This window comes from Fundidesulfovibrio agrisoli (assembly GCF_022808715.1).
GTDB lineage: Bacteria > Desulfobacterota > Desulfovibrionia > Desulfovibrionales > Desulfovibrionaceae > Fundidesulfovibrio > Fundidesulfovibrio agrisoli.
In genome coordinates, this window is record NZ_JAKZKX010000028.1 from 1 (window position 1) to 43,549 (window position 43,549).

Below are 43,549 nucleotides of genomic sequence, written 5' to 3' on the forward strand. Positions count from 1 at the left end.
CTCCGTCCGCGCCACTCAACGGCGCGGACGGAGGCCCGCCGCGTTTACGGGTTCAGATGAAGCGTTCCAGCGTGATGTTAAGCTCCCCCGGGTCCAGGCAGGCCTCGATGTCCACGCCGCCTTGGGCGCTCTTGGGCGTGGCCGAGAGGTCCACCAGCTTGGGCAGCATGGGCTGGAGCCTCCGGGAGAAGTTGACCTTCACCACCGGGCGCGCGGGGGACTCGGGCCGGGCCTCCACCACCAGGCCGTGGGTCTGGTCCGTGAGGCGCACGAAGGTGCCCGGGGGGTACACGCCGAAGCACTCCACGAATTTCTCCAGCATGCCGGGGGGGAAGGTCTCGTTGCGCCAGCAGAACATGGCCTTGAGCGCGTCGTGCGGGGTGGAGGCCAGCTTGTAGGAGCGGCGGCTGGTCAGGGCGTCGAAGATGTCCACGATGGAGATGATGGGCGAAAAGCGGTCGCGCCCCTCCTGCCCCACCTGCAGGGGGTAGCCCGTGCCGTCGTAGCGCTCGTGGTGGTGCAGCACGCCCAGCAGGATCTCCTTGTCGGTGCCGGGGTGGCCGCGCAGCAGCTCGAAGCCCAGGCGGCTGTGATCCTTCATCACAGCGAACTCCCTGTCCGAGAGGCGGCCCGGCTTGTTGAGAATCTCCACGGGCACGCGGAACTTGCCCACGTCGTGATAGAGCCCGGCGAAGGCCAGGCGGCGCAGGTCGTCCCCCTGCATGCCCAGGTGCTTGGCGAAGATGATGGAGAGCAGCGAGACGTTCAAGCTGTGGCGGAAGGTGTAGTCGTCGAAGTGGCGCAGCTTGGCCAGCAAGGTCATGTGGGCCGGATTTTCGTCCACGCCTGCCATGAGCTGGTCCACGGCTGTGTAGGAGTCGGAGAAATCCACCTCGCAGCCCCGGCGCACCTTGTCCATCACGTCCAGCACGTGCAGCAGGCAGTGCTCGTAGGCCCTGCGGGGCTTCTCGGTGTCGGGAGGCTTGTTGGCGCGGCGCCGCTCCCCGGCGGGCGTGGGCCCGGCGAGGCTCTTGGAATCGTCGATGGTGACGCTGGCAACGCCCTCGCGGGCCAGCTCCCGGATCTTCTCCGGGGAGTGGATGAATTCCCTCAGGGTACGCCTGGGGTTCTGAAAGGAGCCGTCACCGTAGCATTCGACATACATGCCCACGGCCAGTTGGCTTAAGGGGATATCCTTGAGCATGGCGCTTCGCCCGGTACGGCCATGGGCAGAAGAATCCCTAGCATATTCACCTCCCGAAGAAAACTGGCAAAAGGCCCGCCCGGTTGTGATCCGGGCGGGCCTTTGCATCGTATGGAACAGGAGAGTTCAGCGGCCCGTCAGCAGGCGCACTTGTAGAGGTCCCAGGTCTGGACGAAGGCCCGGTCGAAGGAGCGCTGCTCCATGGCGGCCCTGGCGGCGCGGCTCATGCGGGCCAGGCGGGCTTCGTCACCCATGAGGCTGTCCACGGCCTTGACCAGGGATTCGGCGTTGACCTCGTCCACCACCAGCCCGGTGACGCCCGGCTCCATGTTCTCCTTGGGCCCGCCCAGCGGCGTGACGATCACGGGCAGGCCGGATGACTGGGCCTCCAGCACCACGTTGCCGAAGGTGTCCGTGGTGCTGGGGAACACGAACAGGTCGCTGGAGGCGTAGACCCCGGCCAGCTCCTCGCCCTGGATGTAGCCCGTGAACACGGCCCCGCGCCCTTCGAGCTTGCGCTTCATGTCCCCGGTGTAGGGGCCGTCGCCCACGATGACCAGGTTGAGGTCCGGGTGGCGGTCGGCCAGCTCAAGGTAGGCGTCGGCCAGCAGGTGCAGGTTTTTCTCCTGCGAGACCCGGCCCACGTAGAGCAGGGTGGTGCCGCCTTCGAGGCCGTAGCGCTGGAGCGCGCCGTTGCGCTTGGCCGGGGTGAAGCGCTCGATGTCCACCCCGCGGGTGAACAGGGTGATCTTCTCCGGGGCGATGCCCTTGGCGGCCAGCTCCTCGCCGGTGGCCTTGGAGGGCACGAACACCTTGTCCATCTGGTTGTAGTACCAGATCATGTACTTCCACATCAGCTCCTCCATGGCGTCGTCCCCTGTGAGCACCTTGGCGTACTGGGGGAAGGCGGTGTGGTAGGTGCCGTAGATGGGCAGCTTGAGGATGCGCGCGATGCCCAGCGCCGCCAGGCCGATGGGGCCGGGCGTGGCCGAGTGCAGGTGGGTGAAGCCCTGCTCGTAGGCGTGCTCCAGCATCTCCAGGAAGGGCGGATAGTGGAAGGTCTGGCCCGGATACTCGGGCAGCTCCCAACTGCCGATGGGCTCGAACTGCTTCACCCCGTGGAACTGTTCCCTGTCCTGCCCGCCGCAGGTGATGACCATGAGCTCCTTGCCGTGCTTGAGGGCCATGTTCACCTGCATCTTGAGGGTCAGAGCCACTCCGTTGACGTCGTGGAAGGTGTCGGTGAAGTGGCCGACCTTCACGGTCTTCTCCTGCTCTCCGCCGCTCAGGCTGGCTTTCGCCTCGCGGCAGAGGGCGCGGTCCTTGGTGAAGACGGTGTAGGCCACGAAGTAGGGCGCGAGCATGGTGTAAAGCGCCCCGGCCGAGCCCAGGCAGTTGAAGATGTCGAAGACGTTGGCCCCGGAGATCTGGTTGAGCATCCGGTCGCCGAAACCGGCCAGCACCGTGTTGGAGGCCCGGGTGACGAAGCGGAACCACTCCTCTTCGGGAGGCAGGGACTCGGCCACGCCCTTCTTGGCCATGGAGTAGAGGCGGGGGTCGGTGTGGATGAGCTTCTCGGCCTCGTGGCGCATGAGGTCCGGCAGGGAGTCGGAGGCGGGCTTGCGGCCGCGCAGCTTCATGCCCGACCATAAGGCCTGCAGCCGGAAGACCATGCCGGGCTTGCGGGGCTCGCCGCCGGAGAGGAAGCGGTCCATGAAGGTCAGGAACACGTCCTTGTCCACGTAGCGCTCCAGCCCGAACTTGGATTTATAGAACTGGTAGGCGATGGCGTAGAGGTTGTGGGCCATGGTCTTGGGCGATGCGGCCCTGCCCGCCGGGCGGGAGAGGCCCGAGCCGATGCCGTCCAGGAAGGTGGCCAGGCTCCTGGCCCCGGGCACGTAGGTGTGCATGCTGGCGATGTTGAGCGAGCTGTGGTCGTCCGAGCCGCCGGTGACGCTCTTCTTCCAGGGGGTCAGGCCGTAGGGCTCCAGGCCGTGCCGGTCGGCCAGTTCCTCGATGGACTCGCGGGTCAGGGCGTTCAGTATCGAGCGAAGGATGGCGTTCTGGTAGGAGTCGCGTGTGCCGTTGAGCTCGAAGTTGGAGAACATGAGCAGCATGCGCTCGAAGTGCCAGGGGGTGAGCTTGTCGTTCACCCCGAACAGGGGATGGGCGATCACGTGGGTGATGTTCTGCTCGCGCAGGTAGGGCACCAGGTCGTAGACGTTCTCGCGCAGCTTCTGGAACTCGGCGTGGTGCGCCTCAGTGATGTCGAGCGCCAGGATGTGCGCCTTGCAGCCGTCCTCCGGGAAATAGCTGGTGATCTCCTCGCTGATGAAGGTGTCGGGCAGGTGGGCGATCTCCAGGGCCCCGGCGATGGTGTTGTGGTCGCTTATGGTCACCATGCCCATGCCCCGCTGCCGGGCGATCTCGTAGAGGCGCGCCGGTTCGGTGAAGCTCTCGGGGCAGCCGAGCTTCTGGAGGAACCACTGCGAGGGGCGGGTGGAGTGCTTGGAGTGCACGTGGATGTCGATCTTCATGGGCGGGCTCCTGGCTTGGTGGGGAAATGAGAAATCGGCCCTGGGCGGCCGATGCGGTGGAGGCGGACGGTGCGGGGAGCCGCGAAGGCGGCGGGGAGGGCGGGCATGCCGCCGTTCATCCCTGTTTCCCTGGGAAGATGTCTTTTATGAGCGTTTTCACGCCGCCTCCCTGTCTTTCGGCCCGATTCCGGTCCGGCTCGGGCCCGGCTCGTGCCGGACCGTGTGTTCCGGGCGCTTTAGCACGCGGGGCGGGGGGCGTTGTTACGGCGGGCGGATATTTGCGTGACGTCATCGGGCCGGGGATGTGACGCCGCTGTTTCAAGGGGGGAATGGGCGGCAGGAGCGCACAGGCAGGAGCGCCTCGGGAGGGGCGTCCTGGGTGAACCGCCGCATGGGGAGCGTGGGGCGGGCTAGTTGGTCAGGGCCGCCTGCTCGCTGGCGAAGAACACGTACTGCCCGCTCAGGCCCGCCCCCGGGTTGGGGCTCCCAGCCGGAGTCCGGGAGGGGACGAATGTGGCCCTGTACCCGAAGGAGACGTAGGCCGCGCCGCTGGGCGTCTCCACGCTGGGCAGCAGCAGCTTGAAGGGGAAGCCGCCCTGCGGGATGGGCTGGGGCGCAAATGCGGTGGAGGCCTTGGAGAGCACCCGGCCGTGCTCGTCGCAGAGGTAGGCCGTGACGTTCAGGGCGTCCACGGAGTCCGCCCAGGCCGGCAGGCTCTCCCGGATGGGCTGGGCCGTCCCGAGCACCTCGTACTGCGCCCCGGAGCGTGTCGCGGTGTATTCAAAGCGCAGGAACTTGGCGGCCAGCTTTTCAGTCGCGCCGCTTGCAAGAGGCTTGGACTGCAGGTGCGCAGCGGAGAGCCTGGAACAGCCCGCCAGGGCGCAAAGGGCCAAGAGCGCCAGGGCCAGGATTACGGGCCTGGAGACGGGCCTGGAGAAGGATTCCTTCCAAATGGATGTCCGGCTGAACATGGCCCGACAGTACCCTGAAATGAAGGAACAAGGCAAGAAGGCCCCGAAGCGGGAGGAAAACGTGCCCGCCACGGGCAAGAGCCCTGGGACACAGCGAAAGAGCCGGGGCTTTCTGCCCCGGCCCTGGATGTGCTCGGCTTGCCGAACCGGCTGATGGACTGGCGGGACGACTGCTGACCTGAGCTGGCCGGGCCCGGCTCCGCCTGCCGCGCCCTGCGGGAGGGCTTGCGCGGCGGGGATCCTGGCGTGAGTCGTCCGGCTTAGACCCCTTTCTCCCAATTGCGCAGCGCCAGGCGCAGCGCGGCGACCACATAGGTGTCGCAGTCGGACTTGGGGTCGACCATTTCGAGGTTCTGCTTCAGGTCATCGCCTGAGAACGACCAGGCAGAGTCGACATCCATCCCTTTCACCAGGGATATCAGGGTACCCAGGCACTGGCGGCTGTAGGAGCATTCGACGCTGCCGCCGATGTCCTTGACGATCCCGTCGTCCACGAGAATCTGGACGGCTATCTGCCTCTTGCAGAACGTGCTGCCGTAGACTGCCCTGGCGGAAAAAGTCTCCAGCGGCTTGACCAGGGCGTCGTTCTTGTAGGTCCGTTTTGGTGACATACTCTCTCCCGTGCCGGCCTGCGCGCGCCTGTGCGCGTGCGGCCTTGTTGCCGTGGGGGAAACGTCCCCCTTCTTGCGGTGCAAGGCCACCCCGCCCGTAGCCTTGACCATCGTGCCCGTGTCCATCTTGTCCCGGCCCGCGCGGCCGCACAGCCGTGCGCCGTGCCCTCGTCCGGCCGGAAATCAAGAACGCGCCAAGCGTCAGGACGCCTTGCAGTGCACTCCCAGGGCGATCAGAATGTCCCACATGGTGATGACGCCAACCAGCTTGCCGCCGTCGATGACGGGGAGTCCGGCCACGTTCTTCTCATCCATGATCTTGGCCGCGGCGGCGAGCGCGTCGGCGGAGGCAACCGAAATCAGAGAGGCGTTCATGATGTCTTTCACCTTGATGGAGGCCGGGTCCTTCCCGGGGGCGATGACTTTGGAGATCATGTCCCGCACGGTGATCGCGGCGTAGGCCCCACCGGTGTCGTCCTTGTCGATCATCAGGCGGCGCATGTTGTTCTCGGCCATGAGTCGCATGGCCTGGGCAACGGTGGCGTCCTTCTTCACGAACATGATCCGGGTCGACATCGCGTCTTTGACTTGCATTGCTACCTCCTTGGTAGGCTAAACGCTTTTGATGCTTATTTTTTATGACTATGTGAAATTGTTGTCAAGCTGAACCGGGTTGGGGACTATATCGATAACGGGAAAGGGAGAACGGCGGAACCGGCAAGCCGGTATGCAGGTTGCGGTCCAGGCTAGATCTGGCGCGGCTTCGAGACGTGCTTATGTTTTCAGCGCGACTGGACTTGAGTCGAAATAGGAGATAGAGAATCAGCTTGACCAGTTGGTTAGTCGCACTTCGTTTTTGTCCGCGTTTTTGGATGTGGAAATGCTTGAAGGGTGGGGTATGCGTAGTACAAAGCTGTCGATCCGCAGTAGGGAATACGCCGTGACTGCTTTGCCGTACGCTTTGCGCTTCTTGCGCCGGGCGCTGGCCATTCTTGTTGTGGTCCATTTCCTCGCCTCGTTAGGCCCCTCCATTGCCGCCGCTGGCACGGGGAGCTCCGTGCTCGTGCTTTACGACAACACCGGAACGGAGAACTGGCGCGGGCCGCTCTACATCCAATTGCTGCGCAACCTGCTCTCCCACTTCGAGGCGCAGGTGACTTCCAAGCCAGTGGAGGATTACGTCTCCGGGGAAGTCAACAACTACGATGTCACTTTCTACATGGGCATCATCTTCGATAACCCCATCCCCGACGCCTTTCTCGCCGACATGTTGGTGACCGACAGGACGGTGGCCTGGCTGGGCTACAACTTGCAACAGATGGCCTGGGGCACCCACGGTACTGACTTCACCAACCGCTACGGGCTGACGTTCGTATCAGAGGACACCGTCAAGTACACCAATGTGACCTACAAGAACACGTCACTGACCCGCGTGGGAGCGGGAACGACCCTCTCCAAGGTGGCCATCGCCAGTTCGTCCGCCGGGGCGGCCGTGAGCACGCTGGCGACGGCCTCCAACAATGCCGGGAGCAAGACAGCCCCGTACATCCTGCACTCGCAGAACCTGTTCTTCGTGGCGGACAACCCCTTCACCTTCGTCACCGCCACCGACAGGTACCTCGCCTTCGCGGACGTGCTCTTCGACATTCTCGGAGTTCAGCAGGCCCAGACCCCGAAGACGATCGTCCGCATCGAGGACGTGTCCCCCATGTCCGACCCGGTCAATATGCGGGCCATCGCGGATTATCTCTCGTCAAAGAACTTCCCGTTCATGATCAGCGTGATCCCCGAATACCGCGACCCGCTCGGAGCCTACAATTCCGGTGTGCCCTTGACGGTGAAATGGAAAGACAAGCCCCAGGCGCTCAGCGCGCTGCGCTACATGCTCTCCAAGGGCGGCAGGGCGATCCAGCACGGATACACCCATCAATACCAGGCCCAGGCCAACCCCTTCTCAGGCGTCACCGCCGAGGACTGGGAGTTCTTCATCGTCACCAAGGACGCCAACGGCAACAAAGTCTACCAGGGGCCAACCCCGGAGGATTCCTACGCCTGGGCGCTGGGCCGCGTGCTCACCGGGCAGACAATCCTCCACAATCTCAACATCTGGCCCGTGGGCTGGCTCACGCCGCATTACCTGGCCTCCCCGCAGGACTATGCCGCATTCGCCAGGGTCTATCCTTATTCCCTGGACAGGGGGGTCTACTTCGTCACCGACTCCAGCGGGACGATGCACTTCGAGGAGCAGATCGCTCCCTACGTGCTCAAGGACGTATACGGCATCACCCGCATCCCCGAGACATGCGAATACGTCAATCCCACGGGGACCCCGGCCTTGCTCCCCGCGGACGTCATCGCCAAAGCCGCCGCGAACACCGTAGTCCGCGACGGGTGGGCGGGCTTCTACTTCCATTGGTACATCGATGTTTCTTACCTGCAACAGATAGTCGAAGGCATCACCGCGCTCGGATACACTCCGACAACGGCTGGATCGAAACAGCGCTTCAATGTCGCGGTGCCGTACGGGCTTCTTTTGCCCTGACTCCCATAGCGGAAGGGAGGCCTCGGAGCGGTTGCGGATAGAATATAACGATGAAGTCTATGTATTGGCATACGAATGATTGATGGTTTGCAGGCCAGGCGACGCGTTCGTCTGGTGACGACTTTTCTGGAGGCCGGTACAAGGGATGGAGGCAGGGCCGGGGGGAGCTACAAAGTTTGGAGCAAATACTTCCGGACTGGGCAACAAAGTTTGTTGGCGACCCTTTACTCCGCCGCCATTGTGTGATTGAGGTTGCTACATAAGTCCAATCCGGCAATCCTATCCAGCCCGGGGGCTTTCAGAGCTCGTCGTTCGCAGTAACTGAAAGGCAGTTGAACTGATATGCGGAAATTGCGTATTGCTGTTGCGCTAGGCACCCGCCCGGAAGTCATCAAGCTCGCGCCAGTGGTCAAGGCGCTGCGCGCCAGGCCGGAGACGTTCGAAACCTACGTCATTTCGACCGGACAGCATCGCCAGATGCTCGACCAGGCCCTGGCCCCCTTCGAGCTTGCCGTGGAGTCCGACCTGAGGCTCATGCGCGACAACCAGACCCTGCCGGAGCTCACCGCCAGCGCCCTTACGGCCATGTACAACCTGCTGGCCGAGCTCAAGCCGGACATGCTCCTGGTGCAGGGCGACACCACAACGGTGCTCAGCTCCTCCCTGGCCGCCTTTTACCTGAAGATTCCCGTGGGGCACGTGGAGGCCGGGCTGCGCAGCCACGACATCCACAATCCCTTCCCCGAAGAGGTCAACCGCAAGCTCACCAGCGTCATGGCGGAGCTGCATTTCGCGCCCACCCCGGGCTCCAGGGCCGAATTGCTGCGCGAAGACTACCCCGCCGGGAAGATCGTGGTCACGGGCAACACCGTCGTGGACGCGCTGCTCGACCTGACGGCCAAACCTTTCGACCCGGCGGGCACGCCGCTGGAATCCATCCCCCTGGAGGGGAAGCGGCTCATCCTGGTCACCTCGCACCGCCGCGAATCCTTCGACGGCGGCCTCGAGCAGATCTGCCTGGCCTTGCAGGACATCGCCAAGGCCTTCCCGGACGTGGTCATCGTCTACCCGCTGCACCTCAACCCCAACGTGCGTCAGGTCGCGCGGGGTGTGCTCTGCGAGTGTAACGGCGTGTACCTGCTCGAGCCTCTGGATTATCAGGTGATCGTGCAGCTCATGCGCCAGGCCTACCTGATCCTCACCGATTCGGGCGGCATCCAGGAGGAAGCCCCCACCTTCGACACTCCGGTGCTGGTGCTGCGCAAGGTCACCGAGCGGCCCGAGGCCAGCCGGCGGGGGCAGGCGATCCTTGTCGGCGCCGACAGGGAGAACATCGTGGCCCACGCCACGCGCCTGCTGTCCGATCCCGCGGCGCGCGCCGCCATGACCGGGCTGGGCAACCCCTACGGCGACGGGGAAGCCTCCGAACGCATCGTCGAAGCCATATCGCGCTGGGCGGCGGGCGAGCAGCAGCTGCTGCCGCCGGGGCGCGAATTCAATCCCACACCTGTCGGCGGGACCTCGCAATGAACGAAATAGACCTCTACCTCCCGTACGTCCTGCTGGGGCTGAAGATCCTGCTCATCATCCTGAGCGTGGTCTTCTTCTTCAGCGGCATGGATGAGTTCTTCTTCGACCTGGTCTACCTGGTGCGCAGGGTGTACCGGCGGCTGTTCGTGCTGCCGAAGTACGAGCCCCTCACCGAGGCCAAGCTGATGGCCGTCCCCGAGAAACTCGTGGCCATCATGGTGCCCTGCTGGGACGAATCAGCCGTCATCCGCAGGATGCTCACCAACACCATCCAGACGCTCAACTATTCCAACTACTACATCTTCGTCGGCACCTATCCCAACGACGCCGCCACCCAGCGCGAGGTGGAGATCGCCCGCGAGAGCTTCGGCAACGTCCAGCGCATCGTCTGCCCCAAGGACGGCCCCACCAACAAGGCCGACTGCCTCAACTGGGTCTACGAGGGCATCAAGGTCTTCGAGAAGGACAACAACCTCAGGTTCGAAATCTTCGTGATGAACGACTCGGAGGACATCGTCCACCCGCTGTACCTCAAGCTGTTCAACTACCTCATCCCCTCCAAGGACATGGTGCAGCTGCCCGTGTTCCCCCTGCCGGCGACCTGGTGGAACCTCACCCGAGGCCACTACATGGACGAATTCGCCGAGAACCACGCCAAGGACATGACCGTGCGCGAGGTGCTCAGCCACAGCGTGCCCTCCGCCGGCGTTGGCAGCGGCTACAGCCGCCGGGCCCTGGAGGGGCTCGCCGCCCAGACCAACAACCAGCTCTTCAACATCAGCTCCCTCACCGAAGACTACGACTTCGGCATGCGCCTGGGCAAACTGGGCTTCAAGCAGATCTTCGTGCGTCACGCCATCCTGCGCAAGACCAAGAAGAACAAGCTCTTCGGCGGTTCGCGCGAGGCCAACGTCAGGGAGTACGTGGTCATCCAGGAGTTTTTCCCCGGCACCCTCAAGACAGCCATCCGCCAGAAATCCCGCTGGGTTGTGGGCATCGCGCTGCAGGGCTGGGCCAGCATCGGCTGGCAGGGCGGCTTCTGGAACCGCTACATGCTCGCGCGGGACCGCAAGTCGTTGATAACCAACCAGGTGAACATGCTGGGCAACCTGCTGGTGCCCATCATCACGGCCCTGTGGCTCTACCAGATCCTCCATCCGCAGGGCTACCGCTACCCCTCCCTGGTGGAGGAGGGCACCACGCTGTGGGTGCTGCTGCTCATCAACCTGTTCTTCTTCTTCTGGCGCATGCTCTGGCGCGGCATCTACACATGGCGCGTTTACGGCGTGATGCACGGGTTGCTCTCCGTACCCAGGCTGTTCTGGGGCAACCTGATCAACTTCTGCGCCACTTGGCGCGCCCTGCGCCTGTATGCGCGCTACCTGCTCACGGGCAAGATCATCGCCTGGGACAAGACCGCGCACGTCTACCCCACTGAAGAGGAAATGCGCTCCTACAGGCGCCGCCTGGGCGACCTGCTGCTGGACAAGCGCTTCCTCACCGTCAAGCAGTTGGACGAGGCCCTGGCCAAGCAGAAGAGCACCGGCCAGCCCCTGGGCGACGTGCTCATCGCCATGGGCATGGTGAAGGAAAACGATCTGGTGCAGACCCTCGGCACGCAGTTCCGGCTGAGCACATCGGAGATCGACCCATACGCCACTCCGCTGGAAGTGCTCGCGCTCATACCGCAGGACATAGCCCTGGCCAACGGCATCTTCCCCATCGCCCTCAAGGAGTCGGGGACATTGTTGATCGCCGTGCTGAGCCCGCTGGACAATGCTGAATTGCGCAAGCTTGAAGAAGCCCTGGGCCGGCCGCTGGAAATGGTGCTGACTTCCAAGAGCAATATGTCCTTCGCGTTGCGGCGCGGGTACGAAAGACTGCAGGAAGCCGGATCGGACGGAATCCGTCCGCTGGGCGAGAGGCTGGTCGAGAAGCACCTGTGCACCGCGGATCAACTCGAGCAGGCGCTGCAAACGCAGCGGAGCAGCTATTCCCGCCTGGGGGACATACTTGTCATGGAAGGAATGTTGCAGTACACGCAGCTCCAACAGGCCACGACGGAATTTTTCCAGAGCGCGGCCAAAGGGGGGCGCTTCGGCGATTACCTCGTGGACAAGAACTACATCACAAAGACGCAACTGGATACCGCGCTGAAGATACAGTCCGGCAAGACCCGTTTCCTTGGGGACATCCTGGCGGACATGGGCGTGGACATTCTGGCCATCAACGAAACAATCGCCGAAGGCAAAGCGGCCCGGCACTAGATAAAGAAGGCTAACGGATGCTTCTCTCCGACACCGCCATCCTCCGCGCCTTCAAGGCTGTCGCCGCCGCGTTGCCGGGCGCGCTTCTGCTGGCGCATCTGACCGCCGCCTGCGCCTGGTGCTCCGGGAAGATACCCACCGCCACCGACGTGGACTCGCTCCAGGGCAACTGGTTCGAGCGCGAGCTTCTGCGCCTGAAGTCCTTCCCGCACCTGGACAGGGCCTACCGCCTGCTGTCCGATGGGCAGCGGGCCGAGGCCGTCAAGGAACTGCAGATCTACCTCCAGATGGTGCCGGGCGACATCCACGCCCAGGAGATGCTTGTCATCGTGCTCTCCGACGAAGGCCGTCTGGACGACGCCGTGCGCCAGGCCGGGACCGTGCTGGAAACCAACGAGGCGGATATCCGCCTGCGCCTGGTGCGCGGCAACCTGCTGGCACGCATGGGCCGCGACGACGCGGCCGCGGCGGACTACACCAAGCTCATCGAAAACCCCAATTCCGACACGGACACCATGCGCCAGGCCCTGCTCGGCCTGGCCTCCATATGCCAGCGCCAAGGCCGGTATTCCCAGGTGCTCCAACTGCTGGACAAATACCCCGGGCAGCCCGAGGGTGTGGCGGTTCCGGCCTTGCGCGCCCAGGCCCTGCTCAAGCTCAAGCGGGTTCCCGAGGCGGTCAGGCTTTTGGAGAGCACCTACGCCGAGGCCAAGTCCCCCAAGGAGCGCCTGGACCTGCAACTGGCCTGGGCACAGGGCCTGATGGACCTGGGTGACCTGAACGGGGCGGACAAGCTCCTGGAGGCCGCCCTCAAGGAAGCCCCCGAGAACTCGTACGTCCTGCGCTCCCTGGCCGAGAACGCCGTCAGGCGCAATGAGCCGGAACGCGCCCTGGAGTACGCCCGCCGGGCCGAAGCCGCCGAGGCCACGCCCGAGGCCAAGGAGCTCTTCGCCAACGCCCTGCTGATGGCCGGCAAGCCGCAGGAGGCGGCGGAGGTCTTCCGCAATCTGGCCGGCGGCGCCAAGGACCGCGCCACCCGCGCCCGCCTGGAAGTCCGCCTGGGCAACGCCCTGGCCCTGGCCGGAAAGGATGCCGAGGCCGCCGAAGCCTTCAAGTCCGCCGCGCAGGACGGCGAAGGCGAGACCGCTTTTGAAATGCTGGCCACCAGCCTGGAGCGCCTGGGCCGTTTCGACGAGGCCCTCCAGGCCCTTCAAAAGGTCGTGGATGCTTCGCCCACCGCAACGCACATCCTGCGTCTGGCCGGGCTCAAGAGCAAGACGGGCCAACCGCAACAGGCCGCCGATCTGGTGCGCCAGGCCCTGGACAAGGGGCTTGCGGGCGGCGACCGCACCGCCGCGGAGGACGAACTGGGCGTCCTGTATTTCCAGGCCGGGAAGGACAAAGAGGCCCTCGATGCCTGGAAGGCCGCCCTGGCCAAACGTCCGGGCGACCCGGCCCTGCTTTCCCGACTGGCGGCCGTGAGCCAGCGCATGGGCGACATCCAGGGCGCGGTCGGCTACGCCGAGGCCGCCTACAAGGCCAAGCCGGACCCCAGCAACACCTCCTCCCTGGCGGTGCTCCTGGCCCTTTCCGGGCAGAGCGCACGAGCCGCCGACCTGCTGCGCCAGACCTTGCCCCAGGTGCGCAAGAACACCCGGGAGGAGGCCGACCTGCTGGAGCGCATGGCGAACCTGGAAGCCATGGCCGGGCGCCATGAGCAATCCGCCGAACTTTTCACCCAGTCCTTCGACGCCGTGCCCGGTTCAAACCCGGCGCTTCTCTCCAAGGCGGCGGGGCAGCATCTGGCCGCCGGGCAGACCACCCAGGCCGGGGCCGTCCTCTCCCGCCTGTTGCGCATGCCCGGGCTGACTCCGGCCCTGCGGGCAGAGGCGCTCTCGCAGGCCGCCGCGGTGGCCCTGCGCCAGGGCGACATGAACCTCGTGGTCCGCTACTCCCGCGAGGCGCTGGAGACCAATGCCCTGACCAAGGCCCAGCGCGGCGACACTCTGACGGGAATGGCCGCCGCGGAGCAGAAGCTCGGCCACTCCGACAAGGCCGTGGAACTGCTGGACCAGGCCCTGAAAGAAGGCGTGGACCCCTGGCGCGCCCATTATTCCCTTGGCCTGGCCCTCTACGAGACCAAACGCTTCGATCAGGCCCTGGCCAACCTGAAGACGGCGCTGAAGATCAAAACCTCCCCTGGGCTGCAATTGGCCATCGCCCGCTGCTACGAGGCCCTGAACAAGCCGGGCCTGGCCATCCAGGCCATGCTCGAGGTCGACCCCGCCAAGGCCGGGCTCTCCCAGGCCGACCGCAAGGATTTCTATTACGCCCTGGGCAACCTCTACGCCCTGATTCAGGAGAACCAGAACGCCGCCGACGCCTACCGCCGGAGCCTGGCCGTTCAGTACGATCCCGGCGCGGCCATCAGGCTGGCCCGCATGGAGAGGCTGCTGGGCCACCCGGAGGAGGCGCTGAAGCTGCTTGAGACCGTCCAGGCCAAGGACATGCCCGGGCTGGACCTGAACGCGCGCCGCACCGAGCTTCCGCCGCCACCTCCCAAGCGGTCCGCCGGCAAGAGCGAAGCCAAGCTCGCTTCGCAGCCGCCTCTGCGCGATCCGGCGGCCAAGCCTGTTCAGGCCGAACCCGCTCCCGCATCCGGGAAGGCGCCCGCTGCCGGCAAGGCGGGGGCGGCTCCCTCGCCTGCCTCGCCCGACAGGCAGCCCATCCCGCTGTCCCAGGCTCCCACCCAGACCTCCGGCGCCAGCGGGGGCGTCAAGCCTGTGGACAAGGCCGAAAGCTCAAAGGTGCTCCGGGGCGTTGAAATCAAGGAAAGCGGCAGCGGCACGGTGCTCCTGCTCAAAGGCGTGGACGCGCAGGTCAAGGCGTCCAGCAAGATTTACGAAAGCCCCGCCCGCCTGGTGGTCGATCTGCCGGGCAGTTGGAGCAACCAGGGGCTTGAAGACATTCCCGGCAACGGCGGAAACGTGCGCCGCGTCCACATAGGGCAGCAGCCGAACAAGCTCCGCCTGGTCGTCACACTTGCCGAAAAGCCAGTCCCGCCCGTTGTCGAGGGCACGCCGGACGGGCTTGTTGTGAGGCTCGGAAAATGATCCATCAGATGTTCCCCCGTCTCGCCCCCGAGGCTTTCAGGGCGTGCAGGGCCATCCTGCTGGCCGCGCTGGCCCTGTGCTGGCTGGCCCCGTCTGCCGCCCTGGCGCAGCAGCCCGCCAAGGCCCTGGACAAGGACGACCAGCTCATGCTGCTGGACGAGCTCTCCAAGACGCTCATGGACCTCAAGCAGCCCGAACGCGCCGAGACAGCGCTGCAGGCCGCCATCGAGATCCAGCCCACTGCGGAGAGCTATTCCCAGTTGGCCAAGGTCTATCAGGGGCTTGGGCGCAACGACCTGGCCGTGGAGCAGTACCAGAAGGCCCTGGCCATCCGCGAAGACCCCCAGGACCTGGCCGACATGGGCTACTGCATGTTGAGCCTGGGCAACCGCAAGGACGCCGTGGCCGCCTGGGACAAGGCCCTGGCCCTGGAGCCCGAACGCCTGAGGCTCTGGGAGGACGCCGGGTACGCCTACATGGCCCTGTGCAAGAACGACACGGCCATGGAGCGGTTCAAGTCCGCCATCGACAACCAACCCCTGTACCCGGGCGCCACCGAGGAAGAGGCCAAGGCCACCCGCGAGACCATCCACCGCCTGCGCAAGGAGGTCTCCAAGCTGGACACCAGCTTCACCGCCACCGGCTACCTGGGCTACTATTCCAGCCAGGGCGGGCAGGCGGCGGTGCCCGGCGGGCAGGGCGGCGTGTACCAGCCCGGCAACAGCGGCGTGGAAGCGGCCTGGCGTCCGCCGGTCATCGGCTTCCGCGACGACCGCATCTTCGAGCTGGTGGGGCGCATCAACTGGGTGCTGAACCGCGACAGCCTGCAGTTCGACCCCGATTCGGCGCAGGGCGCCGTGGGTGTGCGCTACAAACCCTTCAAGTCACAGAACATCTTCTTCGGCGGCGAGCGCCTCATCAAGATCGGCAAGCTGGCCGAAGACAACTGGCTGCTGCGCGCCATGGGCTCTTGGACCGACGGCTACGACCTGGACCCCGAGCGCAACAACTGGAACTACTCCTACCTGTACCTGGAGGCGGACCGCTACCTGGACAAGCCCAGCCGGTTCTTCTTCAACGGCGAGGCGCGCCAGGGCTGGACCTTCAAGCTCGGCAGCAGGGCCATGCTCACCCCCCACGCCGTGGCCGACGCCAGGGTGTGGACGCCGGACGACAACAACCTGTCGATCTGGGAGCTGGGCCTGGGCCTCTCCTTCAAGTATCTGTTCAACGAGACCAAATACACCACGCCCCGCTCCTACGTGGAGTTCCTGGCCCAGTACAAGGCCGGGCGGCTCTACAACAGAAAGACCGACCAGGATGTGAACGGCGTCTACCTGACAACAATCGTGCACTATTGATCCGGGGAATGTTTTCTATGGCCGTGCGCTGGGTGTTGCCCCTCCTTGTTTTGCTGTCGACCGCAGTGCCGGTCCTGGCTCAGAAGCCGCTCCAGTCTCCGGCGGACGCGGCCGCGCCCCGCTTCGGGGCCACCTTCTTCCAGCCCCTGTGCGACCAGGACAAGTGGCCGGTCGAGCGCTGGGGCGCCATGCTGGACGACCTTGCCGCCGTGGGAGTCAAAGAGCTGGTGATCCAGTGGAGCTCCTTCGACGGCATTCCGCTGTACGGCGAACCAACCAAGAAGTCCCCTCGCGCGGTGCCCCTGTTGGACAAAATCCTGCCCCTGGCGCAGGAGCGGGGCATGACCGTCAAGCTGGGCCTGGCTCACGACTCCGCCTGGTGGAAGAAGGTCGACAGGCCAGCCCAGGTGGTGGAGGTCTACCTCAAGCGCCTGGAGCAGGACTGCCTGCGCGTGGCCAGGGAGCTCAACGCGCGGTTCAAGTCCTACAGCTGCGTCACGGGCTGGTACCTGCCCCAGGAACTCGACGACATGAACTGGAACGGGCCGCGCCGGGCCATGGTCATCGAGCATCTGCGCAGCCTGCGCGCCGGTCTCAAGGAGATCGACCCGGGGCGCGAGGCCGGCGTATCCGGTTTCCTCAACGGCTTCATCCCGCCCGACGCCTTCCGCGAGTTCCTGCGCGACATGATGGCTGGCACGGGCATCGAGCAGTTCTACCTGCAGGACGGCGTGGGCGTGCGCAAGCTCAGCCTGGAGGACCTGCCCGCCTACATGGCCTCCGCCGCTTCGGCCGCCAAGGAGGCGGGGGGCGTGCTGCGGCCCGTGGTGGAGATTTTCACCCAGACCCACGGCGAGCCTGTGGACAATCAGCCCTTCAAGGCCGAACCCGCGAACATCGCCCGCGTGGAGAAGCAGCTGGCCCTGGCCGGGCGCTACGCCAGCGCGGGCATCGTGGCCTTCTCCCTGCCCGAATACGGCCTGCCCTCGGACGACCCGCTCTCGACGGCCTTCTACGCGGGATACCGCGAGTACCTGCGCAAGCAGCGTTAAACGCCAGCGGCCGCCTCAAAACCGGAATCAGAAAACAACCGGGCGCGGAGTTCACCTCCGCGCCCGTATTGCTTTCCTCGCTTCCGGCGTCATGCCCGTGTTGTGCCTTCCGGCCACGGTGCTGACGCTCGTGAGCTTGCGTCCACTTCTTTTACTCTCCTTATCCTGGGCTCAGCATGCGGCGCCTTCGTCATGCCTGGCCCTGACCCGGCATCCAGCGGCGCACAACCCACGTTTTCACGATCTGCGCCAGGCACATGTAGCAGAAGATGGTCAGCCCGAGCAGCAGCCAGTACTGGCTCGGCGGCGTCACCAGCCCGAAGGAGGCGGCCAGGGGCGAGAAGGGCAGCCAGACCCCCACGAGGCAGATGGCCAGCGTGGTGAGCGCCAGGTAGATGCTGGAGCGGCTCTGGATGAAGGGTATCTTGTCCGTGCGGATCACGTGCACGATGAGCGTCTGCGACAGCAGGGACTCGATGAACCAGCCGGTCTGGAACAGAGCCGGGTTGTCCCAGGCGTGGAACACGTGCAGCATGATGAAGAAGGTCATGTAGTCGAACAGGGAGCTGACCGGCCCCAGGAACAGGATGTAGCGTTTGATGTCGTCGATGCGCCAGCGCCGGGGCTTGCCCAGGAAGTCGGCATCCACGTTGTCGGTGGGGATGGCGGCCTGGGAGAAGTCGTACATCAGGTTGTTGATGAGTATCTGTATGGGCAGCATGGGCAGGAAGGGCAGGAAAATGCTCGCGCCAAGCACGCTGAACATGTTTCCGAAGTTGGAGCTGGCCCCCATGCGGATGTATTTGGTGATGTTGCTGAACACCTTGCGGCCTTCCATCACGCCGTTTTCCAGCACGTTCAGGCTCTTCTCCAGCAGGATGATGTCCGCCGACTCCTTGGCCACGTCCACGGCGGAATCCACCGAGATGCCCACGTCCGCCGCCTTGAGGGCCGGGGCGTCGTTGATGCCGTCGCCCATGAAGCCCACCACGTGGCCGCTGGCGCGCAGGGTGTGAACGATGAGCTCCTTCTGCATGGGGTCGAGTTTGGCGAACACGTGGTGCGTCTCCACGGTCTCGGCCAGGGCCTCGGGGCCCAACCGGGCGATCTCGTCGCCGGTGACGATGCGGTCGCCGTAATCGAGGTGCACCTCGTGGCAGATCTTGCGGGTGATGACGGCGTTGTCCCCGGTGAGGATCTTGGGGGTGATGCCGTGGGCCACCATGGTCTTCAGGGCGTGGGCGGCGGACTCCTTGGGCGGGTCCAGGAAGGCCAGGTAGCCGCGCAGCACCATGCCGCTCTCGTCCTTCACGCCGTAGTCGCGCCGCTCGGGGTCCACCTCCTTCCAGGCCAGGGCCACCACGCGGAAGCCGTCCTCGTTGAGTTCGCGCACCACGCGCTCCATGGTCTCGCGGAAGGAGTCGTTGATGGGCACGATCCGGCCGTTCTCCATGCAGCTGTCCGAACAGCCGAAGACCTCCTCGGCCGCGCCCTTGCAGACCAGCAGTGCCTTGGAGGAGTCCTTTTCGCGCACCACAACGCTCATCCTGCGGCGCTTGAAGTCGAAGGGCACCTCGTCGATCATCTCGAAGCGTTCCGGGCTGATGGCGCCGCCCAGCTTGTCCCCGCTTTCGATCACGGCCAGGTCCAGGGCGTTGCGCAGCCCGGTCTGGAGCTTGCTGTTGACGTAGGCCATCTCCAGCACGGAGTCGTCCTCCTCGCCGTGCACGTCCAGGTATTTCTCCAGGATGATCTTGTCCTGGGTGAGGGTGCCGGTCTTGTCGGTGCAGAGCACGTCGATTGCCCCGAAGTTCTGGATTGAGTCCAGCCGCTTGACGATGACCTTGTGCCTGGACATCACCAGCGCCCCCTTGGAGAGGCACACCGTGACCACCATGGGCAGCATCTCGGGCGTGAGGCCCACGGCCACGGCCAGGGCGAAGGTGAAGGCCTCGGCCCAGTTGCCCTTGAAGAAGCCGTTGGCGAAGAAGACGAAGGGCACCATGAACATCATGAAGCGCAGCATGAGCATGGTGAAGCTCTTGATGCCCCGATCGAAGTCGGTCTCGGTGCGCTTCTGTGAGAGCTTGGCCGCGATGCCCCCGAAATAGGTGCGCGCCCCCGTGCTGACCACCACGGCGGCGGCCGAGCCAGAGACCACGTTGGTGCCCATGAAGCACATGGAGGGGTCGTCCAGGCTGGGCTTGTCCGGCGCGGCGTCGGCCGGGCGGGTGTTCACGCTCTTCTCCAGGGGAAGGGCCTCGCCCGTGAGCATGGACTGGTTGACGTGCAGGTCCTTGGCCTTGAGCAGTTGGACGTCCGCCGGGATCATGTCGCCCGCGGCCAGGAAGACCACGTCGCCGGGCACCACGTCGCGCATGGGTATCTCCCGGCGGCCTCCGTCGCGCATCACCGTGGCCGTGGTGTGCACCATGCGCTTGAGCTGCTCGGCGGCGGTGTCGGCCTTGGACTCCTGGATGACCTTCAGCGCCACGCCCATCACCGCCATGCCCACGATGACCACGGCGGAGCGGACGTCGTCCGTGGCGTAGGCGATGGCCCCCAGCACCAGCAGCAGCACCACCAGGGGGTTCTTCACCGCCGCCCACAGCCGCTCGCCGAACGTCACGCGCTTCTCCAGCACGGCCTGGTTGGGGCCGTATTGCCTGAGGCGCTTGCGGGCCTCGCCGGAGGTCAGGCCCGGGAAGGCCGGTTTGACCTCTTCGGCGGGCTGCTGCAGCGCGTCGCCAACGGAGGAGAGCTGGCCCCACAGGGTGCGCAGGTGCTCGTAGGCGTCCCAGGGCTTGAGCTTGCGCTGGGCCGCCAGGGCCGCGAACACGTGGGCCTTCTGGGCGAAGTGCTCCAGGCTCTGGGTGAATTCGTCCTCGGGGGCGAGCTGTATGTCTTGGGGCTTGATATGGTCGTGCACCGAGCCCGGCTTGGCTGCCTGGGCTTCGGTGGCGCGGGGCCCGGTATGGCGTTTGCTCATGCGTGTGTCCTGCCTGATGGGATATCCGGAACGTGCTTAGGCTTGAAGTGTTACGATCAATTTACAGTCCTGTCGCTTCGAATACCACCCGAGTTTCACTTCACCCTGAGTTTCTTCAGGTGGTGTGTCAAAATGACACGGTTACAGGAATTCCGGTGGCCATTTGGATACATGAGCTGTCATCTAGCTGAAATAAAAGAATAAGTGCAGCATGAGCCCGGTGTGTGAGGATGCGCCGCGAGGGGGCCGCCTCCCCGAAGCGGACAATTCAGGGACGAACACAGCCATGTGATTAAAAGAACTATCTTAACATGCCGTATATATTTATAAAATAACTTTGGCCCGGAAGTTGCCTTAAGAGGGGCACCTGAGAGTGAACGGCATAGCAACTTCAAACCCAAGGAGATAGCGACATGGCAGTTAACGAGCAGGTCTACGGATTCTTCATCCCCAGCGTCACCCTGATCGGCATCGGCGCCTCCAAGGCCATCCCCGAGAAAATCAAGGCCCTGGGTGGCAGCAAGCCCCTTATCGTGACCGACAAGGGCATCGTCAACGCCGGCATTTGCAAACAGATCACCGATCTGCTCGACGCCGCCAAGATGTCTTACGTCGTCTACTCCGACACCATCCCCAACCCCACGGACGAGAACGTCCACGTCGGCGTCGAGGTGTACAAGAAGAACAAGTGCGACAGCCTCATCACCCTGGGCGGCGGCTCCTCCCACGACTGCGGCAAGGGCGTCGGCCTCGTGGTCGCCAACGGCGGCAAGATCCATGACTTCGAAGGCGTGGACAAGTCCACCAAGCCCATGCCCCCGTACCTGGCCGTGAACACCACCGCGGGCACCGCCTCCGAAATGACCCGCTTCTGCATCATCACCGACCTGTCCCGCCACGTGAAGATGGCCATCGTTGACTGGCGCGTGACCCCCAACATCGCCATCGACGACCCGCTGCTCATGGTCGGCATGCCCCCGTCCCTCACCGCCGCCACCGGCATGGACGCCCTGACCCACGCCGTGGAAGCCTATGTTTCCACCATCGCCACCCCCATGACCGACTCGGCCGCCGAGAAGGCCATCGAGCTGATCTTCAAGTATCTGCGCAAGGCCGTGGCCAACGGCAAGGACCTGGAAGCCCGCGAGGCCATGTGTTTCGCGCAGTACCTGGCCGGCATGGCCTTCAACAACGCCAGCCTGGGCCACGTGCACGCCATGGCGCACCAGCTGGGCGGCTTCTATGACCTGCCCCACGGCGAGTGCAACGCCATCCTGCTGCCCCACGTGGAGAGGTTCAACCTGATCGCCAGGGTCGAGCGCTTCGCGAAGATGGCCGAGATCATGGGCGAGAACATCGTGGGCTTGCCCCTGCGCAAGGCCGCCGAAAAGGCCCTGGACGCCATCAAGGAACTCTCCACCGACGTGGGCATCCCGTCCGGCCTGGTGGAGCTCGGCAAGCGCTACGGCAAGGACGTGAAGGCGGCGGACATCCCCACAATGACCGCCAACGCCCAGAAGGACGCCTGCGGCCTGACCAACCCCCGCTGCCCCAAGGACGCGGACGTGGTCGCCATCTACACGGCTGCCCTGTAGGCCTGCCGTTTAGCGCCTAGCTCACGCGCGGGCCCGGCGGATCCTGCCCCGCCCGGCCCGCGCCTTTATTTCGCGCAGCGCGCCCCCGGCCCGCGACGGCCCCACTCTCCGGCCGTGCGGGGCACAGCCCCCGGGGGCTTCCCTCGCGCTGCTTCATGCTTACGTATCAGGAAACCGTGCGGCGCGGGGGCTGGCTGATCAGATGGGGGAGCGCACGGAACTTGAGCCCTGCGCAACTTGTGGTGTATCCTCCCGGAATCAGCCGCCAAGTCTCCAGCCAGTCGCATGGGGACGCAAGCGTCGGGCTCCTGTGAGGAGAAACCATGAAAGTGACGAAGTTCGCTGTGCCCGAGATCATCTTCGGCAGGGGGGCACTGGTGCACGTGGCGCATTGCGCCAGGGGCCTCGGTGCCAACCGCGTGCTGCTGGTGAGCGACCCAGGCCTGGAATCCAGCGGCTGGGTGGACCGGGTCAAGGACATCCTCTACGACGACGGCCTGGAGTGGATCTACTTCGGCGACGTCAACTCCAACCCCCGCGACAAGCAGATCCACGACGGAGCGAACCTCTACCTCGAGGCCAAGGCCGACGTCATCATCGCCGTGGGCGGGGGCAGCCCCATCGACGCGGCCAAGGGCATCGCCATCCTGGCGGGCAACGGCGGCTCCATCGCCGATTACGAGGGCGCCAACCGGGTGGACAAACCCCTGCCGCCCATGATCTGCCTGCCCACCACCGCGGGCAGCGGCTCCGACATCTCCCAGTTCTGCATCGTCACGGACGTGCCCCGCCAGCTCAAGATGTCCATCATCAGCCGCTCGCTGGTGCCCAACATCTCCATCATCGACCCCATGATCCTGCTCACCAAGAGCCAGGAGCTCATCATCGCCTCGGCCGTGGACGCCCTGGCCCACGCCGTGGAGTCCTACGTGTCGCGCATCGCCTCGCCCTTCACGGAGCTGCAGGCACTGCGCGCCATCGACCTCATCATGCACAACATGGAGGCGGCGGTGCAGGAGAAGTCCATCGACGCCCTGGAGCAGCTCTCCATCGCCAGCACGGCCGCGGGCATGTCCTTCAGCAACGCTGGGCTTGGCGCGGGGCACGCGCTGGCCCACTCCCTTGGCGGCATGTTCGACGTGCTGCACGGGCTGGTGCACCCCATCCTGCTCCCGGCGGTGATGCGCTTCAACTCCCCGGCCTGCACCGAGAAGATGGGCACCATCGGCGCCATGATCCTTGGCAGGACAGAAGGCTCCGCAGCCTACAACGCCCAGGCGGGCATCGAGAAGCTGCAGGAGTTCTTCTCCGGCCTGGGCGTGCCCGTGCGACTGCGCGACATCCTGCCTGACAGGGAACTGCTGCCCAAGCTGGCCAAGGCCGCCGTGGGCGACGCCTGCAACGTCACCAACCCCCGCCCGGCGGACGTGGAATCCCTGCTGGGCATCTGCGAGGAGGCCTGGTGATGTTGGAGCGCCCCTCCCTCGACGACCTCATCGGCATCGAGCACTGCAAGCTGGGCTTCTACCAGGAGCTTCGCCAGAAGCTCGACGAACTCCAGGACGCCAACCAGGAGTCCGAGCAGCGGCGGCAGGAGATCAGCGCCATCCTGGACGGCATCACGGACATGATGATGGTGCTCTCGGCGGACATGCGCATCGTCTCCGTGAACCACGTCTTCCGCGAGGTCATGGGCGTGGACGACCCCGTGGGACTGGCCTGCTACGAGCTGTTCCGCAACGAGGACAGGCCCTGCCCGGAGTGCCCGGCGCACAAGTCCTTCCAGACGGGGCAGGTCTGCCGCGAGACGGCCATCTTCAAGGTGGGCGGGCGCAACCGCCAGTTCGAGATGGTGGCCTCCCCCATCCAGGACGAGGGCAAGGGCGAGCCGCGCATCCTGATCTTCAAGCGCGACGTGACCATGGAGAAGGAATACCAGGCCAAATTCTACCAGGCCGAGAAGATGGCCACCATCGGCATGCTCGCGGCGGGCGTGGCCCACGAGATCAACAACCCCCTGGCCGCCATCTCCGGGTTCGCGGAGGGCATCATGCGCCGCATCCCCAAGCTGCGCCAGGGCGAGACCGAACCGCTGGAGGCCGTGGAGGACTACCTGGACACCATCCTGCGCGAGTGCGAGCGCTGCCAGGACATCGTCCACTCCCTGCTCACCTTCAGCCGCCCGGTCTCCTCGGGGTTCTCGCCGCTGAGCCTCAACGACATCGTGGCCGACACCCTGAAGCTGCTCAACAGCCACCTGAAGAACAAGGACCGGCGCTTCACCCTGCACACCGAACTGGCCTACGACCTGCCCCTGATCTACGGCGACGAGCCCCAGCTCAAGCAGGTGCTGCTCAACCTGCTCACCAACGCCATGGACGCCTTGGAGAACGAGGACGGCCGCAGCACGGAGGACAACCTCATCACCATCCGCACCTATGCGGACGGGCAGGAGGGGGCGGGGCTGGTGGTCTCGGATTCCGGCTGCGGCATCCCGACGGAAAATCTCGACAAGCTGTTTGAACCCTTCTTCACCACAAAGCCCGTGGGCAAGGGGGTGGGCATCGGCCTCTCCACCTGCTACGGGATCGTGAAGGAACATTGCGGGGAGATTCTGGTGTTCAGCGAGCAGGGCAAAGGCTCCCGCTTCATCGTCAGGCTCCCCGCCAACCCGGAAGCGAACTGTGAATAACCCCTACAGCGTGCTGGTCGTTGACGACGAGCAGTCCCTTTCCAAGCTCTTCAAGAAGGAGCTTTCCACGCCCGACCGGATCATCCATACGGCCGGATCGGGCAAGCAGGCCCGCGAGATGCTGCGCAAGCAGCAGTTCGACGTGGTCGTGCTGGACCTGCGCCTGCCCGACGCGGACGGGCTGGAGCTCCTGGTGGAGTTCCGGCGGCTGATTCCGGACGTGGAGGTCATCATCCTCACGGGCCACGGCAACATCGACAGCGCCGTGGAGGCCATGAAGCACGGGGCCTACGACTACATCACCAAGCCCTTCAAGCTCGACCAGGTGGAGATCGTGGTGGAGCGCGCCTGGCAGCGCGTGTGCATGGGCCGGGAGAACCGCAGCCTCAAGCACTCCCAGATGAGCGTGCAGCCGCCCTCGCTGGTGGGGCTTTCCCAGGGCGTGAAACAGATCCGCTTCCTGATCGACAAGGTGGCCCCCACGGACGTGCCCGTGCTCATCACCGGGGAATCCGGCGTCGGCAAGGACGTTGTGGCCCACGCCCTGCACTCCGTGAGCAAACGCAACACCAAGCCCCTCATCATCAAGAACTGCGCCACCTTGCAGAAGGAGCTGGCCCGCAGCGAGCTCTTCGGCCACCTGCGCGGCGCGTTCACCGGCGCCACCGAGAGCCAGGAAGGCCTGATGACCTTCGCCCACCAGGGCACGCTCTTCCTGGACGAGATCGGCGAGCTGCCCATCGAGGTGCAGGGCTCGCTGCTGCGCGTGATCGAGAGCAAGAGCTACCGCCGCGTGGGCGAGAAGGACGAGCGCCGCGCGGACATCCGCCTGCTCTTCGCCACCAACCGCAACCTCCAGGCCGAGGTGGAGGCCGGGCGGTTCCACGAGGCGCTGTTCCACCGCATCAACGTCTTCAACATCCACATCCCCACCCTGTGCGAGCGCAAGGAGGACATCCCCCTGCTGGTGGAGTACTTCCTGAGCCGCCTGGCCACGGGGCAGGGGGCCTGCACCATGACGGACAGCGCCATGCGCTGCCTGCTCAACTACTCCTGGCCGGGCAACATCCGGGAGCTGCGCAACGTGATCGAGCGGGGGATGATTCTGGCGGAGAACGGGCTCATCACCGAGCACGCCCTGCCGCGCGAACTGCTGGACAAGCGGGTGCCCGAATCGCAGAGCGGGCTCACGCTGGACTCCATGGAGCGCACGCACATCGAGCGCGTGCTGCAGCTGCACAGCGGCAACCGCTCCCTGGCGGCGCATACCCTGGGCATCAGCCGCAAGACGCTCTACCGCAAGATATCGGAATACAACCTGATGTAGCGCGCATCGCGGGCCGCCGCCGGCTTCGCCCGAGCGGCGCGAAGCGGAAGGGGAGTCCAGAGGGCCGAAGGCAGGACTTCGTCCTTTGGCCTCCGGAGGCTTCTCGCGTCCATGCCCTGGCCACGCCCGAACAGCGCGAAGCGGATTGGGAGTCCAGAGGGACGAAGTCCCTTTGGCCGCCGGAGGCTTTCCCTGGTCACCCGGTCCGCCGTGTACCTCTGGCAACCAGACTGCATCCAGACACAGCCCATGACCGTAACCAGCGCGCGAGCGGCTGATCCCTGCTGACGGGAGGGGCCTCCGGCGGCCAAAGGGCTCCGCCCTTTGGAATCCCTCATCATTACGGCTGGTTCGCTGGCGGCGCATCCGGGAGCCGCGCGGTGGGAAAAACTCGCCGCAGCAAACTGCAACATGCCGCAATAATGCGGCTTCCTCCGTCTGGAATGGTTTGTGCTGCGCGTGGGGACCACCGGAAAAAGGGGACACGCCATGGCCGTTTCCAGCATCAGCAGACAGAGCCTCATCGCCCAGTTGGGCTACCTCGACCCCAGCCAGACCGACAGTACGACGGGCGCCACCACCGACACCTCGGCGGCCGGGAGCATCGGCGCACTGGGGGGCCAGTCGTCCGACGACGGTTCGTCCTCGTCCATCTCGTCGACCAGCATATCCCAGATCGCCTCGCTGCTCAGCAAGCTCTCCCAGTTGGAGAAGAGCGACCCCGACGGCTTCAAGGAGGTCGCAGGGGCCATCGCCCAGGACTTCCACGACGCCGCGCCCCAGTGCTCGGACATCCTGCAACGCCTGAGCATGGAATCCCTGGCCGGGCAGTTCTCCAACGCCTCCCTCTCCGGCAGCCTGAAGGATTTCAACCTGGGCAAGGCCACCTCGGCCTCCATGCGCAGCTACGCCGGGCAATCCAGCCTGACCCTGCTGGATTACCTCAACGGCAACCAGGGCTCCGACCTCACCAGCCAGATCTCGGGCATGATGCAGAGCAACCTGGGCAAGATTTCCGTCTAGTCCCGGCGTCAGGCTGCCAAGGCTGCATATGGACCGGCGTCCCCACGGGCGCCGGTCTTTTGTTGTTGTTTGCCCGCCGTAGTTCCGGTGGGCTGCAACACAGGTTGACGTGTCAACAATTGTTGCGATCGCCGGGGATGGCGCTGTTTCGGCCGTACGCCGGGAAAGACGGGAGGGCGGTGTAAACGAATGTTGCTGGCTGGAGGGGCTCCTCCGTAGGGTGTTGTCGCCAATATGCTGATATTACTGCCTTAAACTTAAAATTCGCGTCCTGGCCCGGCCCTTGCTTTAGGGGGAACCGTTGGATGGGGACTCTCCAGGGACGCTTGGAGGTTGAAGTCAGAACCTAAGGTTCAAAATACGATAGGAGCCGTCAGGACATGAAAAAACTTCTCATTCTTGGTGCTGGCTGCGGCGGTTGCATAATCGCCAACAAAATGCGCAAGAAACTGGACGAGAAAGAGTGGAAGATCACGATCATCGATCGCTCCACCGTCAACCACTACCAGCCCGGCTGGCTGTTCGTGCCCTTCGGCGTCTACGACATCAAGGACTGCGTCCGTCCCCTGTCCGGCTTCATCCCCAAGGGCGTGGACTTCGTCAACGAGGAGATCACCAACATCGACCCCGTCGGCAAGGTCGTCACCACCACCAACGGCAAGCACGACTACGACTGGATCGTTGTGGCCACCGGCTGCTCGATCATGCCCGACGAGATCGAAGGCATGATGGACGGCTGGAAGAAGAACATCCACGACTTCTACACCCCCAACGGCGCGCAGGCCCTGTTCCACAAGCTCCAGCGCTTCGAAAAGGGCAAGATGATCCTGAACATCGCGGAGATGCCCATCAAGTGCCCGGTGGCTCCCCTGGAGTTCCTGTTCCTGGCCGACTGGTACTTCTCCACGCAGGATACCCGCCACAACATCGAGATCGAGCTGGTCACCCCGCTCACCGGCGCGTTCACCAAGCCCGTGGCCGCCTCCATCTTGGGCAAGATCTGCGAAGAGAAGAACATCAAGATCGTTCCCAACTTCGAGATCGCTGCCGTCGACGCCGAGCGCGGCGTGATTGAGTCCATGAAGGGCGACGAGGTGGAGTTCGACCTGATGGTCGCCATTCCGCCCAACTTCGGTTCCCAGGTCATCATTGATTCCGACATCGGCGACCCCATGGGCTACCTGAAGACCGACCACTACACCCTGAAGTCCCCGGATTACGAGAACATGTACATCCTGGGCGACGCCACCAACGTGCCGACCTCCAAGGCCGGTTCCGTGACCCACTTCGAGGCCGACGTGCTGGTCGAGAACCTGCACCGCGACATCGAAGGCCTGGCCCCGCGCCCCGAGTTCGACGGCCACTCCAACTGCTTCATCGTCACCGGCTACGAGAAAGCCGCGCTCATCGACTTCAACTACAAGGTCGAGCCGCTGCCGGGCAAGTATCCGTTCCCGGGCGTCGGTCCCTTCGGCCTGCTGGAAGAGTCCTACATGAACTACTGGGGCAAGATGATGTTCAAGTGGGTCTACTTCAACCTCATGCTCAAAGGTAAGGATCTGCCCCTCGAGCCCCAGATGTTCATGGCCGGTAAAAAACGCCCCGGCGGCTTCTAGGAGACCGGAACATGAGCAGCAAAGAGGACCTCATTCTCGAAAAACTCGGCAAGATAGAAGCCGAGCTGGCTGATATGCGCGAGGCCAGGGAGCCCATGGATGATCTGATTCGCGACCTGAATCCGATCATGAAGCAGGCGCTCTATGTCATGATCAACGAGTTCAAGGACGTCGAAGACGCCTTCCAGCTCGAAGACGTGATGCCCCTGGTCAAGAAGGTCATGGTCAACGTTAAAAACCTGACCTGGTGCATGGAAACGCTCGAAAGCCTCATCGACATGTGGAACACCATGGAGCCGATGATGAAGAGCGCCCTGCACAGCACGGTCCGCTACCTGGGCACCCTGGAAGCGCGCGGCGTGTTCCGCACCTACGAGGCGATGCTCGAAGTGCGCGCCAAGATTGCCCAGCACTACGGCCCCGAGGACATCGAGGCCATGGGCGACAGCTTCGTCATGCTGATCGGCCTGCTGAAGAAGATGTCCACCCCGGAGATGATGGAGCTTCTCAACAAGCTCACGGACCTCCCGGCGAACATCAACCTGGAAAACGCCAAGCCCATCGGCCCCCTGGGCATCGTGGGCGCGGTCTCCAACTCCGAGGTCAAGGCCGGCATCGGCGTGGCCATGGAGATGGTCAAGGCCCTCGGCAAGCTGAAATAACCATTTTGCGGCCCGCGCCGCGAAAATTGAGAGGTAATTATGGCCAAGAAGATCCTTATCATCGACGATGATCCCGAAATCATCTCGTACCTGAAGGATGTCTTTGAGGAAGCCGGATACGAAACCGACGGCGCCAAGAACGGCATCGAAGGCCTGGAGAAGACCCAGGTCAGCAAGCCGGACCTTATCACCCTGGACATGGACATGCCCGCCCGCGGCGGCACCCTGTTCTATGTGAAGCTGCGCCAGGAGCCCGCCCTGGCCGAGATCCCCGTGATCGTGATCAGCGGCGTCGGCCCCCGCCCGCCCGTTCTGTCCAAGAACGTGCCGGTGCTGACCAAGCCGGTTGACCCCGCCAAGACCGTGAAGATGGTCAAGGAGATGCTGGGCGACGCCTAGCCTCACTCCTTCGGGCAAAGATACGCAAAGCGCGGGTTTCCAGGATCGGAGGCCCGCGCTTTCTTCTTTCTCCACCTCCGGGGTCGTGTTGGCGCGGCATCTTGTGGCCTCTTGCGGAGCAGGGTACAAAGGCGCAACCGCCGGTTCCGGCGCGCGCCAGCCAAAGGAGAGGTGAAATGGGCGAGAAAGTCTTGCTGGTCGACGATGACGACGCCATCAGGGAGATCCTGGGCCTTTCCATCGCGGACCTGGGATACGACGTCTTCACCGCGGCCAACGGCGAGGAGGCCATCGCCTCCTTCAAGCTCAACGAACCGAGCATCGTCCTGACCGACATCAAGATGCCGGGCATGGACGGCATCGAACTCCTGCGCAGGCTCAAGCAGCTCGACCCCGAGGCCGAGGTCATCATGATCTCCGGCCACGGCGACATGGACCTGGCCCTCAAGAGCCTGCAATACGAAGCCCTGGACTTCATCACCAAGCCCATCCGCGACGAACTGCTGGTGAGCGCCCTCAAGCGCGCCACCGACAAGGTCGTGATGCGCCGCCAGATCAAGGAGCACACCCAGAGCCTGGAGCGCATCGTCAAGGAGAAATCCGCCAAGCTGGTGGAGCTTGAGCGGCAGTTGGCCGTGGGCCAGGTGGTGGAGGGCCTCTCCACCGCCATGCGCAGCCTGGTGCAGTCCTTTGCGGACGGGCCGAGCTACTTCAACGAGCTCCCCTGCTTCATCTCCATCCACAACCGCTACCTCGAGATCGTGGCCGTCAACCAGCTCTACAAGGACCGCCTGGGCGACCTGGTGGGCCACAACAGCTGGGAGGTCTACGAGGGCCGCCAGGGCAGCGGCAACGCCTGCCCGGTCTGGAAGACCATCCACGAGGGCAAGGGCCTGCGCAGCCGCGAAACCCTCATGGGAATCGACGGCAGGGAGCTGCCCGTCATCGTGCACACCGCGCCCATCTTCAACAACGAGGGCCAGGTGGAGCTGGTTATCGAGCTCTCGGTGGACGTGACCGAAGTGGGCCGCCTGCAGGAGGAGCTGCGCGCCGCCCGCGAGAAGTACCACCGCCTGTTCGACGCCGTGCCCTGCTATATTTCCGTGGTGGACCCGGAGCACAAGCTGGTGGAGGCCAACCGCCGCTTCCGGCAGGATTTCGGCGAATGCCGCCTGGGCAAATGCTTCGAGCTGTTCAAGCACCGCGAGGACCCCTGCCAGGAGTGCCCCATCGTCAGCACCTTCGCCGACGGGCAGACCCACCAGTGGGAGACTGCGGTCACCACCAAGGATGGCGAGCAGCGCATCGTGCTGATCCAGACCGCCCCCATCTACGACGACAAGGGCGAGATCGAGCAGGTCATGGAGATCTCCACGGACATCACCCAGATCAGGCAACTGCAGGACCACCTGGCCTCCCTGGGGCTGATGCTGGGCTCCATGTCCCACGGGGTCAAGGGGCTGCTCACCTCGCTGGACGGCGGCGTCTACAAGGTGGAGGCCGGGCTCAAGCGCGAAGACCCGCAGCGCGTGCGCGACGGCTGGGCCATCGTGCGCGACAAGATCGGGCGCATCCGCAAGATGGTGCTGGACATCCTCTATTACGCCAAATCCCGCGAAACCGAGTGCGTGCCCGTGCGCCTGGACTCCTTCGGGGACGACATGGCCGCCATCATCGGGCCCAAGGCCGCCTCGCGCAACGTGGAGTTCAAGCTGGAGGTCGCCCGGGACGCCGGGGTCATGGACATGGACGAGACGGCCATGTCCGCCGCGCTGGTGAACTTCCTGGAGAACTCCGTGGACGCCTGCGCCGAGGACGACACCAAGCCAACCCATTTCGTGGCCTTCCGCATCGCGGGCGACGCGGACTGCGTGCGCTTCGAAATCGCGGACAACGGCATCGGCATGGACCAGGAGACCCGGGAGAAGATGTTCACGCTGTTCTTCTCCTCCAAGGGGTCGCGGGGCACGGGGTTGGGGCTGTTCATCTCCAACCAGGTGATCGAGCGCCACGGCGGGAAGATCGAGGTCGAGTCCGAGCACGGCAAGGGCACGGCGATCATCATCAAGGTGCCCAGGCTCCACGGGGAGGAGGGCAAGGCGCGCTGCGAGGATTGAGCGCGGGAGCCGTCGGCGGCCTTACAATAATCGAGAACCTGTCGAGGCCGCTGGTGCTTCCAGGAATCAGTCTTATCTGATGGGTGCATTTCCGGCTCGCCGGGTCGAGGGAGGCTAGGGTGCGGCATCTGTTCGAATCGCTCAAGAGCAAGCTGATCGTGAAGATCACGCTGCCTGTGGCCTTCATCCTTTTCGCCAGCATCTTCCTGTGGTCCTTCTACCACGTCGAATACCAGAAGGAGGCCACCATCGAGAACGTCATCATGGGCGCGGACCGCGTTTCGAGCACCATCAAGCTCGGCCTGCACTACGCCATGATGCTCAACTCCCGCGAGGACATCCAGGCCATCGTCAACAACCTCTCCAAGCTGCGCGAGGTGCGAAACGTCCGCATCATCAACAAGGCCGGGGAGGTGATGTTCGCCAGCAACCCGGAGCAGGCCCACAACGTGGTCTCCCGGCGCGACCCGCTCTGCCAGGCCTGCCACATCTACACCGTGCCCAAGCTCAAGCCCACCCTGAACGAGGCCATCTACAAGGACGCCCAGGAGGACGGCGAGCGCGTCCTGCGGCTGGTGAGCCCCATCGTCAACGAGCCCGGCTGCTCCGACGCCTCCGGCTGCCACTTCCACCGCCCTGACGAGCAGATCCTGGGCGTGCTGGACCTGGCCTTCTCCCTCACCGACGTGGACCCGCTCATCCGGCAGAGCAAGCAGCACACGGCCTACCTGGCCTTCATCCAGTTCCTGGTCACCTTCGCCACCCTGGCGCTCTTGTTCGTGGTGCTCATCAAGCGGCCCATCAACAGCATCATCCGCGACGCCAAGCTCATCGCCCAGGGGCGCGGCCTGCTGCCCAAGCGCATGGAGTCCGGCGACGAGATAGGGCAGCTGGCCCAGGCCATCCACCAGATGGGCAACGACCTGGTGGCCAAGAACAACCAGCTCTCCCTGCAGAAGAACCTCTACCAGGACCTCTTCGAGGGCGTGCCCTGCATCATCACCGTGCAGGACAGGGACTTCAGGCTGCTGCGCTTCAACCGCACCTTCGAGGAGAAGTTCAACGCCCGCCTGGGCGAATACTGCTACAAGGCCTACAAGAACCGGGACTCCAAATGCCCGGACTGCCCCGTGGAGAAGACCTTCAAGACCGGCCAGTTCTACACCACGGAGGAGAGCGGCTGCTACCGTGACGGCTCCCGCGCGCACTGGATCGTGAACACGGCCCCTGTCTACGACTCCGACGGCAACCTGGTCGCCGCCATGGAGATGTGCCTGGACATCACCGAGCGCAAGGAGCTCGAAGGCGAGTTCAAGCGCTCCGAAAAGAAGTACGTGGACATCTTCAACAACATCCCCAGCGCCGTCTTCGTGCTGGACCAGGCCGACTTCACCATCCGCGACTGCAACCGGGGCGCGGTGAGCCTCTACGGCTGGAGCAAGGGCGAGTTCTCCCGCATGTCCTTCCTGGACCTCTTCGCGGACCTGGAGAAGGACAAGTTTATCGACGCGGTGGAGCACGGCCACGAAATCGGCCAGGCCAAGCACCACACCAGGAATGGGCACGAGATCTTCGTGAGCATCAGCATCTCCCCCTCGGAGTTCAACCAGACCAAAGTCTTCCTGGTCACCGTCAGCGACATCACCACCCGCCTGGAGACGGAGCAGCAGCTCATCCAGGCCAGCAAGATGGCCACCCTGGGCGAGATGGCCACGGGCGTGGCCCACGAGATCAACCAGCCCCTGGCCGTGATCCAGACCAGCGTGGACCTGGTGAAGCGCAGCCTGAACAAGCAGGAGATGCCCTCGGAACCCCTGCTCAAGCGCGTGACGGAGCTCATCGGCACGCAGGTGGACCGGGCCTCCAAGATCATCACCCACATGCGCGAGTTCGGGCGCAAGTCCAAGATCGAGATGGAGGAGGTGGCCATCAACGACGTGCTGCGCCGCTCCATGGACTTCTTCAGTCAGCAGCTCACCCTGCGCAACATCGACGTGGTCTGGGACCTGGACGACAAGCTGCCCGCGGTGCGCTGCGAGCCCAACCGCATGGAGCAGGTGTTCACCAACTTCTTCATCAACGCCCGCGACGCCATCGAGGAGCGCAGGGAAAAGGATCCAACCGCTCCCCCCGGGCGGGTCGTCATCAAGACCATGCACAACCGCGACAGCGTCACCGTGCGCATCAGCGACAACGGCACGGGCGTGCCCGAAACGCTGGCGGGCAAGATCTTCGAGCCCTTCTTCACCACCAAGCAGGTGGGCAAGGGCACGGGGCTGGGGCTCTCCATCAGCTACGGCATCGTGAAGGAGTACGGCGGCAGCATCAACGTGACCAACAACGAGGACGGCGGGGCCAGCTTCTTCATCAGGCTGCCCGTGGCCAACGCCAGGTCCGGGGATGTGGGCTGAGCGGTTGCCGGAGGGGCCGGATATCGGCCGGATGAACGGCTGAAGGCGTCTTGAGGGGGCGGAGGCCTCCGGCGGCCAGGGGCGCCGCCCCTGGACCCCGCCAAAGGGAGTTCCTCCCTTTGGAATCCCCTACCGCTTCGCGTCTCCCACGGGAGGCGGCGTCCGAATCTCCTGCGTAGTCCGGCGCGAGGAGCTTGAGCTTCAAGAGAAAAGGGCCTGTCCGCAAACGCGGACAGGCCCTGTTTTCGTTCAGGAGGGGAGGGGGTTAGCCGCGCGGCAGGGCGCGGACGGAGCCGCCCGCCTCGCCGTGCAGTTCGTCGATGATGCGTTGCAGTTCGTTGGACTGCTCCAGCAGGCCCCTGATGGCCTCGGCGGAGCTGCCCACGCTGTGCTTGGTCCTCTGGGTCAGCTCGCTCACGGCGCCCAGGGAACGGTTGATCTCCTCGGAGGCGGAGGACTGCTCCTCGGAGGCGGCGGCGATGCTATGGATCTGCTCCGCAGAGGCCTGGGCGCCCCGCACCAGTTCAGAGAGCACCTCGCCGGACTGGTCGGCCAGGTTGCTCGCCAGTGAGATGGACTCCAGGGCGCGGTCCGTGTTGGCGATGCTCTCGCGGGCCGAGTGCTGGATGGCCCCGATGCTCGAGCTGACCTCCTGCGTGGCGCTCATGGTCTTCTCGGCCAGCTTGCGAACCTCGTCGGCCACGACAGCGAAGCCGCGCCCGGCGTCGCCCGCGCGGGCCGCCTCAATGGCGGCGTTGAGGGCCAGGAGGTTGGTCTGGTCCGCGATGTCGGAGATCACGGTCAGGATGCGGTCAATGTCCTGGGAGCGCTTGCCCAGGTCGTCCATGTTGGACTTGAGCGCCTGGGCCTGCTCGCCCACCTGGTGCATGGCCTGGATGGAGTCGTCCACCACCTGGCGGCCCTGCTGGGCCTTGGCCCGGGCCTGTTCGGCCTGGGTGGAGGCGGCGGCGGCGCTTCTGGCCACGTCCATCACCGCCTCGGACATCTGCTCCATGTTGGTGGCGGTCACCTGGATGCGCTCGTTCTGTTCGTCGGCGCTGATGCGGATCTCCTCGGACTGGTCCGAGATGGCGTTGGTGGCCGAGCCCACGCTGGCCACCACGGAGGTCAGGCGCGAGGCGGCGGCGGCCATGCCCTCGCTGCGGGCCAGTTCGGCCCGGGCGGTGGCCTCCTCGGCCTGGGCGCGGGCTTCGTCGGCGGCGCGGGCCTTGTCCTCGGCTTCGGCGGTTTTGGCCTCGATAGCCTGGATGTTGCTGCGCAGTGTGGCCACCATGGTGTTCAGCGCGGTCTGCATGCGCGCGGCCTCGTCCCTGCCGGAGACGTCCAGGTGCACGTCCAGGTCGCCGTCGGCGCAGCGGATGGCGGCGGCGGTCGCCTCGCGGATCGGCCCGGAGATGCTGGCGATGATGACGCCCGAAAGCCCGATGATGAGCACCAGGCCGCCGCCGATGCCGGAGAAGATGCCCGTGAGGATGGAGCCGATGCGCTCCTCGCTGCTGGAGCGGATCCGCGCCTTCTCCCGGTCGATGTTGTCGATGTACACGCCGGTGCCGAGCCACATGGTGGTGCCGGGGATCATGGTGGCGTAAGCCAGCTTGGGCTGGTCGCCCTGGCCGGGCTTGGGGAACACGTACTCGACGAATCCGCCGCCGGCCTTGGCCTTCTCCATCAGCTCGCGAACGAAGTATACGTTGTTCTTGTCCTTGGTCTGGCCCAGGTTCTGCCCCTGGGATTCCTTCTTTGTGGGCAGGGCCACGTTGACCGTGTTCTCATACACGAAATAGTAGCCGGACTTGTCCTGCTCGAAGCGGATAAGGTCCACCATGGCGCGGATGAGCTCCACGCGGCGGGCCGGGTCTCTTTCGTCCTTGATGGCCACGCCGATGGCTTGGGCGATGCTGTCCGAGGCCACGGAGAGCTTCTGCTTCTGTTCGGAGAGCATGATCTCCTGGGCGGCCTGGATGTTGTTGTCCAGCACCTGTTTGATGCCCATGTAGAACACGGTCACGGTTCCGCCAGTAAAGACGGAGAAAAGTATCAGCAAGAGCGCGAAACGCCATGAGATGGAGAAGTTTCTGAAGAAACCGACGATTCCAGAAGAGGAGCGCGTAGCGTTGGCCATGGAGAGAGCCTCCTGCCGCTCCCGTCGAAGCGGCCGCTAAACATAAGATAGGCCAAAAGAAACTTTTGGGTTGGGTCTTGTAATCCTGTGCGAAAGGTCTCCGGGAGCGCGGCGCCTTTCGCGGGCTCGTGCAGTGAGGCAGAAAAAAGGGGGAGTCCAGGACGGACTCCCCCATGCAAGGCGGAGTCAAGCCGTTGCTAGGAAGGCAGCATCCACTTCAGCGGGTAGGCCATGAGCATGGTCAGACAGCTGATGAAGAGCAGCATCGCAACGGAGTGCCACAGGGTGAAGCGGAAGATGTCGCCGTCCTTGCCGTGCAGGCCGGTGGCGGCCACGCCGACGGCGATGGACTGGGGCGAGATCATCTTGCCGGTAACACCACCGGAGGTGTTCGCGGCGGCGCACAGTTCGGGGGAGACGCCGATGGCCTGTGCGGTGGTCTTCTGCAGGTTGCCGAAGAGCAGGTTGGAGGAGGTGTCGGAACCGGTCAGGAACACGCCCAGCCAGCCGAGGATCGGGGCGAAGAACGGGAACAGGGCGCCCGTGCCGGCCAGGGCCAGGCCCAGGGTGGTGGACATGCCGTTGGCGTTCATGACGAAGGCCAGGCCGACGATGTTGCCGATGGAGACGATGGGCCAGCGGAGCTGGTGCATGGTGCGGCCGAAGCAGCCGATGGCCTTGCCCATGCCGTAGTTGGGCATGATGAAGATGGCGATGATGCCGGAGAGCAGGATGGCGGTGCCGGCGGCGGCCAGGGGCTGGAACTTGAAGATCACAGCCTGGGCGGCGGGCTGGCCGTTGACCATCTTGGCGATCATGTTGTGGTACATGGGCCAGGGGATGTCCACGGAGACCATCTTGGCCAGGGGGCCCTTGATGGAGGGCCAGCCCTGGATCAGCACCAGGATGGCCAGGATGATGTAGGGCATCCAGGCGCGCAGGATTTCGCCGGCGGAGAAGTTGCACACCGCGGGGCCGGTGGGCGCGGGCTCATCCGGGAAGTGGAACACGGTCTTGGGCTTCCACACGCGCAGGAATCCCCAAAGCGCGATGATGGTCACGATGGCCGACAGGATGTCGGGCAGGGTGGGGCCGTGGAAGTTGGACATCAGGAACTGGGTGCCCGCGAAGGCGAAGCCGGCCACGAGCAGGGCGGGCAGCACTTCCATGGTGCGCTTGAAGCCGCACATGGTCACGGACAGCCAGATGGGCACGATGATGGACAGGAAGGGCAGCTGGCGGCCAACGATGGCTGAGATGTGCATCTCGTCCAGCTTGGTGGCGCCGGCCAGGGCGGTGATGGGGATGCCGACCGCGCCGAAGGCCACGGGGGCGGTGTTGGCCAGCAGGCAGATGCCGGCGGCGTACAGGGGGTTGAAGCCCAGGCCCACCAGCATGGCCGCGGTGATGGCCACGGGGGTGCCGAAGCCGGCGGTGCCCTCGATGAAGGAGCCGAAGGCGAAGCCGATGAACACGGCCTGGAGGCGGCGGTCGTCGGTGATGCACGCCAGGGAGTTCTTGATGATCTCGAACTCGCCGGACTCAACGGTCATGTTGTAGACCCAGATGGCGGTGACGACGATCCAGACGATGGGGAACAGGCCGTACACGAAGCCGTAGGAGTAGGAACCGATGGCCGTGGACGCCGGAATCCCCCAGAAGGCGATGCCCAGCACCAGGGCCAGGAGGGAGGCGATAGCGCCGGCCACGTGGCCCTTCATGCGTTTTACTGCCAGAAAGTAGAACAGGGCGTAGATCGGGATACCGGCTACCAGTGCCGAAATCCCAATGCTCTTGCTAATGGGGTCATAGATTTGGGTCCAGGCTTCCATCATTTCCTCCTTCAATGGGTTGACGAATTACCTCAGGGTCTGGGCGTAAAGCTCCACAGGATGCTTGACGGCGATACGGTCGCCGGCCTGGGACATCATGTCCGCGATCTGCATCATGCAAGCGGGGCAGCCCGCCGCCACAATATCGGCCCCTGTGGCCACGATGCTGTCACGCTTCTTCTTACCGATCTTCGTGGAAACGCCATAATGCTGGAGGTTGAACGATCCGCCGCAGCCGCAGCAGACGTCCGACCCGGTCATTTCCACCACCTGCAGGTTGGGGTTGGCCTTGAGCGCGGTTCTGACCTGACCCGACACACCCAAGCTTTTCTTGAGGTGGCAGGGGTCATGAACCGTGACCTTGGCAGCGTCGGAGGCAGGCTCGACCGCGGTAACGCCCAGTTTGTCCACGATAAAGGCGTTGATATCCATGGCCTTGCCGGCAAGCATCTCGATCTGGTCGCGTTCCGCCTGGGAGAAACCTTCGTTCATCAGCGGCCACACGTGGTGGAAAGCCGACGTACAGGTGCCGCAAGGGGTGATAATGTAATCGAAATCACCCTTTCCGAAGACCTTGAGGTTCATCCGGACGAGATCCTGGTAGCTTGTCAGGTCGCCGGAAGCCAGGGAGGGAACGCCGCAACAGACCTGCTCGGTGGGCATGTAAACGCCCACGCCGTGATGCTCGAACACCTTCAGGATTGATTCGCCGACGCTGGTGAACATCTTGTCCACCACGCAGCCGTAGAAGAAAGCGACTTTGATGCCGCTTTTACCCGGAGCGGTGTTCAGGTTGCCGATGCTGCGAAGAGGCTTATCCGCCAGGGAGAGCAGGTGACGATCGCCCAGAAGCGGTGAGAGCAGCTTGGAGCAGGAAGACCCGATGATGTCGTTCACCGGGGATGTGAAGAACCCCTGGAACTTGGAGCCAAGCGCCAGGAGGGTGTTAAAGAGTGCGGGCTTGGTGAGCATGCCCCTGAAGATCGCCTTCTTGATCGGAGAGAGCCCGATGTAGGCGGTGATGATGGCGCGGGCCTTGATGAAGATGTCCACGGCCTTGACGCCAGAGGGGCAGGCCGCCGCGCAGGAGCCGCACAGCAGGCACTTGTCCAGGCGGTCCTTCACGGCCTTGGTGTCCTTGATCATCTCGTGGCCGAGGAATTCGAGCAGCGCGATCTTGCCGCGCGCAACGTCCGACTCGCGGCCGGTCTCGGCAAACAGGGGGCACACGCTCTGGCACATGCCGCAGCGCATGCAGCCGACGATCTGGTCGTCGAGTTCGCCGAGGAGTTTGAGCATCTGGTTCAGGTCGGCCATTGTCTTACTCCCCGAGGATCTTGCCAGGGTTCAGGATGTTCTTGGGGTCAACGGCGGCCTTGATGCGTTTGGAGTACAGGACGCTGGCGCGGTTGGTCTCCTTCTCCATGTACTTGGACTTGGCCAGGCCGATGCCGTGCTCGCCGGAGAGGGTGCCGTCCAGGGAGAGGGCGGCGTCGAAGATGGCGTCGACGCCCTTCTCGACGCGGTGGAACTCTTCCTTGTCGCGGCGGTCGCAAAGGATGGTCGGGTGCAGGTTGCCGTCGCCCGCATGGCCGAAGGTGCCGATGGTGAGCTTGAACTCTTTGGCGATCTTGCCCAGCTCTTCCATCATGGCCGGAATCTTGGAGCGGGGCACGGTGGCGTCTTCCAGCACCGTGGTGGGGCGCAGGCGCGCCAGGGAGGACAGGGCGGCGCGGCGGGCTTCCCACACTTTGTTGCGCTCCACGGCGTCCTTGGCCACCTGCAGGCGCACGCAACCGTTGTCCTGGCAGATCTTCTCCACCTTGGCGGCGTCCTCGGCGACCTGGGCGGGGTGGCCGTCCACCTCGATGAGCAGCAGCGAACCGGCATCGGTGGGCAGGCCGACCTTGGCGAAGCCTTCAACCGCGCCGATAGTGAAGTTGTCCATGAACTCCAGGGTGCAGGGCACGACCTTGGCGGCGATGATGGCCGACACGGAGCGGGAGGCGGTCATGACGTCGGGGAAGATGGCCATCATGGCCTTGGAGGCCTGCGGCGGGGGCACGAGCTTCAGGATGAACTCGCTCATGACGGCGAGGGTGCCCTCGGAGCCGACCATCAGCTGCGGAATGTTCAGGCCGGTGACGCACTTGACGGTCTTGGAGCCGGACTTGCAGTAGTTGCCTTCGTTGTCGAAGAAGTTCACACCCATGACGTAGTCTTTGGTGACGCCGTACTTCAGGCCGCGCAGGCCGCCGGCGTTCTCCGCCACGTTGCCGCCCAGGGTGGAGGCCGCCTGGCTGCCCGGGTCGGGGGGGTAGAACAGGCCCTTGGAGGCCACGGCGGCGGCGAACTTGGCGGTGATGGCGCCGGTCTGCACGACCGCGTACATGTCCTCCTCGTTGATCTCCAGGATCTTGTCGAGGGCGTTGGTCAGCAGAACGATGCCACCCTTGCTGGGGATGGTGCCGCCGGAAAGGTTGGTGCCAGCTCCGCGAACGGTGAGGGGCAGCCCGTTGTCGTTGCTGAGCTTCACGATCTTGCCCACTGCTTCCATATCGGTGGGGCGAACCACCACGGAGGGCAGCACAGGGTCGAGGACCGCGGCGTCGTAGGAATAAGAATGCTTGTCCGCCTCGGCGTCCATGACGTTATCGGCGCCGACGTAGGAGGCGAGAGTTTGCTTGAGCGATGCGCTGACCATCGAATCTTCTCCCGGTGATAAATAGTTGCGGTGTTCTCCCCGGTCAGGGAGGGAATTCGGTCGCACGACATTAACAACTTTCGTGCCAAGCGAGCCTTGCGGAAAAAGAGTCAATATTCCAAGTATTTGTCCGTACAGTTTGCTTGGGCGGGCCGTGACGTCCAGAAAGCCGGATTGGGAGAATTATCCTGGCGGAGCCGCTGTTTATGCGCAATTGTGCGACGATTGCGTGGCGCGGGCAAGGCGTCTGTTTTTTCGGATGAAAGCCGTGTTTCCGGTTTTTCAGACGGCCTCCAGGCCGCTGATTATTACCCGGAACCCGCCCGGCGCCATAACCCCGGCGGGCGGCATTGCGCCCACCCCGCCTTGGGCGCGGGTGAATCCAGGGGATTGCCCTGCGCGTTGCATCAGGCCGACGGCGGAGCCGGTTGTCTTCGGCACCCCGATGCGCTTGAAACGCCCGCCACAGGGCAAAAAAAGCGGCCGGGGCGAAGGCCCCGGCCGCTCGGTTGGTTCAGGTTGCCCCGGGGCCTAGAACTTGTACTGCAAGCCCACCGCCACCAGGAAGGCGTCGCCGCTCTTAGCCTGGTTCACGAAACGCCTGCCCCACACCGAAGAGTCGAACTCCCCGTGGGACCAGCCCAGGTTGGCCATCAGGGCCAGATTTTCGTAGATGTTGTAGGTGTTGTCCAGGTTGACGCCGATCACGTATTCGGAGTCGGCCAGGTCGCGGCCCATCTGGTAGTAGGTTCCCGCGCCGAGCAGAGCGTTGGCCGCCCGCAGGCCCTTGGCCGAGTTGGTGCCGTGGGCGTAGGCGAAGGTCAGGCGGTGCTTGAGATCCGGCAGGAAGCTCACTGAGTTCAGCGAGGCCGAAAAGCCCCAGGTGCCCACGGCGTTCACGCCCATGGTGTTGTTCACGAAGGCCTGGTCCGTATCGAAGAGGAAGGACGTGCTGGGCCCCCATGCTGAGACGATCTGGGGCATGCGCTCCGAGCCGTTGCGCAGCGAATCGTCCTCGCCGGTGGACCACCAGAAGGCCACCTGCGGGGTGAGCGCGTCGAAGCCGGTGTACTCTGCGGCGAAATCCAGGAACCATCCCTGGCGTTTGTTGTGCGCCCTGTCGGAGAGATTGCCTCCGCCGTAGATCAGGTCGGCGTAGAACTTGAAGGGATCAAGAGCGGTCACCTCGAACGCGCCGCCCGCCCACAGGAACACGTTCTGGCCGTTGCGCACGCCGAAGGGCTCCAGAGCGTACTGCCCGGCCGAGAACAGGGTCTGGGCCAGGGTGTTGGAGTAGAGGCCCCCGCCGCCCACGCTGGTGCCGGCGTAGTCGGCGTCGCGTCCGGCCACGGCCAGCAGGGCCCAGGGGATGGCGCCGAAGCCTTCCACGGTGACGGGCAGGCTCAGGTAGTAGCCGTCGAACTCATCGGGCACCTGGCGGGTGGTCTTGTCGAAATCCTTGTTGGAGTCCAGCAGGCGCATGAATCCGCCGGTGAAGGACAGGGTGTCCTTAATCAGGGGAAGGCTGAACATGGCCGCGGCGGCTTCGCTGTCCAGCACGATGGAGCTGCCCCCGAAGAAGGAGCTGTGCGCAACGGTGAAGGGCTGGCGGCCAACCGTGAACTCGACGTCCGTGCCGGGCCATTTGAACTGCAGGTAGGCCTGGTAGACGTCGATGACCACGGCGGGGTTGTCCACCTTGAAGGTGCCGTCGCCCCAGACGCCGTTGTTCACCCGGATGCCCAGGCGGAACTTGAGGTTTTCGTTGGCGATGAAGTCGGTGCGCAGGCGGAAGCGCTCCCACACCGTGAACGGGTCGCCGGTCTGGCTGCCGTCTCCGTTCCAGCCCGTGTAGTTTGTCTTGCTGAACCAGTTGCCATGGATGCGCACGTCACCCGTCATCTTCACATCCGTGGCGGCCTTTGCGGTCCCCCCGAGCAGGAGAGCCCCCGCCAGCAGGGCCAGGGCCATGAATCCTCTCACTTTCATCACTTCCTCCGTGTTGTGGGTTCATGATCGAGGCATCTTCATTTCGATGCGTCGGCGTTGATCCGGCTACCGGCTGCGCGTTCCAGGATGACGCGGGATGCCCGCAGCTGTGGGCCTCAAGGGGGCCGGATCCAACTCGCTATCGATCTTCACGTGCCTGCGCGGCTTGCCCCACCACCGGTTCCAGGCACAGGCGGGGCTTGATGCGCGGCGTAGGGAGTCCATGCTGAAATTGATTTTCAAAGTCAATAAAAGGTGAGGGGAAAGGTCACCTGCCCATTACAGGCAGGAGGAAGGGGTGCAACATGCCGTCGAGAGGGCCTTCCGACGCCGAGGCCTGGGCGACCCGGGCTGCGGCTATTTCAGGGCTACGTGGCGGGGCGCGCTCGCGAGTGTCAGCGCCGGGTGGCAGAATGCAGGACGGATTTCAGGCCGTGGCTAGGGCAGCAGTACTGGGCGGAGGGAGGCAACAACCAGATCCGGCGGGCAAGGCAGCCCGGGACAGGTCAAGCTTGTCGGCGTGGCCATGGGGGGCCAGATGCTGGTCAAGTGTGGGCCAACTGCTGATCCGATTCAGGTCGGATACGCACCGCCTGCGGAGCCGAAGCGGAAGCCATGCGGACCCGACGTGACCAGGTGAGTGGCTGATGAGGGGCCGGGGGAGGCCGGCGCGCACCATCTGAGGGGCCAGTGCGGGGCATAGGGGGGTAATGGATGGATGATCCAGTAACGCCGGGCTCAGGCGTGCGAACCTTCGGCAAATGACAGTTATGAGGATGGGGGGGGCGAAGATGAATGTTGAGGCGGGGGGAGCGGCGACGCCAGGCCCAAAAGCAAAGCGGCCGGGGGGTTTGCCCCCGCC

The 43,549-nt window shown here is 64.5% G+C and carries 27 protein-coding genes; 16 read left to right on the forward strand and 11 right to left on the reverse strand.

The features are described from left to right. Nucleotides 1–52: 52 nt before the first annotated feature. The 5 genes from MLE27_RS15715 to MLE27_RS15735 all read right to left on the reverse strand — a co-directional run bounded on the left by MLE27_RS15715 (nt 53) and on the right by MLE27_RS15735 (nt 5,917). Entirely contained in the window at nt 53–1,204 is a 1,152-nt protein-coding gene (locus MLE27_RS15715; RefSeq protein WP_243313190.1) for an HD-GYP domain-containing protein, read from the reverse strand. A gap of 137 nt (nt 1,205–1,341) precedes the next feature. Beyond that, nucleotides 1,342–3,741, reverse strand: a complete 2,400-nt coding sequence (locus MLE27_RS15720; protein ID WP_243313192.1) for a glycosyltransferase — start codon at nt 3,739–3,741, stop codon at nt 1,342–1,344. Nucleotides 3,742–4,151: 410 nt separating this feature from the next. Next, nucleotides 4,152–4,712, reverse strand: coding sequence for a hypothetical protein (locus MLE27_RS15725; RefSeq protein ID WP_243313193.1), 561 nt, complete (start codon nt 4,710–4,712; stop codon nt 4,152–4,154). Between the two features lie 260 nt (nt 4,713–4,972). After that, nucleotides 4,973–5,323, reverse strand: a complete 351-nt coding sequence (locus MLE27_RS15730) for an iron-sulfur cluster assembly scaffold protein (RefSeq protein ID WP_243313195.1) — start codon at nt 5,321–5,323, stop codon at nt 4,973–4,975. Between the two features lie 201 nt (nt 5,324–5,524). Then, nucleotides 5,525–5,917 carry a CBS domain-containing protein gene (locus MLE27_RS15735; protein WP_243313197.1) on the reverse strand — a complete coding sequence of 131 codons (393 nt, stop codon included), beginning with the start codon at nt 5,915–5,917 and terminating at the stop codon, nt 5,525–5,527. 463 nt (nt 5,918–6,380) lie between these two features. Here MLE27_RS15735 and MLE27_RS15740 point away from each other — a divergent pair, with 463 nt between their 5' ends. From MLE27_RS15740 to MLE27_RS15765, 6 genes are all read left to right on the forward strand, one after another. Then, nucleotides 6,381–7,865, forward strand: coding sequence for a DUF2334 domain-containing protein (locus MLE27_RS15740; protein WP_243313199.1), 1,485 nt, complete (start codon nt 6,381–6,383; stop codon nt 7,863–7,865). A gap of 342 nt (nt 7,866–8,207) precedes the next feature. Continuing rightward, nucleotides 8,208–9,395 carry a non-hydrolyzing UDP-N-acetylglucosamine 2-epimerase gene (gene wecB, locus MLE27_RS15745; RefSeq protein WP_243313201.1) on the forward strand — a complete coding sequence of 396 codons (1,188 nt, stop codon included), beginning with the start codon at nt 8,208–8,210 and terminating at the stop codon, nt 9,393–9,395. Next, a complete protein-coding gene (locus MLE27_RS15750) occupies nt 9,392–11,662 on the forward strand; it encodes a glycosyl transferase family protein (RefSeq protein WP_243313203.1) in 2,271 nt (756 codons plus the stop codon). Before wecB ends, MLE27_RS15750 begins: the two co-directional genes overlap by 4 nt. Nucleotides 11,663–11,679: 17 nt before the next feature. Then, a complete protein-coding gene (locus tag MLE27_RS15755) occupies nt 11,680–14,775 on the forward strand; it encodes a tetratricopeptide repeat protein (protein WP_243313204.1) in 3,096 nt (1,031 codons plus the stop codon). A gap of 8 nt (nt 14,776–14,783) precedes the next feature. Further along, nucleotides 14,784–16,136, forward strand: coding sequence for an NfrA family protein (locus MLE27_RS15760; RefSeq protein WP_243313206.1), 1,353 nt, complete (start codon nt 14,784–14,786; stop codon nt 16,134–16,136). Between the two features lie 65 nt (nt 16,137–16,201). Further along, nucleotides 16,202–17,188: a DUF4434 domain-containing protein gene (locus MLE27_RS15765; protein WP_243313207.1), complete on the forward strand. Its 987-nt coding sequence runs from the start codon at nt 16,202–16,204 to the stop codon at nt 17,186–17,188. A gap of 190 nt (nt 17,189–17,378) precedes the next feature. Here MLE27_RS15765 and mgtA read toward each other — a convergent pair whose 3' ends face one another. After that, a complete protein-coding gene (gene mgtA, locus MLE27_RS15770; protein WP_243313209.1) occupies nt 17,379–20,177 on the reverse strand; it encodes a magnesium-translocating P-type ATPase in 2,799 nt (932 codons plus the stop codon). 413 nt (nt 20,178–20,590) lie between these two features. Between mgtA and MLE27_RS15775 the strand changes: the two genes are divergently transcribed. The 10 genes from MLE27_RS15775 to MLE27_RS15820 all read left to right on the forward strand — a co-directional run bounded on the left by MLE27_RS15775 (nt 20,591) and on the right by MLE27_RS15820 (nt 34,019). Further along, a complete protein-coding gene (locus MLE27_RS15775) occupies nt 20,591–21,772 on the forward strand; it encodes an iron-containing alcohol dehydrogenase (RefSeq protein WP_243313212.1) in 1,182 nt (393 codons plus the stop codon). Between the two features lie 323 nt (nt 21,773–22,095). Further along, nucleotides 22,096–23,238, forward strand: a complete 1,143-nt coding sequence (locus tag MLE27_RS15780; RefSeq protein WP_243313214.1) for an iron-containing alcohol dehydrogenase — start codon at nt 22,096–22,098, stop codon at nt 23,236–23,238. Then, a complete protein-coding gene (locus MLE27_RS15785; protein WP_243313216.1) occupies nt 23,238–24,464 on the forward strand; it encodes a PAS domain-containing sensor histidine kinase in 1,227 nt (408 codons plus the stop codon). Before MLE27_RS15780 ends, MLE27_RS15785 begins: the two co-directional genes overlap by 1 nt. Then, on the forward strand, nt 24,457–25,791 hold the full coding sequence (locus tag MLE27_RS15790; protein ID WP_243313217.1) for a sigma-54-dependent transcriptional regulator: 1,335 nt from the start codon (nt 24,457–24,459) through the stop codon (nt 25,789–25,791). Before MLE27_RS15785 ends, MLE27_RS15790 begins: the two co-directional genes overlap by 8 nt. 489 nt (nt 25,792–26,280) lie before the next feature. Beyond that, nucleotides 26,281–26,814 carry a hypothetical protein gene (locus MLE27_RS15795; RefSeq protein ID WP_243313219.1) on the forward strand — a complete coding sequence of 178 codons (534 nt, stop codon included), beginning with the start codon at nt 26,281–26,283 and terminating at the stop codon, nt 26,812–26,814. Between the two features lie 380 nt (nt 26,815–27,194). Next, a complete protein-coding gene (sqr, locus tag MLE27_RS15800; protein ID WP_243313221.1) occupies nt 27,195–28,430 on the forward strand; it encodes a type III sulfide quinone reductase, selenoprotein subtype in 1,236 nt (411 codons plus the stop codon). Between the two features lie 11 nt (nt 28,431–28,441). Beyond that, nucleotides 28,442–29,092 carry a DUF1641 domain-containing protein gene (locus MLE27_RS15805; RefSeq protein ID WP_243313223.1) on the forward strand — a complete coding sequence of 217 codons (651 nt, stop codon included), beginning with the start codon at nt 28,442–28,444 and terminating at the stop codon, nt 29,090–29,092. 39 nt (nt 29,093–29,131) lie between these two features. Beyond that, entirely contained in the window at nt 29,132–29,491 is a 360-nt protein-coding gene (locus tag MLE27_RS15810) for a response regulator (protein WP_243313225.1), read from the forward strand. A 176-nt stretch (nt 29,492–29,667) separates the two neighbouring features. Beyond that, nucleotides 29,668–31,608, forward strand: coding sequence for a response regulator (locus MLE27_RS15815; protein ID WP_243313227.1), 1,941 nt, complete (start codon nt 29,668–29,670; stop codon nt 31,606–31,608). A 119-nt stretch (nt 31,609–31,727) separates the two neighbouring features. Next, nucleotides 31,728–34,019 (forward strand): PAS domain S-box protein, encoded by a 2,292-nt coding sequence (locus tag MLE27_RS15820; protein ID WP_243313229.1) that lies wholly within the window; start codon nt 31,728–31,730, stop codon nt 34,017–34,019. Between the two features lie 265 nt (nt 34,020–34,284). On the opposite strand, the gene MLE27_RS18045 is transcribed toward MLE27_RS15820, so the two are convergent. The 5 genes from MLE27_RS18045 to MLE27_RS15850 all read right to left on the reverse strand — a co-directional run bounded on the left by MLE27_RS18045 (nt 34,285) and on the right by MLE27_RS15850 (nt 42,681). Continuing rightward, nucleotides 34,285–36,162, reverse strand: a complete 1,878-nt coding sequence (locus MLE27_RS18045) for a methyl-accepting chemotaxis protein (protein ID WP_279355870.1) — start codon at nt 36,160–36,162, stop codon at nt 34,285–34,287. Nucleotides 36,163–36,359: 197 nt separating this feature from the next. Further along, nucleotides 36,360–37,994 (reverse strand): L-lactate permease, encoded by a 1,635-nt coding sequence (locus tag MLE27_RS15835; protein WP_243313231.1) that lies wholly within the window; start codon nt 37,992–37,994, stop codon nt 36,360–36,362. A 27-nt stretch (nt 37,995–38,021) separates the two neighbouring features. Next, complete coding sequence (locus MLE27_RS15840; RefSeq protein ID WP_243313233.1) at nt 38,022–39,311, reverse strand: (Fe-S)-binding protein; 1,290 nt, start codon at nt 39,309–39,311, stop codon at nt 38,022–38,024. Between the two features lie 4 nt (nt 39,312–39,315). Next, nucleotides 39,316–40,698, reverse strand: a complete 1,383-nt coding sequence (locus tag MLE27_RS15845) for an FAD-binding oxidoreductase (RefSeq protein WP_243313234.1) — start codon at nt 40,696–40,698, stop codon at nt 39,316–39,318. A gap of 531 nt (nt 40,699–41,229) precedes the next feature. Further along, a complete protein-coding gene (locus MLE27_RS15850; RefSeq protein WP_243313239.1) occupies nt 41,230–42,681 on the reverse strand; it encodes an outer membrane homotrimeric porin in 1,452 nt (483 codons plus the stop codon). Nucleotides 42,682–43,549: the final 868 nt, after the last annotated feature.

Excerpts from the sequence above, each read along its gene's own strand:
- MLE27_RS15715 (WP_243313190.1), bottom strand. The coding sequence starts at position 1,204 with ATGCTCAAGGATATCCCCTTAAGCCAACTGGCCGTGGGCATGTATGTC.
- MLE27_RS15720 (WP_243313192.1), bottom strand. The coding sequence starts at position 3,741 with ATGAAGATCGACATCCACGTGCACTCCAAGCACTCCACCCGCCCCTCG.
- MLE27_RS15725 (WP_243313193.1), bottom strand. The coding sequence starts at position 4,712 with ATGTTCAGCCGGACATCCATTTGGAAGGAATCCTTCTCCAGGCCCGTC.
- MLE27_RS15730 (WP_243313195.1), bottom strand. The coding sequence starts at position 5,323 with ATGTCACCAAAACGGACCTACAAGAACGACGCCCTGGTCAAGCCGCTG.
- MLE27_RS15735 (WP_243313197.1), bottom strand. The coding sequence starts at position 5,917 with ATGCAAGTCAAAGACGCGATGTCGACCCGGATCATGTTCGTGAAGAAG.
- wecB (WP_243313201.1), top strand. The coding sequence starts at position 8,208 with ATGCGGAAATTGCGTATTGCTGTTGCGCTAGGCACCCGCCCGGAAGTC.
- MLE27_RS15750 (WP_243313203.1), top strand. The coding sequence starts at position 9,392 with ATGAACGAAATAGACCTCTACCTCCCGTACGTCCTGCTGGGGCTGAAG.
- MLE27_RS15755 (WP_243313204.1), top strand. The coding sequence starts at position 11,680 with ATGCTTCTCTCCGACACCGCCATCCTCCGCGCCTTCAAGGCTGTCGCC.
- MLE27_RS15760 (WP_243313206.1), top strand. The coding sequence starts at position 14,784 with ATGTTCCCCCGTCTCGCCCCCGAGGCTTTCAGGGCGTGCAGGGCCATC.
- mgtA (WP_243313209.1), bottom strand. The coding sequence starts at position 20,177 with ATGAGCAAACGCCATACCGGGCCCCGCGCCACCGAAGCCCAGGCAGCC.
- MLE27_RS15775 (WP_243313212.1), top strand. The coding sequence starts at position 20,591 with ATGGCAGTTAACGAGCAGGTCTACGGATTCTTCATCCCCAGCGTCACC.
- MLE27_RS15780 (WP_243313214.1), top strand. The coding sequence starts at position 22,096 with ATGAAAGTGACGAAGTTCGCTGTGCCCGAGATCATCTTCGGCAGGGGG.
- MLE27_RS15785 (WP_243313216.1), top strand. The coding sequence starts at position 23,238 with ATGTTGGAGCGCCCCTCCCTCGACGACCTCATCGGCATCGAGCACTGC.
- MLE27_RS15795 (WP_243313219.1), top strand. The coding sequence starts at position 26,281 with ATGGCCGTTTCCAGCATCAGCAGACAGAGCCTCATCGCCCAGTTGGGC.
- sqr (WP_243313221.1), top strand. The coding sequence starts at position 27,195 with ATGAAAAAACTTCTCATTCTTGGTGCTGGCTGCGGCGGTTGCATAATC.
- MLE27_RS15805 (WP_243313223.1), top strand. The coding sequence starts at position 28,442 with ATGAGCAGCAAAGAGGACCTCATTCTCGAAAAACTCGGCAAGATAGAA.
- MLE27_RS15810 (WP_243313225.1), top strand. The coding sequence starts at position 29,132 with ATGGCCAAGAAGATCCTTATCATCGACGATGATCCCGAAATCATCTCG.
- MLE27_RS15815 (WP_243313227.1), top strand. The coding sequence starts at position 29,668 with ATGGGCGAGAAAGTCTTGCTGGTCGACGATGACGACGCCATCAGGGAG.
- MLE27_RS18045 (WP_279355870.1), bottom strand. The coding sequence starts at position 36,162 with ATGGCCAACGCTACGCGCTCCTCTTCTGGAATCGTCGGTTTCTTCAGA.
- MLE27_RS15835 (WP_243313231.1), bottom strand. The coding sequence starts at position 37,994 with ATGGAAGCCTGGACCCAAATCTATGACCCCATTAGCAAGAGCATTGGG.
- MLE27_RS15840 (WP_243313233.1), bottom strand. The coding sequence starts at position 39,311 with ATGGCCGACCTGAACCAGATGCTCAAACTCCTCGGCGAACTCGACGAC.
- MLE27_RS15845 (WP_243313234.1), bottom strand. The coding sequence starts at position 40,698 with ATGGTCAGCGCATCGCTCAAGCAAACTCTCGCCTCCTACGTCGGCGCC.